Genomic DNA, 57521 nt, shown 5'->3' with positions numbered 1-57521 from the left:
GCCGGTGCCGCTGCCGGGTCCGTCGTTCCAGACGGTCTCGGTGATCTGCACCTGCTTCTTGGCGTTGGCGCGCGCATGCAGGGTGGTGCCGCCCACCGCCAGCACGTAGGGACTGATTGCAGGGTAGTTCACATGCGCCCGTCCGTCCTGCATCTGTGCTTCCGAGCCGTCGTCGCCGGTGGAGACGCAGAACGTGATGCCGAGATGGGCCGCCGCGAGGAAGCTGTGGTTGCAATGGTCGATCGCAGCCGGTGACCAGATCACTCCGCTGTTGTTGAAGGCCTGGTTCTCGTCCCAGCCCCAGCTGATCGACACGACGGAGGGATCGTTGACGGAATCGCTGACGACCTTCGCGAGACAATCGACCAGACCCTTCTCGTCGAAGGTGGAGAAATAGGTGGCGATCTTGGCACCGCCGCCGAGCGCGCCGGCGACGTTGACGTCCAGCATCACCTCACCGGTCGATTCCGGATCGCCGGCCGGATCGGTCGAGACGCCGTCGACCGCGATGACCGCGACCTCCGGTGCCGGAACGCCGATCTTGCTGAAATAGGCCGCGACGTCGGGCGTCTCCACGCCGCCGCCGAACTCGAGCAGGCCGATGCATTGCTTGCTCGCATCGACCTTGGGGAAGTCGTAGATGGCGCCGAGCTCGGTCGGAATGAACCAGTGCCGCACGGAGCTTGCGAAATCCGGCTTTGCGCTGCTCGCCGAATGACGTGAGCGGTGGAGCACACGATGGTTGTTGAGGCCGAATACGCCGGTGATGGCATCGCCGACTTCGGGGGGGACGTGCACCGGGCCGGTGCGGGCGTGGAAGTCGCCGAGCTTCGGATGGGAATAGTCGAACAGCGTGACGCCGAAGGCGTCGCTGACGTCGTCGACTGTTCCGGCGATGCCGAGCCGCGCGGCGGCGGGCTCGTTGCGGGTAACGACGAGCTTGTGCGCCTTGGCAAAATCCTCGATCGACTTGATGGCCTTGGGATCGGAGCCGTAGCTGCTCGCGAGCTGGTCGCGCGTCATATACTTGCGCTCCTTGGGGAGCTTTTTGTCGAGATCGGACAGATCAGGCAGATCGGCGGATCGCTTGACGCCGACCGTCAGCTCGATCCAGCGCTGGCCGTTGGTTCGGCGCATCGCTTTCGAGCCTGTCGGCAGTTGATGGACAGAGTTGGGAAGTTCGACCATGTGGGGTGTTGCACTAGGGGACATAGTATTTCCTCCTTGTACGGGGTGGTGCGCTGGAAAACTGTTGCGGACGCGGGTCCTGTTCGTTCGAAAGTGTTCAGGTGTTCGAAAATGGATCGCGGCGTGCCGGCGAAAAAGCCGGTACGAAATAGATCAAACCTAAAATAGCAAAGCGACGCGATGCATCCTAGCAGCGGGATGCTGATGCGGCAAAGCCGATCGCGCAGTGCGCGTCTCACAAATGCGTCAGTCTATCGGAGGTCACGCCTCAGCGATGAGCCAATCGATCTGACGTAGTTGGCTCATGGCAATCGTTGCGCGTGCACGGAGGCGCGATGCACGCCGGCGGATGTATCGTGCTGATGGAGAGGTGTCCGAGGTATCAGGCGGCCTTCTTCCGCGAAGCGGATGTCTTTTTCTTTGCAGTCTTCTTCGCAGTCTTCTTCTTCGCAGCCTTCTGGGCGACCAGGTACGCCTCGACCTTCCTGGACGAATGGCCGGCGGCGGCGACGGCAGCCTTCAGCCTGGCCGGCGTGATCTTGAACTTCTTCGACCAGTAGCGGACTTCGTAGGCTTCGCCGAGCGCGATCCGCGTCTTGTCGGCGGCGCGGTGCTTCTGGAGCTTGATGTATGCTTCGACCTTGCTGGCGGAGTGGCCGACCTTCTTGACGGCGTATTTGAGCTTGGCCGGGGTGACCTTGAATTTCTTCGACCAGTAGGCGACTTCGTATCTCTCGGTGAGCGCAATCAGCTTGCGGTCCGCTCCACCCCGCTTGGTCTTGTCGTCGGCCATGCTTCTCTCCTGCCCTGAATCGCGTGCGCATCCAGTCTAGCATGCCATCGGATTTTTGCGGTGCAAGATGCCGCGTGCGTGGCGGTTGTGCGAGGCGGCGGTTTTGCCGCGTCAGCTCAAATGGTTGGGAAGCGCGACGCCTGCTCATCCCGGCAGGGTCGTTCTACTTTGCATGGGGTTGTTTTCGACTTTTTTGCCATTCGCGCGTCCGTGATGGAACCTAATCGCGGCTGGCGCGACTTATCAATGACACGGGGAAACACGTGCGAGGCTGTCATGGCAGAGAAGCATACCGCCGATCGGGCAGAGATCATGCGGGCGACCGGTCATCCTGAGCTGGAATATGCCGCCGGCTGGACCATCGCTGGTCTCGTCACCATCGGCACCATCGTCGCCGCCTGGGTGTTCGCGATCTAGGCCACCGGGAATTGCAGCTCGAAGGCCACGCCGTCATCGGTCGGCTTGAGCCTGATCGAGCCGCCATGGCTCGCCATCACCGCGCGTGCGATCGCAAGGCCCATGCCGGTGCCGCCCTGGTCGCGGCGGGTCGTGAAGAAAGCGTCAAAGATCCTGTCGCGGTTTGGCGCCGAGATCGCCTCGCCATCATTGCTGACTGTCAGCCGCAACGTCGTCCGCTCGTCCACCGCCTCCAGCCTGATTGCCCCCGCCTTGTGCCGCACCGCGTTGTCGGCGAGATGCGACAGCACGATCAGTGCCTTTTCGCCGGACATGCCGACCGGCCGGTCGAGACTGCCGCTGGCCTCGATGCAGCTCGCCGGAAACCGGCTTTTCAGGTCGGCGATCACGGGCGCCAGCTCGGTGCGCTCGTTCTGCGGCAGGCTCTCGGCGCGCGCCAGCTCTCGCAGCCGCTGCGCCATCGCCTCCAGCCGTCGGGTATCGGCGAGGATGTTGGCGATGAAGGTCCGCTGCTCTGATGGCGTCAGGCCCTCGGCCTTGCCTTGATAGGAATCCTGCAACAATTCGGCCGCGCCCTTGATCGAGGTCAGCGGCGATTTCAGCTCGTGGGTGAGATGAGCCGAGAACGTTGCGATATAGTCGGAGCGCCTCGCGAGCTGCTCGGCCATCCCGAGAAAACTATGCGAGAGTTGCGCGAATTCGCGCGTGCCGTAGTGCCGGAGCGGCTGGAACGCCTCGCGATCGCCGCTTCGGATCCGTGCCGCGCGGTCGATCAATTCGCGCATCGGCAGCGTGATGGTGCGCGAGAACACGAGGCCGATCGCGATTGTGCCGAGGATCACCGCAAGCCCCGCCAGCACGAATTTTGCGCGCTCCTGGTACAGATGGTCAAAGATGTTGCTTGGCGTCCGCGTGGTGTAGATTACCCCCGCGACGCGGTTGTTGACGATGACGGGCATCGCCGAGAACACATGCACGCCAAGCCCGCGACTGAAGGAATAGATCGGCGGCGGCGGCTTGTCGGGCACGCGGTTGCGTAACGTCGCGCGGTACTGCCCGTGCAGCGCGTCCGCCACTTCCTCTATATGCGCAAGCGACTGTCCGACCTCCTGCCGCCCCGCGATCACCACGCCTTGTGGATCGAGGATGCGAAACCCCGCCAGCGTCACCTTCTGCGTCTCGCGGATGATCGGCGTCAGCTTGGCGCCGATCTCGACGTAAGCCTGCTGCGCCGGCCGGGACGCGGGCAGTGCGTCCGGCCGTCGACGCAACAAATCATTGGCGGTGAGATCGAGCGCGGGGCGGATCGGCGTGAACTCGTCGCCGGGATCGGGCAGCACGTTCGGCGCAACCTCGGCGCCGAGCGTCAGGCCGCTGTCGAGCCGTGCCGCGACCTCCTGGGCATAGATCGTCGCCAGCACGCGGCTCTGGGCGATCAGCTCGGCCTGGGTCTGGCGGATCAGCTGGTTGTCGTAGAGGCGGAAGAAGAACAGGCCCACCAGCGGCAGCACGGCAACGGTCGCCAGCACCGCGAAGATCACGAGCGCGAGCGATGGCCGCCATTTGTCAGGCGGAGCGCTCACGCCTCTTTCTCGCAGCGGCCGAGCTTGAAGCCGACGCCGTGGATGGTCTCGATCACGTTGTCGCAAGCCAGCGCCGCGAGCTTGGCGCGGATATTGCGGATGTGGCTGTCGATGGTGCGGTCGGAGACCTGGATGTTGAGCTGGTAGGCCGCGCGCATCAGCTGCTCGCGGTTGAACACCGACGTCGGCCGGGTCAGGAATGCACGCAAGATGCCGAACTCGATCGCAGTCAGTTTCAGCGCCGTGCCGGCGAAGGTCGCGACGTGCTGCTCGGGATCGATCAGCAGTCCGCCTTGCGACAGCGCGGCGGGACCGGCCTTGGCCTCGCCATTGCGCGGGCTGAGCCTGCGCAGGATGACGTTGACCCGCGCCACCAGCTCGCGCGGGCTGAATGGTTTTGTGACGTAGTCGTCGCCGCCGATCTCGAGGCCGAGGATGCGGTCGATCTCCTCGTCGCGCGCCGACAGGAACAGGATCGGCACGTCGGAGATTTTGCGGATCTCGCGGCAGACATCGAGGCCGTCGAACTCGGGCATGCCGATGTCGAGCACGATCAGATCGGGCTTGTCGGCGGCAAATCGGGCTAGCGCCTCCTTGCCGTCGCGGGCCTCGATCACGTCCATGCCGGCCTTCTTCAGCGCAACGCGGATGACCTCGCGGATGTGGCCCTCGTCGTCGACGATGAGAATGCGATGCGCCAAAGAAATTCTCCGCTCACCCTGCCGGCTGGCTGCCGGACCGGCTGGTCGCCTCGGCGTCCAGCCTGCGCTGCAGCCTCCAGCTTCGAAAGCCCCAGGCCCGCCAAGCCATGTCCTGACGCTGCCTTTCTATAAGCAGATCGCGCCATCCGACAAGATTGACGAACTTTGCGTCGGAGCGAAACGGCAGCACCTTGGCGATTGCCGGCAGAGCCTGTGGCCCAAGCAGCCAAAGATAGTACTCATCGATCGATTGGCCCTTTCCTGAAACTTCCCTGCTGTGGGCGACATTATAATCGGCGATGAAGGCGTCGAAGTTCATCAGAGCACAGCTATACAGCACGATCGTTAACGCGATCAGATTGGTGCCGACAAGCCAGCGGTTCGACCGGTTGAGCACGATACGGGCGACGATCAGGATCAGCCCCAGCGCCACCAGCCCCATCCAGACGAAGGCTGCGATGCGCCAATAGGTCAGCATGTAGATGTCCACGTAGAGATCGAGGCGGAGGATGGAAGAGGCCACCAGCAGCACGTTCTGCGCCACCCAGAGATAGACCAGCGGGCGGATCACGGCGGATTTCTCTGCTGGCCCGCCCGGACGCATCGCGACCAGCACGAAAGCGGCGGCGAGCAGCGCGGTCGCGATCAGCGGATAGGCGCCGCGATGGGCGTAGGCCGCATAAGTCATGTCGGCCGGCAATACGACATGGCCCCAGAGATAGAGCCCGTCAAGGACGGACTGCGCCGCGAACAGTAGATTGAACAGGATCAGCGAGCGCAGGATGGTGGAGGGGCCGAGGAATTCCGCCGAGACGGCGGGCGGCAGTGGAGGTGGCACGGAGGCATCGGCGACTTCCGTCATGACAAGCTTCCTGCGTCGCCAGCGCAGATGGATGAACGGCCAGACCAGCGCCACCATCATGGTCCAGAACAGTACACGGGCGATGCTGACATATTCGAAAATGACATTTGGATTGAGCAGGGAGACCCATTGCTCGATCACCGGATTGGCTGCAGCGAAGAGGGCGACAAAGACAGTGCCGAGCGCCATCGGCAGCAACCAGAGTGCGATGCCACGGGTGAATGCGGACATGTTGAACACCTGAAGCGCTTCGACGAAGACTCTGAAGGGGCCGAACAGAAAGAAGTTGCGTAGTGCACGCGCGCGCTCGGCGAGCCCGGTCGTCTCCGGATTGGTCGCAAACAGCAGCGCAATGGCGAGCGCCGTCACGAGAATCAGGAAGGACAGCGGGTTGAGCTCTTCGATCGCCGGCATCAGGCCGGCGACGAGGATGGCGGCGCCGATCATGGTGCGGCGCCGATCCAGCGCGGCGTAATTGAAAAGCATCGATAAGCAGATCGTCGCGATTGCAAACAGCGTCAGCGACAGGCCGATCCGATGGCCATAGAACAGCCAGTCGGCGAGCGCAGCCAGCGCCAGCGCGCAGCCCAGCTTGGCTGGAATGGAGGAATGCCTGATCGGCCGGAGGTCCGCCGCGATCGTCGAAGCCAGGCTCGTCATGTCCGGAACACCTTTCGTGATGGGTGGCATCACGAAATCTGCACGCCGGATGTGCAGAAGGCGGGATCAACGTCTGCATGGTTTCAGGAGTCTTCTGCAGATTTCGTGCAGACGCGTTTTTGCATCTCGCGCCGCGAAATTCGCTTTGATAGGTGCGAAGCATTCGGCACTGCTCGGATGTGACGCATCATGCAATTCCTCCGTCGTATCGGCCTCGTACTGCTCTGGTCTGCCGCGCCTCTCGTTGCATTCGCGGCCGCGAACAAGAATGATCCTTATCTGGTCCCGCTGCGCGGCGTTGGAAACATCGGGCTTGTCGCCGCAAGCCTCCTGATTGTTGTCGCCCTGCTCCGCAGGGGGCGTTGGCGCAGCCTGTCCGGCAAGCTGCTCGTCACGCTCTGGTGCCTGCCGCCGGTCCTGATGGCAGTGGCGCATTTCAGTTTCGAGCTGCGCAAGCACGACGTGCTCAGCGCTGACGCGGCCGAGGCGCGTCAGCTCGGGCCTCACTTCATGGTCGGCTATTCATCTTTTCCAGAGGTCGCGCGGCTTGCCGAGCAGGGCTTGATCGGCGGCGTCTACGTCACCCGGCACAACATCCGCGGCCGATCGATCGATGGGCTGCGTGCCGAGATCGCGGCGCTTCAGGATAAGCGCCGTGCCGCCGGCCTGCCGCCGCTGATCGTCGCCGCGGACCAGGAGGGCGGAATCGTCGGACACCTTGCGCCACCGCTGACCAAAGTGCCGGCATTGGCGACGCTCGCGGGGCTTGCTCCTGAAGACCAGCAGGCCAAAGCGGAAGAGTTCGGCCGTATCCACGGCCGCGAGCTCGCCAGCCTTGGCGTCAACCTCAATCTTGCGCCGGTGCTCGATCTCAAGCCCCCACAGCGGCGTAACCGCCTCGACTTTCATACGCTGATCGGACAGCGCGCGATTGCGACCGATCCTGCGGTCGTCAGCACCATCGCAAGTGCATATGTGCGCGGGCTCGAAGAGCAAGGCGTGGGCGCCACGCTCAAGCATTTCCCGGGCATTGGCCGCGTGCGCACGGACACACACCATTTCAGCGCCAACCTCAACACGCCGGTCAGGGAGCTGGAAGCGACCGACTGGCTGCCGTTCCGCGAAGTGTTGTCGCAGTCGCACAGCGCGCTGATGGTCGGCCATGTCACACTGACTGCAGTCGATCCCGATCACGCCGCCTCGCATTCGAAACGCGTCGTCGACGGCATTATCCGCGAGACCTGGAAGTACCAGGGCCTGGTCATGACCGACGATCTGGTGATGGGGGCGATCTATCAGCACGATGTCTGCAAGGCCGTGGTCGAGGCCATCAACGCCGGCGTCGACCTGCTGCTGGTCGCCTACGACGGCGCGCAATTCTATCGGATTTTCGGCTGCGCCCTCGACGGATCGCGGCAGGGCAAGCTTGATGCGGCCATGCTGCGCGCAAGCGCGGCGCGGCTCGTCCGTGCCTTTCCGGCGGACTGAGCCAAGTACGATCGACGATAGCAGCTACAGCACTGGCATTGATCTCGTGGCTGATCGCGGCATCTCGCAAGTCTGAAGCAGCCGTTGCGATAGATAGAGCGCTACGGCGTCACCGCTCCGCGTGCGACCGCGCGCGGGGCGGTCAGCTCCTTCCAGGTGGAGTTTGCAACGTGCACCGGCGAGAAGGCGGGCCGTTCGACATAGTGTCCGTCGCCAGCTTCTGCTCGCAGGTCGCCATCCTTCCACACGATGCGACCGCGCGAGAGCGTTGCCGCCGGCCCGCCGGTGCAGGCAAAGCCCTCGAACACGTTGTAATCGATCCGGCTCATCTGCCGCTTCGCGCTGATGGTCTTCGTCGCTTTCGGATCCCACACCACGATGTCGGCATCCGAGCCGACGGCGACCGCGCCCTTGCGCGGATAGATGTTGAGGATGCGGGCGATGTTCGCCGAGGTCACTGCGACGAACTCTTCCTTGGTCAGGCGTCCCGTAGCAACGCCGGCGGTCCATAACAGTGCCAGGCGATCTTCGAGGCCACCGGTGCCGTTCGGGATCTTCCTGAAATCGCCGAGGCCGAACCGCTTCTGCTCCGTCGTGAAGGCGCAATGGTCGGTCGCGACCACTTGCAGCGAGCCGGACTGCAAGCCCGCCCACAGACTGTCCTGGTGCGACTTGTCGCGGAACGGCGGCGACATCACGCGCTGCGCGGAATGATCCCAATTTTTGTTCTGATATTCGCCTTCATCGAGCAGCAGATGCTGGATCAGCGGCTCGCCATAGACGCGCTTGCCGGCGGCCCGCGCGCGCGCGATCGCCTCATGCGCCTCGCGGCAGCTCGTATGCACGATATAGACTGGTGTGCCCGTCATGTCGGCGATCATGATGGCGCGGTTGGCGGCTTCGCCTTCGACTTCCGGCGGCCGTGAATAGGCATGGCCTTCCGGGCCCGTGACGCCGCGCGCGATCAGCGCCTCCTGCATCAGGGCGACGACATCGCCATTCTCCGCGTGGACAACAGGCATTGCGCCGAGATGGGCGCAGCGCGCGAACGAGTTGTAGAGCTCGTCGTCGTTCACCATCAGCGCGCCTTTGTAGGCCATGAAGTGCTTGAAGGTGTTGATGCCGTAGGTTTTGACCACGGTCTCCATCTCGTCATAGATCTGCTTCGACCACGACGTCACCGCCATATGGAAGCCGTAGTCGCTCGCCGCCTTCTCGGATTTGTGACGCCATTCCTGATAGGCCGCCAGCATCGACTGGCCGGGGTCGGGCAGGCAGAAATCCACCACCATGGTGGTGCCGCCGGTCAGCGCCGCTTTCGTGCCGGATTCGAAATCGTCGGCGGTGACGGTGCCCATGAACGGCATTTCGAGATGCGTGTGCGGATCGATGCCGCCCGGGATGATGTAGGCGCCGCCGGCGTCGAGGATCTCCGCGCCCGTCGGCGCCGCGATCGATGCGCCGACCGCGACGATGCTGCCGCCCTCGATCAGCACGTCCGCACGGCGCGAATGATCATGATTGACGACGGTGCCGCCGCGGATGAGGAGGGACATGGGAACTCCGAAAGGAAAGGGAGAGGACGGAACGCGGCAAAACTAAGCACACCGGCCATGATGTGACAGGCGAAATTTTAGTCAACCGTCGCCCTTGGATCTTCGCTTCTGGCCTCGCTGCGCCTCTCGGCCGCTACGCGGCCCGCGCGATCAATCCGTCGATCATCGCACGCACGAGGCCCGCGATTTCCTTACGCAGCGCCGGTAGCGGCACGGCGACCAGCTTCTGCTCAAGTCCGAGGGCCACCATGCCGTGCACCGCCGAGAACAGGCTGCGCGCGGTGATGCCGAGCTCCTCCGGACTGCGTTTGGGAAGCAGCGCGGCGAGCGGCACATAGATGTGCCTGAACAGTTGCATCTGGTCGTCAACGGACCAGTCGGGAACGACCTTGTCGGCCTCCATACGGTGCTCGAACAGCGCGCGCCAAAGCTGGAGATTTTCCGCAGCGAAATCGCAATAGGCGATCGCGATGCGGACCAGCCTCTCCTGCGGCGAGGGCTCGCCGGCAACTTCCGCGGCGCTGAGTGCGTCGTCCAGTCGATGCAGCGTGCGCGAGCCGACCCGCAGGATCAGCTCGTCCATGTCGGCGACGAGATTGTAAACCGCCCCGTTGGCACAGCCGATCTCGCTGGCAAGATCGCGGGTCTTCAGGCCCGCCAATCCCCGGCTAGCGATCATCCGCTCCGCTGCCAGGATCAGGTCGCCCCGCAATTTCTCTCGACGTTCCAACGCTTTAGTCATCTTCCAGCCAATATCGTGAGCGTTGCTCAAAATTATTCTTGAGCAATGCTCAAGTTATGCTACAAAGCATCCGTGAGCAATGCTCATAACAGGGAGCAAGCAATGTTCAAGACCGTTGTCACACTTTTCCGCGGCAGCGTGGCCGCTGCCGGCGAGGAGCTGGAGGACCGCACGGCCCTGCTGATCCTCGATCAACAGATGCGCGATGCGGCCGCGGCCGTCGAGCGCAGCAAGCGGACGCTGGCGCTGGCGATCGCGCAGGATCAGCAGGAAGGCCGCAAGCTCGAAGCCACTGTCGCCCGGATCGCCGACCTCGAGACCCGCGCGGTCGCCGCGCTCGATGGGGGCCGCGAGGATCTCGCCAAGGAGGCGGCTGAAGCCATCGCTGGCCTCGAGGCCGATCGTGACGCGGCGCTGACCGCGCGCGCACTGTTCGCAACCGAGATCACCCGGTTGAAGCGCCATGTGGCAAGCGCGCAGGCGCGCATCACCGAGCTCGATCGCGGCCGCCGGGTCGCCCGTGCCTCGGAGGCAGTGCGCTCGCTCCGACGCAGCGGCATCGAGGCGGCGCGCCCGTACGAATCCACGCTGCCGGAAGCGGAGAGCACCTTGAAGCGCCTGCGAGACCGGCAGATCGAGGCCCAGGCTGCCGACGATGCGCTGTTCGAGCTCGATGCGGCCACCGGTCCGCTCGCCACGGCCGAGAAACTCGCCGAGCAAGGGTTTGGGCCTCGGATCAAGACCACCGCGGACGACGTGCTGGCGCGGCTGAAGTCCAAGCGCCCAGCGACTGCCTGAACTCAAGCCCAATCATCATCAGAACCCATAGGAGACGACCATGAACCAGAACGGCCAACCCCACAGCGGTGCCTGGGTGACCTTCACTTACGCATCCTTCGCAGCCTCCGCCTTCCTCGTCGCGCTCGGCGTCTTCTTCCTGCCGATCGATTTCTGGATGAAGGGCTATCTCACCATGGGCATCGTGATGCTGATCCAGACCTGCGTCACTTTGACCAAGACCGTGCGTGACAACCACGAGAGCAGCCGCCTCGTGAACCGCATCGAGGATGCCAAGGCTGAGCGGCTGCTGATGGAGGTCTCCAAGGCCGCTTGAGCGGAGAACATGGGAAAGGGGCGGCGGATGCTGAAGCATCCGCCGCTTTCGCGCATTTCCAGTCATTTGCAGGAGCGGAGGTCGCGCGCTTCTGCGCCATCGCAGCCATCGCGTGCTGCGGCGCGCGGATGCGCCGTGGGGATATGCGCCCGACGACCCGGCGGTAGAGCGGCTTGCGTCGCCGATGGTCGCGGCCAACGCATCGCGCTAGTGCAGCGCATCTTGATCATGACGGCCCGACGCCATATCGCGCGTGCGAAATGCAACCGAGCCATGACGGATCGCGCAGGTCTGTGGCCTTGCGCCTCGGCATCGGCCGGAGCACTCTGCACAGGCGGTGCAGAGAACGCCGCCAATAAAGATTGCCCGAGGGAGCATCCATGGCGGTGACGCGGATCGACTGCGATATCCACCCGGCGGTTGGTGGCACGCGCACGACGCTGCTGCCCTATCTCAGCGATCACTGGAAAGAGCAGGTGGTGAGCCGCGCCATCGACGGCGTCGATCTCACGAGCTATCCGCCGAGCATGCCGCTCACGGGCCGCGCCGACTGGCGGCCGGCCAATGGCACCAAGCCGGGCTCCGACCTTGCCATGGTGCAGAAGGGCGCCTTCGACCAACTCGGCGCCAGCCACGCCATCCTCAACGTGCTCTATGGCGCGCAGGCCGTGTTCGATTCCTACATGGCGGCCGACTTCTGCAAGGCCATCAATGACTGGATCGCGGCCGAATGGTTGTCGCGCGACCCGCGCCTGCGTGCGTCCATCGTCGTGCCGATGCAGGCGCCCGATCTCGCGATCGAGGAGATCGAGCGCCGCGCCGGCGATAGCAGGTTTGTCTCCATTCTGGTGCTGGCGCAGGGCGAGACGCTGCTGGGCCGCCGGCATTTCTGGCCGGTCTATCAGCTCGCAGAGAAATACGAGCTCCCGCTCGCAATCCACGCCGGCACGCAATATCGCCAGGCGCCAAGCTCGGCCGGTTGGCCGTCGCATCGCTACGAATATTATTTCGTGGAGGCGCAGGCGTTTCAGGCGCAGATCCTGAGCCTGATCTATGAGGGCGTGTTCGGCAAATATCCGAACCTAAAAGTCGTGCTGATGGAATCTGGCGTGAGCTGGCTGCCGGCCTTCATGTGGCGCGCCAACAAGACATGGCGCGGCGTGCGCGTCGAGGTACCCTGGGTCGAGCGTGAGCCGGCCGCGATCATCCGCGACAATTTCCGCGTCACAATGCAACCGTTCGACGCGCCCGGCGACGCCAGAAGCGTCGAGGAGATCATCGACCAGATCGGTTCCGAAAAGATGTTCCTCTTCGCGTCCGACTATCCGCACTGGCAGTTCGACGGCGACGATCCGATCCCGCCGCATCTGCCGAAGAGCATCATCGAAAAAATGTGCGTCGACAATCCGCTGGAGACGTTTCCGCGGTTGTCGTTGAATTAGCGCATGATCCGGAAAAGTGGGCCGGTTTTCCGATAAGATCATGCGCAAACAAAAAGCTTGGAGGATCGCATGAGTGACGTCATCGACCGCCCTTTGCGTGACGACGAGAGACCGGCCGCATCAAGGCTGCGCATCGTCGATTGCGACGTGCATCCGAGCCTGCATTCTCATGATGATCTCAACGAGTTCCTGCCAAAACGCTGGCAGCAGCATCTGAAGGAATATGGCAGCCATTTGCGTACGCCCTATCTCTTCACGACGCCCTATCCCCGCTCCTCGCCGTTGATCGCGCGGCGCGATGCCTGGCCGCCGACGGGTGGGCCGCCCGGCTCCGACTTGGCCTTCATGCAGAAGCAGCACCTCGATCCGCTCGATGTCGAGTTCGGCATCTTGCAGGTGCTCGATCTCTTCATCTTCTCGCAGCAGAATCTCGAATTCGGCGCGGCGATCCAGCGCGCCATCAACGATTGGCAGCTGGCGTTCTGGTCGCATCGCGATCCGCGCCTGAAGGCCTCGATCCTGGTCGGGCAGGACGGCGTGGACCTTGCGATCGCCGAGATCGAGCGCTGCGCCAAAACAGGCGAATACATCCAGATCAATGTCTCGCCGCGCGCCAACGAGCCGCTCGGCCGTCGCCGCTATTGGCCGATCTACGAGCGCGCGCAGGCGCTCGACCTGCCGCTCGGCATCCATGTCGGCGGCTATGGCGGTCACGCGCCGACCGGCGGCGGCTGGCCGTCTTATTATGTCGAGGAACATCAATCCAACGCCCACACCATCGCGGCGCAGCTCGCCAGCCTCGTCATCGAGGGCGTGCCGGAGCGGTTTCCAAAACTGAAGATCGTCTTCATCGAGGGCGGCTTCGGCTGGATCCCGTCGGCGGTCTGGCGCATGGATCAACACTTCGAACGCTTCCGCAGCGAGGTACCCCATCTCAAGCGCAAGCCCTCGGAATATGTCCGCGAACATTTCTGGTTCACGACTCAGCCGATCGACGAGCCAGACGAGGCGCGGCATCTGCGCGCGCTGATCGAATGGGTCGGCATCGATCGTCTCCTGTTCTCGTCGGACTATCCGCACTGGGACTTCGACGATCCGCGCTTCGCCTTCAAGACGCCGCTCACCGAGGCCGAGCGTAAGAAGATCTTCAGCACGAATGCGCGTGCGGTCTACAAGTTCTGAGACGAGCATGGCCCGTCACATCGTCGCGTCGACTTCAGAAATCCCGCCCGGCGGCAACAAGGTTGTCGACGTCGCGGGCCGCGACATCGTCGTGTTCCATGTCAACGGCGAGTTCTTTGCGCTGCTCAACCGCTGCCCGCATGAAGGCGCGCCGCTGGAGAAAGCGGCCTGCGTAGCGCGGCTGACCTCGCCAGAGCCCGGCGTCTATGAGCGCTCTCGCGTTGGCGAGATGCTGCGCTGTCCCTGGCATGGTTGGGAGTTCGACATGCGCAACGGCCAGTCCTGGTTCGACCCCAAACGGTTCAAGATCCGGTCATATCCGGTTGCGGTGGAGCGGGGCGAGGAATTGCAGAAGGGGCCGTATGTCGCTGAGACATTTCCGGTACATGTCGAAGACTCCTATGTGATTGTCGAGGTCTGAAACACCTCCGTCATTCCGGGGCATTCGCGCAGCGAATGAACCCAGAATCTCGAGATTCCGGGTCTGGTCCTGCGGACCATCCCGGAATGACGGATCACGCATTGAGATTCGCACGCAAGTGGGATAAGGCTCTCGCGCTTTCAGTGGCGGAGACGAGCTTTGTCGAAACAATCCCTGCGCGAAGAGGCCGAGCGCCTGATCCGCGAATCGATGGAAAAGAAGACCATCGTCGTGAAGCAGGGCTCGACCCGTATCGAGACGGTCTGCGGCAAATGCGGCGCGCCGAACCGGGTCCAGGCGGAAAAAGGCCAGACCCGCGTCAAGTTCGCCTGCAAGAATTGCGGGCACAAGCAGGAGACGCTGTAGGCTTCTTACCTCTCCCCGCCCTTCTGCGGGGAGAGGTCGGATCGCGACAGCGATCCGGGTGAGGGACCGGGCACGCGGTTACCGCAATCAAACTCCGACCGACTCCAGTGGGACCGGTTAGGGAAGTCCACCTTAGCTACTCACATCGAGCTTGCGGAGGCATCCCCTCACCCCACCCTCTCCCCGTAAGAACGGGGCGAGGGAGTGAGAGAGCTGTGCCCGCCTAACCCCCCTTCACGAACCGTGCGAACGCATCCGCGTAATCCGGATGCCAGCGCGACAGCGGCGGGCGGTTCTCGACGATGTCGCCGGCAGCCCACAGCATGCGTTTCTCGTCGAGTGCGCGCGGCACGTCATTGTCAGGGCAGAGGATGTAGAAATCGCCGGCCTCGAGCCGCGCGATCATGAAATCCACGGTCTGCTCGGGCGTCCAGGCGCTGGCCGGCTTTTCGGTGCGGCCCTTGGCGGTGAGCCCGGTGAACACGAAGCCGGGGATCAGGAGATGCGCGGTGATTTGGCAATCCCTGGTGCTGCGCAGCTCGTGCTGGAGCGCCTCGGTAAACGCCTTCACGCCGGCCTTGGAGACATTGTAGGCGGGATCGCCGGGCGGGGTGGTGATGCCTTGCTTGGAGCCGGTGTTGATGATCAGGCCTGCCTTGCCGCGTGCCATCATGTTCGGCGCGAAGATGCGCGTGCCGTTGATGATGCCCCACATATTGACGCCGATGATCCGGTGCCAATTGTCCGGCTCGCCGAACAGCGTGCTGCCCGGCTGGATGCCGGCATTGTTCATCAGCAGGTCGGTGCCGCCGAAATGCGCGCCCACGGCGCGTTCCAGTTCCGTCACGCTCTCGATCCGGCTGACGTCGGCTACTGATGTCATCACGTTCGCTGCGCCTGCGATCGATGATAGTTTTGTTGCAGCCTCCGCCAGCCCGCTCTCGTCGACATCGGCGATGCACACTTTCATCCCGGCGCGTGCGAATGCCATAGCCGCGGCGAAACCGATGCCGGATGCGCCGCCGGTGATCACGGCAACATTGCCCTTGGCGATGACAGGATGCGGCATGGCAGTTCTCCGGGAGTGACTCTTGGTCGAGCTATAACATGCGTTCGCGGGACCCTGCACAAGTCGGCATGGCAGGCCTTCGTTCCGCGCCGACTTTACGCCTCTCCGGCGCCGCTGTATTCTCTTTGGCCTAACGATCCCGCCCAGATCGAACCCAATCAATCACCTATAAAGGGAGTGCAGCCATGGCTGTGTCGCAGGCGATTCCGATCACGCGCAATCCGTTCGCCAACGGGTCCTACAAGCAGATGCTGATCGACGGGAAGTGGGTTGATGCCGCCTCCGGCAAGCGCTTCGAGACCCACAACCCCGCCACCGGCGAGCTGCTCGCAACCGTTGCCGAAGGCGACAAGGAAGACATCGATCGTGCGGTCGCGGCCGCCCGCCGAGCCTTCGAAGGCCCCTGGAGCAAGGTTAAGCCGTTCGAGCGCCAGAACCTGCTGCTCAGGCTGGCCGATCTCGTCGAGAAGAATTTCGACGAATTGTCGCAGCTCGATACGCTCGACATGGGCGCGCCGCTCAGCCGCACCCGCGCCTATCGCCTGCGCGCCGTCGGCATGCTGCGCTATTACGCCGGCCAGACCACGGCGATCCATGGCGAGACCATCGAGAACTCGCTGCCCGGCGAGATCTTCTCCTACACGCTGAAGGAGCCGATCGGCGTCGTCGGCGCCATCATTCCCTGGAATGGTCCGCTCACCGCGACGATCTGGAAGATCGGCCCTGCGATCGCGACCGGCTGCACCGTGGTGCTGAAGCCGGCCGAAGAGGCGCCGCTGACCTCGCTGCGCATCGCCGAGCTCGCGATGGAAGCTGGCATTCCGCCCGGCGTCGTCAACGTCGTGCCCGGCTATGGCGAGACCGCAGGCGCCGCGCTTGCCTCGCACCATGACGTCGACAAGGTCGCCTTCACCGGCTCGCATGTCACGGGACAGTCGATCATTCGGGCGTCGGCGGGTAACCTCAAGCGCGTCTCGCTCGAGCTCGGCGGCAAGTCGCCTGATATCGTGTTTGCGGATGCCGATCTCGATGCCGCCGTTCCGGGCGCCGCGATGGCGGTGTTCGCCAATTCAGGCCAGATCTGCAGCGCCGGCACCCGCCTGTTCGTCGAGCAGGCCATCTACGAAGAGTTCGTCGGCCGCGTCGCCGAGTTCGGCAAGAAGCTGCAGGTCGGCAACGGCCTCGATCCCAACGTGCAGATCGGCCCGCTGGTCTCCGAGCAGCAGCTCGAGCGCGTCACCGGTTATCTCGACATCGGCCAAAAGGAAGGCGCGCGAGCACTCGCCGGCGGCGGCCGCGTCACCGAAGGCGCGTTGTCAAAAGGCTTCTTCGTCTCTCCGACCGTGTTCGCCGGCGTCCAGGACAACATGCGCATCGCGCAGGAGGAGATCTTCGGTCCCGTCATCTCCGCGATCGCGTTCAAGGACATGGACGAACTGGTCAAGCGCGCCAACAACACCACCTTCGGCCTCGGCTCCGGCCTGTGGACGCGCGACGTCACCAAGGCGCATGCGGTCGCAAAGCGCCTGCGCGCAGGCTCGGTGTGGGTGAATTGCTACCAGGCGATGGACCCGGCCGTGCCGTTCGGCGGCTACAAGATGAGCGGCTATGGCCGCGAGTCCGGCAAGCAGCATGTCGAGGAATATCTCAACGTGAAGGCCGTCTGGATCAAGACGGCGTAAGGCCTGTTTCTCCCGCGTTCCCGCGCGAGGGAATATCTGTTTTTTGGTGGGGCGGCGCCTTTTCCGGTGGCCGCCCCTCGCTATATGATCCGCATCCTTCCATAGCCACCTGGGGCCAGCATGAAATATCCGGCGTTGTTTAGACCATTGCAGGTCGGTCCGTACAAGCTTGCGCATCGCGTCGCGATGGCGCCGCTGACACGCATGCGTGCCGAGCGCGACAGCTTTTCGCCGCGGCCGCTCAACGCCGAATATTACGGTCAGCGCGCGACGAAGGGCGGCCTGATCATCGCCGAAGCCTCGCCGGTGCTCTCGCATGGCCGCGGCAATCCCGCGACGCCGGGCATCTATACGGACGCGCAGATCGCCGGCTGGCGCAAAGTGGTCGATGCCGTGCACGCCAAGGGCGGCATCATCTTCCTCCAGCTCTGGCATGTCGGCCGCGTCTCACACTCCTCCTTCCACGGCGGTGACCTGCCGGTCTCGGCTTCGGCAATCCCGATCAGGGCCGAAGGCATGAAGGCGATGACCGCCGATGGCAAGATCGCCGATTACGAGACGCCGCGCGCGCTGGAGACCGACGAGGTCAAGGGCATCGTCGAGGCCTTCCGGCAGGGCGCGAAGAACGCGCTCGCGGCCGGCTTTGACGGCGTCGAGATCCATGGCGCCAATGGCTATCTGCTCGAGCAGTTCCTGCAATCACGCAGCAACCAGCGCACCGATCAATATGGCGGCTCGATCGAGAACCGCACGCGCCTGCTGCTTGAAGTCACCCAGGCCGCGATCGACGTCTGGGGCGCGAACCGCGTCGGCGTGCGGCTGTCCCCACATGGCATCGCCAATGATTCCGCCGAGCCCGATCCGATGCCGCTCTATACTCACGTGGTGAAGGCGCTCGACAAGCTCGGCCTTGCCTATCTGCACCTCATCGAGCCGCGCTCCAGCGGTGCCGGCCGCGCCGACGTCCATTGGGAGAACGTGCCCTCGGCCATGGTGCTGTTCCGTCCGCACTACAGCGGCGTGCTGATGACCGCCGGTGGCTTCACCGGCGAAACCGCGAATGCCGCGATCGCCGACGGCCATGCCGACATCATCGCCTTCGGCCGCATCTTCATCTCCAACCCCGATCTGCCACGTCGGTTCGAGCATGGCTATCCCATCACGCCGTACAATCGCGCGACGTTCTATGGCGGCGAGGAAAAGGGATATACGGATTACCCTGTCTATGACGAGCTGACGCTGGCGTGATCTCTCCTCCGTCATTCCTGGGCGGTGCGTAGCGCCGAACCCGGAATCCATTCACGCCTTGGCTTGCTGCTCAACGGATTCCGGGCTCGCGACTTCGTCGCGCCCCGGAATGACGAGCTTGATTTGTGGCCCGGCCGTCAACACAATCTCCGTCATTGCGAGCGCAGCGAAGCAATCCAGAGTCTTTCCGCAGAGGCAGTCTGGATTGCTTCGTCGCTGACGCTCCTCGCAATGACGATGAGGAAATATCATGGCCAAAGCTGCAGTCGCCGCAGGAACCGCCACGGGCCAATGCCTCTGCGGCAAGGTCACTTTCGAGATCGACGTCCCCGCGCGATGGGCCTGGCATGATCACTCCGCCGCGAGCCGCCGCGCTCATGGCGCGGCCTACGCGACTTATGTCGGCAGCTGGAAGAAGCGCTTTCGCATTACATCAGGCAAGATCGCGCTCACCCGTTACGAGGACAAGGCGACCAAGACCGTGCGCAGCTTCTGCTCGCATTGCGGCACGCCGATCGCCTATGAGCGCCCGCGCGGCCCGCACATGGTCAATATTCCCCGCGCGCTCTTCAAAGAGCGCACGGGGCGCCAGCCGCTCTATCACATCGCCATCGAGGAGCTGCAGGAATGGGCCTATACCGGCGAGCCGCTGGTGCCGCTGAAGGGCTTTCCGGGCGTGGTCTGGCAGCGCTCAAAAAAGAAGAAGCGTGCTAGCGGCGAGAATCCGTTCGAGCTCGGGCGCGAGGAGGCGCTTTAATCCTCGTCTTGGTTGCTGCCTTGCGCGGCGCAGCCCGCTTTGCCGGCGGCTTGGCCGGCATCGTCGCCACGTAATCGAGCGCGCGCTTCACCCAGGACTTGAGCCCGGCATCGGTTCGCGTGCCTTCATCCGAGACCCGCACGAACCCGGTCATGATGCGCCCGCGCATTTCCATCGGACTTGTGTGCGGTTCCTTCAGCATACTCGCGTGCGCCTCAGGGCCGACGCGAAACAGCATGCCGCCGCGGCCGCTGATGGTGCAGCACATCACGTTGTCCACCATGAAGCAAAGCCCGCCCATCATCTTCTTTTCCGCAACGTGACGCTGGCCCGCCAGCAACTTGCGAACCCGTGATGCGGTGCCCTCGTCGTAGGCCATGACGGTCCTCCCGGCTTGGTCGATCTTTCCAGCTTCTCCTCGTGTGCGCAAGGCAGCCATGACCGCACTTCCTTGCGCGTGCCCCGAAAGTTCGGCCATCATGTCCCAGTCCTTGCGGCAACGTCCGCTCCTGGAGGAAACATGAAGAACAAGATCACCGGCCGCTCGGCCTTTCTCGCGCTGCTCAAGGACGAGGGTATCACGCATCTGTTCGGCAACCCCGGGACCACCGAGCTGCCGATCATGCACGCGCTGAAGGATCACCCTGACCTCACCTATGTGATGGCGATGCAGGAAAGCCTGGTGGTCGCGATCGCCGACGGCTACAGCCGCGCTTCCGGCAAGCTCGTCGCCTGCAACGTCCATGTCGCGCCCGGCCTCGGCAATGCGATGGGCTCGCTCTACAACGCCCAGTTCACGGGCACGCCGATGATCCTCACCGCCGGCCAGCAGGAGCAGGGCCACGGCCTGATGGAGCCGGTGCTCTATGGCCCGCTGGTACGCATGGCCGAGCCGTTGGTGAAATGGGCGGTCGAGGTGACGCGGCTGGAAGATTTGCCCCGCATCGTGCGCCGCGCCGCGAAGGTGGCGATGACGCCGCCGACCGGGCCGGTGTTCATCTCGCTGCCGGGCGACATCCTCAACAGCGAAGCCGGTATCGACCTCGGCCGCTCCACCCGCATCGACGCGCGGGTGAAGCCCTCGGACGACGCGCTCAGAGCATTCGCCGCGCGGCTGCTGAAAGCGGAGCGCCCTGTGATCGTCACCATGGACGAGGTAGTCAAGAGCGACGCACTGAAGGAAGCTGCCGAACTCGCCGAACTGCTTGGTGCCGCCGCCTATCAATCCTCGACACCCTATGGCTCGCACTTCCTTTCGGAGAGCCCAAGCTTCGTCGGCACGCTGGCCCGCGTGCAGAAGGTCGCGCGCGACACGCTTGCGCCTTATGACCTCCTGATCGCGCTTGGCGGCGATCCCCTGCGCATGTCGGTCTATAGCGAGGTCGACGCGCTGCCTGATGGTCTCGGCATCGTGCAGGTCGGTCTCGTCGACTGGGAAATCGCCAAGAACTACGGTGCCGAGATCGCGCTGAAAGCGGACGTGAAGGAAACGCTGCGCGCGCTGATCCCGGTGCTAAAAGAGATGGGCGGTGCGCCGCTCGCGAGCCGCGCAAAGCAGCGTCTCATCGAGCTTGCGCCGAAGAATTGGACCGCGCGGCGCGCCGCTTTGGTCGAGCAGATCGGCAAGAACGCCGCCCGCACGCCGATTGATCCTGATTATCTCGTGCTGCAAATGGTCGAGGCGATGCCTGAGAATGCCATCCTCGTTGACGAAGGCCTCACCTCCAGCCGCCAGGTCGCGGCGCTGCGTCCGCATCGCGATCGCTATGGCTATCACGGCCTTGCCTCCGGCGGCATCGGCTGGGGCCTGCCGGCCTCGGTCGGCGCCAGCATCGCCAATCCGGATCGCCCTGTCGTGTGTTTCTCAGGCGACGGCAGCGCGATGTACTCGATCCAGTCGCTATGGACCGCCGCGCATCACAAGCTGCCGCTCAATGTCGTCATCGCCAACAATGGCGGCTACCGCATCATCAAGCAGCGCCTGCTTTCCTTCCATGGCGACAACAATTATGTCGGCATGGATTTTGTCGATCCGCCCGTGGATTTCGCAGGCGTTGCCAAGGCGCTCGGCTGCGAAGCGATCAAGATCAGCGATCCCAGCGAGCTGAAGGCGACGCTGGCGTCGGCGTTCAATCGGCCGGGTACGAAGCTGATCGAGGTGATGGTGGACGGGGAGGTGTAGCCCCGGTGTCGTCCTGGCGAAAGCCAGGACGACACCGAAGATGAGGTGAGAGCCTACCCCCTCTTCCCCACCCGATACCCCGCCGCAGGATGCGGCGCATCAAGCCGCGCGCGGCCGTCGCCGAACAGTTTTTCCCGCAGCGTACCCTTTGCATATTCCGGCTTGTACCGCCCGCGCCTGGTCAACTCCGGCACCAGCATGTCGCTGATATCCTCGAAATCGCCGGGCGAGATCGCAAACGCGACGTTGAGGCCGTCGACATCAGTCTTCTCGAACCAGTCCTCGATTCTGTCGGCGACGCTTTCGGGCGTGCCGACCACGACCGGCCCGGCGCCGCCGATGCCGACATGCTCGATGACATCACGCACGGTCCAGACCCGATCGGGGTCGCCGCGGGTGACGTTGTCGAGCGCGCTGCGGCCGGCATCGTTCTGGACGTGACGGACCTGCTGGTCGAGCTCGTAGCCTGAGAAGTCGATGCCGGTCCAGCCCGACATCAAAGCGAGCGCGCCTTCCGGATTGATGTGCGAGCGGTAGTCGGCATATTTCGCCGCAGCTTCAGCTTCGGTGTTGCCGAGGATGATCGTCATCATGTTGAACATCAGGATCTCGGCTGGGTTGCGGCCGAGCGCGGCCGCCTCCTGGCGGATCGCGGCGACGCGCGGCGCGATGATCTTGGCAGACGGTCCCGACATGAACACGCATTCGGCGTGTTTTGCGGCGAACTGCCGCCCGCGCGGCGAGGTGCCGGCCTGGTACAGCACCGGCGTGCGCTGGGGCGACGGCTCGCTGAGATGGATCGTGTTGTTGATGCGATAGTTCGCACTCTCATGATTGATGCGATGAACTTTGCTGGGATCGGTGAAGATGCCGCGCTTGCGATCGCGCAGCACCGCGTCTTCCTCCCAACTGCCCTCCCAGAGCTTGTAGACAACCTCCATATATTCGTCGGCGATGTCGTAGCGGTCGTCGTGCCCGGTCTGCTTGTCCTTGCCGGCGCCTCGCGCGGCGCTGTCGAGATAGCCGGTGACGACGTTCCAGCCGATCCGTCCCTCGGTGAGATGGTCGAGCGTCGACATCCGCCGCGCGAACGGATAGGGCGGCTCGAACGAAAGATTGCTGGTGACACCGAAGCCCAAATTCTTCGTCACTGCCGCCATTGCCGAAAGCAGCAGCAGCGGCTCGTTCGACGGCGTCTGTGCTGCATTGCGCAAGGCTGCGTCAGGGCTGTTGCCATAGACGTCGTAGACGCCGAGCACGTCGGCCAGGAACAACCCGTCGAAACGGCCGCGTTCCAGCGTCTTGGCAAGATCGATCCAGTAGGGCAGGCGGTTATATTCGGCGGTGCGGTCGCGCGGATGGGTCCACAGCCCTGGCGACTGATGCGCGACGCAATTCATCGCAAATGCGTTGAGCCTGATTTGCTTGGCCATGCTGGTCCCCCGGCGCCCTGTACTGAGCGCTCTTTGAATGATAGACGTGCGCCCCAATCTGGCGAAGTTCTTGCATATCATTGGCCCATGGCAAGGGCCAAGAATAGGAAGGCTTGCGCTTGGCAAGGCCAAAATCAGCGGCACTTCCGCTCTTGGCAAGCCAAGCTCAAGAGAGCAAGAACGAAATCGCAAGGCCCCGCCACTTTCGAGCGTCCGCGTAGTCCGCTACGCTGCCTCGTTCCAGGACGTTGAAGACGATACTGATGACCAGAGCCGACGCCATCACCCGCGCCCGTGACGACTTCCAATCCGGTGCGTTTCTCTCCGAACTCGACCGCCGCGTCGCCTATAAGACCGAGAGCCAGAACGCCTCGCGCGGCCCTGAGTTGCGGGCCTATCTGGAACAGGAGATGGTGCCGGCCTTTGCCGCGCTCGATTTCACCAGCCGCATCGTCGAATCCCCGAGCGGCAAGTCGCCGTTCCTGTTTGCCGAACATCATGAGAGCGCGTCCGCGCCGACCGTGCTGGTTTACGGCCATGGTGACGTCGTCGACGGCATGGAAGGCGAGTGGCGTGATGGCCGCGATCCCTGGCGCACGACGAAGGCGGGCATTCGCCTCTATGGCCGCGGCACGGCCGACAACAAGGGCCAGCACAGCATCAACATGGCGGCGCTGCGCGCGGTGCGCGAGGCCCGCGGCGGCAAGCTCGGCTTCAATGCAAAGTTCATCGTCGAGATGGGCGAGGAGATCGGCTCGCCCGATCTCGGCAAGGTCTGCGATCTCAACCGCGATGCGCTCAAGGCCGATCTGTTCATGGCCTCGGACGGACCGCGGCTTTCGGCGGATCGGCCGACGCTGTTCCTGGGCTGCCGCGGCGGCATCCGCATCCATCTCGATGTGAATTTGCGCGATGGCGGCAACCATTCCGGCAATTGGGGCGGCGTGCTCGCCAACCCCGCGACCATCCTGGTCAACGCGATCTCGACGCTGGTCGATGGCCATGGCCGTCTCCAGCTTGAAGCCTTGAAGCCGCCGCGCCTGACCAACCAGATCCGCAGCTATCTTGCCGACGTGCAGGTGGTGCCGACCGAGGACGAGCCACAGCTTGCGGAGAACTGGGGTGAGGACGGCCTGTCCGCGGCGGAGCGGCTCTATGCCTGGAACACGCTGGAAGTGCTGGCGATGTCGTCGGGCAATATCGAGAAGCCGGCCAACGCCATTCCCGGCCATGCCAATGCCGTGTTGCAACTGCGTTTCGTGGTGGGCACCAAGGTCGATGGCCTGATCGACGCCGTCAGGGCGCATCTGGTGGAAAAGGGTTTTCCGATGGTCGAGGTGCGGGCGGCCCAGAGCTTTGCCGCCTCGCGCACCGATTTCGACAGCCCCTGGATCAAATGGGCGGCTGACTCAGTCCAGAACACCACCGGCAAGGCGCCGGCGGTGCTGCCGAACTTCGGCGGCTCGTTGCCGAACGACGTGTTTTCGGAAGTCCTGGGCCTGCCGACGATTTGGGTGCCGCACTCCTATCCCGGCTGCTCCCAGCATGCGCCCAATGAGCACATCCTGCTGCCATTGACCGAAGAAGCCTTGACGGTCATGGCCGGCCTGTTCTGGGATCTCGGTGAATTGCCCAAGCCGCTAAGTCCATTAACCTGAGCGGGCATCCAGCCGAAAGTCACATTCTAATCCGGGCCGAGATGTGCTTGCATCTGGCCGCATCATCCTGAAAGGGGAGAAAAAGTGAAACATTTCCGTCACATCGGCCTCGCGCTCGTCGCGACCTTTGCTGTGAGCCAGGCTGGGGCCGAGGAACTCACCGGCACGCTGAAGAACATCAAGGACACCGGCGCCATCACGCTCGGCTTCCGCGACTCCTCGATCCCGTTCTCCTATCTCGACGACAACCAGAAGCCCGTCGGATTCGCGATGGACATCTGCTACAAGATCGTCGACGCCGTGAAGAAGGAGCTCAAGCTCGACAAGCTCGAGGTGAAGCTCAACCCGGTGACCTCCGCGACGCGTATTCCGCTGATGGCGAACGGCACCATCGATCTCGAATGCGGCTCGACCACCAACAATGCCGAGCGCCAGAAGCAGGTCGCCTTCACCAACACCCACTTCCTCACCGCCAGCCGCTACGTCTTCAAGAAGTCGAGCGGCCTGAAGTCGATCGACGACCTCAAGGGCAAGACGGTGGTCTCGACCGCCGGCACCACCAACATCAAGCAGCTGACCGAAGCCAACGTCGAGAAGAAGCTCGGCGCCAACATCATCCCGGCCAAGGACCACGCCGAAGCCTTCCTGATGGTCGAGACCGATCGCGCGGTTGCCTTCGTGATGGACGACATCCTGCTTGCGAGCCTCGTCGCCGGCGCGAAGACGCCGTCCGACTATGTGATCTCCAAGGATGCGTTCTCCAAGCCCGAGCCCTACGGCATCATGCTCCGCAAGGACGACGCGCCGTTCAAGAAGGTGGTCGATGCGGCAACTGCTGCGCTTTATACCTCGGGTGAAGGCCAGAAGATCTACGACAAGTGGTTCATGTCCAAGATTCCGCCGAAGGGTCTGAACCTCAACACCCCGATCTCCGATCAGCTGAAGAACGAGTTCGCAAAGCCGTCGGACTCGCCGATCCCGGACGACTATAAGTAAGATATAACCCCGACCTTCCTGGGTCGGGATCATGTCCGGCCACTCTTGACACCAGAGTGGCCGGACATTTGCATAAGCGCCCAGACCTTCTTTCGAGCCGATCTTGATTGGCGCGTTCGCGCGGGGGACACGTGAACTACCATTGGAACTGGGGAATTTTCTTCGAGCCGAACCCGATGGGGACTGGCACCTATCTCGACATGCTGTTGTCGGGCCTGGTGCTGACCTTGAAGACGGCGGTGCTCGCCTGGATCATCGCACTGGTCTTCGGCTCCTTAGTCGGCGTGATGCGGACGCTGCCGTCGAAGGCTGCCGGCTGGTTCGGCTTCTGCTGGGTCGAGTTCTTCCGCAACATGCCGCTGCTGGTGCAGCTGTTCCTGTGGTTCTTCGTGCTGCCCGAACTGCTGCCGAAGGCCGCCGGCCTGTGGCTGAAGCAATTGCCGAACGCGCCGTTCTGGACCGCGGCGATCGGTATCGGATTTTTCATGTCGGCGCGCGTCGCGATCCAATTGCAGGCCGGCATTTCCTCGCTGCCGCGCGGGCAGAAGATGGCTGCGACCGCGCTCGGGCTGACCACGATGCAGGGCTATCGCTATATCCTGCTGCCGATGGCGTTCCGCATCATCCTGCCGCCGCTGACCTCCGAGTTTCTGAACACCATCAAGAACACGGCGGTCGCCATCACCATCGGCCTGATCGAGCTGACCGGACAGGCGCGCTCGATGCAGGAGTTCTCGTTCCAGGTGTTCGAGGCCTTCACGGCGGCGACCATCCTCTACCTCCTCGTCAACGCCGTGGTCGTGACCGCGATGCGCTTCCTCGAGCGCTGGGTTGCGATCCCCGGCTACATCACGGGGAAATAGCGCCATGTTCAGCAATTTCGATTTCGGCGTCATCATCCGCGCGCTGCCCTATCTGTTCTACGAGGGCATGACGTTCACGCTGCTGCTGACGGGGCTCGCAGCCCTCGGCGGCCTCGTGTTCGGCACGGCGATCGCCTTGATGCGGCTGTCGGGCTACAAGATTCTTGGCCGCATCGCCGGTGTCTATGTCGACTTCATGCGCTCGCTGCCGCTGGTGCTGGTGATCTTCTGGTTCTACTTCCTGGTGCCCTATATTGGACAGTGGGTGACCGGAGCCTCGCGCCCGATCAGCGTCGGCGCGTTCGCGTCCTCGCTCATCACCTTCATCATGTTCGAGGCGGCTTATTTCTCCGAGATCATGCGTGCCGGCATCCAGTCGATCTCGCGGGGGCAGCCGGCTGCGGCCAACGCGCTCGGCCTCACTTACGCGCAGACCATGCGCTACGTCGTGCTGCCGCAGGCGTTCCGCAACATGCTGCCGGTGCTGATCACACAGACCATCGTGCTGTTCCAGGACACTTCGCTGGTCTACGTGCTGTCAATCACCGATTTCCTCGGTGCGGCCAGCAAGGTCGCACAGCGTGATGGCCGTCTGGTCGAGATGTATCTGTTTGCCGCAATCGTCTACTTCACCATTTCCTGTATCGCGTCCTTCGGCGTTCGCCGCCTGCAGGCGCGCATCGCCATCATCCGCTAGAGCAAGTCGGTCATGATCGAAATCAGCCACGTCAACAAATGGTACAGCCCGACCTTCCAGGTGCTGACCGACTGCACCACCAGCGTCACCAAGGGAGAGGTCGTGGTGGTCTGCGGCCCCTCGGGCTCGGGCAAGTCGACCCTGATCAAATGCGTCAACGCGCTGGAGCCGTTCCAGAGCGGCGACATCAGCGTCGATGGCACCAAGGTCAACGATCCCAAGACCAATCTGCCGAAACTGCGCTCGCGCGTCGGCATGGTGTTCCAGCACTTCGAGCTGTTCCCGCACTTGAAGATCATCGACAACCTCTGCCTCGCGCAGCAGAAGGTGCTGGGCCGATCGTCTGACCAGGCGGTGGCGAAGGGCATGCAGCTGCTGGAGCGCGTCGGCCTGAAGGAACAGGCGCAGAAGTTTCCCGCGCAGCTCTCCGGTGGCCAGCAGCAGCGTGTCGCGATCGCGCGCGCACTCGCCATGGACCCCATTGTCATGCTGTTTGACGAGCCGACCTCGGCGCTCGACCCGGAAATGGTGAGCGAGGTGCTCGACGTCATGGTCGACCTCGCCCATGAGGGCATGACCATGATGGTCGTCACCCACGAAATGGGCTTTGCCCGCAAGGTCGCCAATCGCGTGATCTTCATGGATCGCGGCGAGATCGTCGAGGACGCGCCGAAGGAGGACTTTTTCGGCCAGCCGCGCAGCGACCGCGCGCAAAAGTTCTTGTCGAAGATTCTCTCCCACTAACCACCGCCGCCCCGGAATGACGAAACGAGGGTGCTCGACCCCCTCAACTGGCGTATAACGCGCCAAATCCCAATCCTCCCAGGAGACCCGCCTTGGATTCGATCGCCTACGTCAACGGCTCATTCGTCCCGCTCGCGGACGCGAAAATCTCGGTGCTGGATCGCGGCTTCCTGTTTGCCGACGGCATCTACGAGGTCTCGGCTGTGCTTGACGGCAAGCTGGTCGACAACGCCTCGCATCTGGCACGGCTGGAGCGTTCGGTCGGCGAGATCAAGCTGAAATTGCCAGAGACCGTTGAGCGCATCACCGAGATCCAGAAGGAACTGATCGCCCGCAACAAGCTGATGAGCGGTCTCGTCTATCTCCAGGTCACGCGCGGCGCCGACAAGGGCCGCGACTTTCCGTTTCCCAAGGCCGACGTCAAATCGAGCCTGGTGATGTTCACTTCGGAGAAGGACATCGTCAACGCCGCCTCGGCCAAGACCGGGATCAACGTCATCACCGTGCCCGACATCCGCTGGGAACGGCGCGACATCAAGAGCGTGGCGCTGCTGGCGCAGGTGCTGGCGAAGCAGGCTGCGGCCGAAGCCGGCGCCGGCGAAGCCTGGATGCTGCAAGACGGCTACGTCACCGAGGGCGGCTCGTCCACGGCGTTCATTCTCACCAAGGACGACGTCATCGTCACCCGACAGAATTCGAACGCGATCCTGCCCGGTTGCACCCGCAAGGCGGTGATCGCGCTTGCGGAGGAACGTCAGCTCCGCGTCGAGGAGCGCCCCTTCACGGTCGCCGAGGCGCTCGCCGCCAAGGAGGCGTTCGTCACGTCGGCCTCGGCGTTTGTGCAGCCGGTGGTCGCGCTCGACGGCAAGACGATCGGCGACGGCAAACCCGGCCCGATGGCAACGCGCCTGCGCGAGATCTACGTGGAGTTCGCGAAAGCGACGGCGGTCTAAGCCGCGCGCTCCGCTGCCGTAAGGTGGGCAAAGGCGCACTTGCGCCGTGCCCACGTCCTTTCCCTCGTTGGCTGAAGGTGGGCACGCTACGCTTTGCCCACCCTACGAGACCTGCTTCGAGGGACGCGCCGCGCCCTACGCCACCGACGCCTTCACCTTCACCGGATGTACCGCGCGGAACGCGATCGCCAGCCTGTTCCAGGCGTTGATGGCGCCGATCAGGGCGGTCAGGTTCACCGTCTCCGCGTCAGAGAACTGCGCGCGGACCTCTGCATAGACATCATCCGGCGCATGCGTCTCGGAGATCAGAGTCACCGACTCGGTCCAGGCAAGCGCGGCGCGCTCGCGGTCGGTATAGAGCGGGGACTCGCGCCAGGCATTGAGCAGATAAATGCGCTGCTCGGTCTCGCCGCGCTTGCGCGCGTCCTCGGTGTGCATGTTGATGCAGAAGGCGCAGCCGTTGATCTGCGAGGCCCGGATCTTGACGAGCTCGATCAGCGATTTCTCGAGTCCGGTCGACTGGATTTGCTCTTCCAGCGCCATCAGCGCCTTCATCGTGTCGGGGGCGGCCTGGTAGAAATTCATGCGGGGTTTCATGGTCGTTCTCCTTTTGCGGGGTGAGGGGTCAGTGGGCTCCCCCGGCCGAGACATGGCCGGGCTTCTTCAGGAAGAGGGACGCGATGAAGGCCACGATCAGCGCGAGGCCGAGCAGATAGAAGGTGTCGCTGAAGGCGAAGATGTAAGCCTGCTTCTGCACGACGTGGCCGATCGCGACATAGGCGCGATGCGCGGCATCGGCACGGTCGAGCACGCCGTGATTGATGAAATATTGCGTGAGCTGCTCCAGCCGCGTGCGGGTGGCCTGCTCGAACACCGAGACCGACTGCGTCAGCACGTTGGAGTGATACTGCTCGCGCTTGGTCAGCACGGTTTGCAACAGGGCGATGCCGACGGCGCCGCCGAGGTTGCGCATCATGTTGAACAGGCCGGATGCCGAGCCCGCATTCTCCGCCTCGATGCCCGATGTAGCCACCGCCGACAGCGGCGCCATCACAAGCGCCTGGCCGATAGCGCGGACAACGTTCGGCCACAACAGCTGGTCGGCGGCGTAATCGCTGGTCATGAAGATATTCATGAAGTTCGAGGCGGCGAACAGGATGAAGCCGATTCCAATGATCATCCGTGCATCGAAGCGCTGCATCAGGCGCGGTACCAGCGGGATCAGCACCAGCTGCGGCAGACCGGTCCAAGCCAGCACCATGCCGATCTGCTCGGAATTGTAGCCCTGAATCCGCGACAGATATTGCGGCAGGATGAACACCGAACCATACAACGCGACGCCGAGCAGAAAGTTCGCGAGCATCCCGAAGCCGAAATTGCGGCGGACCAGCAGGCGCAGGTTGAGCAGCGGCTTCTTCACGGTCAGCTCGATGATCAGGAAAGCGGTCAATGCCACGGCCGCGATCACGCTGAGCTTGACGATGAAGGGTGAGCCGAACCAGTCGTCCTTGTTGCCTTCTTCCAGCACGGTCTGAAGCGCGGAGAGGCCGATCGCCATGGTGATGATGCCGGCCCAGTCGCCGTCGCGCAGGAGCGACAACTTCATCGGCTTGGGTTCGAGCGCGTACCAGAGCATGCCGACCATGATCGCGCCGGGCGCGAGGTTGACGTAGAAGATGTATTGCCAGCCCAAATTCTCGGTGAGATAGCCGCCGATGGTCGGGCCGATCGCCGGTGCGAACGTCGCCGACAGCGCGAACAGCGCAAGCCCGACCGGCTGTTTTCCACGCGGCAGCAATGTGATGATGAGAGTGAATGCCATCGGGATCAGAACGCCGCCAGTGAAACCTTGGACGGCACGCAGCACGATCATCTGCGGCAGGTCCTGCGCCAGCGCACAGGCCGCGGACAGCGCCAGGAACAGGATCGCATTGGTGAGCAAATAGATCCGGATCGAGAACACCTGCGCGAGCCAGCCGGACAGCGGGATCACCACGATCTCGGCGATCAGGTAGGAGGTCGAGATCCAGCCGCCGTCGTCGATGCCGGCGCCGATCGCGCCCTGGATGTCGGCGAGCGAGGCGTTGACGATCTGGATGTTGAGCACTGCCATGAAAGCGCCGAGCGTGGCGCCAACCACCGCGATCCAGGTCTTGGCGGAAACGGCCGGCGTGGCGGCAGCAGCTTGCGGCGCGGGGATGTCGGCGGCGGAGGCGGCGTTGACGGCTGGTTGGAGCGTGCTCATGGAAGCCTCGTCTCTGTTGCGGAGACAGGATGCGTCAGGTGGACCGTTTCGATAATCGGGGAAGTCCGGGAAGGATCATCAGGCAGGACTTGATAATCCTGCCGCGATCCTCCGCGACATCAGCTTCCGTTCGGACGCGGCGCGTTGTCGGCGACGCGCTTGGTCGTCTCGTGCTCGGCCACCACCGTCGCCTTGGTATCGACCGTCGGCACTGCCGACATGCCGGGGCGCAGCAGGCCCGTGAGACTGTGATCGTCGAGCACGATCTTCACTGGCACGCGCTGCACGATCTTGGTGAAATTGCCAGTCGCATTGTCGGGAGGCAGCAGCGCGAATTCAAGCCCGCTGGCCGGCGAAAGGCTGTCGACATGGCCGTGCAGCGTGCGATTGCGAAAACTGTCGACGATCAGTTCGACCGGCTGGCCGGCGCGGACATGGGTGAGCTGGGTCTCCTTGAAGTTCGCGACGACATAGACCGCATCGAGCGGCACCACCGCCATCAACTGCGTGCCGGCCTGCACGTACTGGCCGACCCGCAAGGATCGGGCGCCAACGGTGCCGTCAACAGGCGCGGTGATCTCGGTATAGGACAGGTTCAGCTCGGCCTGGTCCGCGACCGCGCGGGCGCGGTCGAGCTGCGCAGAAGCCTGCGCGCGCTGCGTCGTGAGCACGTCGACCTTGCGCTGTGCGGCAACCAGGCCCGACTGCGCATGCTGCAATTGCGCGTTGCTGGCGCGGAGCGCTGCGTCGGTCTGCTGCGCGCGCTGGATCGTGCCGGAGCCAGACTTCATGAGGTCGTCGTAGCGGGCGCGCTCCTCCTGCGCGAATTTCAGATTGGCATCGGCTGCGACGACGTCGGCCGTGCTCTGCGCGATAACAGGCTGTTGCAGCTCGAGCTGGGCATCGAGGTTGCGCACTGAGGCTTCGGCGGCCGCAACGTCGGCGCGGGCTTGCCCCAGCGCGGCCTTGAAGTCGCGGTCGTCGATCCTGGCCAGCACCTGGCCGGCCTTGACCTTCTCGTTGTCGCCGACCTGCACCTTCGCGATGTAGCCGGAGACCTTGGGGGCGATGATGGTGGAATCCGCCTTCACATAGGCGTCATCGGTGGTCTCAAGGTAGCGGCCAGTAGTCAGGTAATTGTAGCCAAAGTCGCCGGCGCCGGCGACGCCGAGGATCAGTCCCAGCGCAAGGGCCGCCCGCTTGATTGCCTGCCGAGATGGTTTCAGGCTGATTTTATCAGTTGTTTCAGTGGTATAAGTCGCGTTCGACATGACATCCTCCGGATTTGGCAGGCGTCCCGTTCCGAAGGGGGCGCTGTTGTCTGGGTCGAAGATGCGCTGTCCCGGCTCTTGTGATAATCCGCCAAAAAGCAAAATGATTGTCCACCCACGCTGCATAATCCGAGGCGCTCATGGACCGGCTGACCAGCCTGACCGCTTTTGTCCGGGTCGTTGATACCGGCGGCTTCTCCGCCGCCGCCCGCAAGCTCGAGATGTCCACGACCATGGTGAGCAATCACATCCAGGCGCTGGAGGAGCGGCTGGGCGCGCGGTTGCTCAACCGCACCACCCGCAAGGTCAGCGTCACCGAAATCGGCAAGGCCTATTACGACCGCTGCATCCAGATCCTCGCCGATATCGAGCAGGCCGACGACATCGCCGGCGCCCTGCAGTCGGTGCCGCGAGGGACGTTGCGGATTCATTCCGCTACTCACATGGTGCCCTTTGTCGCGGGCGTCGTGGCAAAACTGCTGTCGACTTATCCGGAGGTGAAGGTCGACCTGCGCATGGGCGAAGCCAATGTCGACCTGATCGAAGAGGGCTACGACGTTGCTCTCCGCATGACCCCGCCGCCGGACTCCAGCCTGATCGTCCGCAGTCTCGCCACCTGGCGCCACGTGCTGTGCTGCTCGCACGACTATCTCGAAAAGCATGGCCGCGTGCAGCAGCTTGCCGAGCTCACCGAGCACAATTGCGGCCGCCACCTCAACTATCCCTTCGGCGACGAATGGCGCTTCTTCGACCGCAAGGGCGCGCCTGCCTCGGTCCGCATTTCGGGCAGCCTCGTTACCAACAGCGGCGAGGCGCTGCGGCGGATGGTGATCGAGGGCGCCGGCATCGGCCTGCTCGCGGGATTTCTGGTGAGCGACGATCTCGACGCGGGGCGGCTGGTGCGCCTCTTGCCGGAATATCGGCCGGTCGAGATGTCGATGAACGCGGTCTATCCGCATCGCCATCATCTGTCGGCCAAGGTGCGCACCTTCATCGACATGCTCGTGCATCATGGCGCCGAGCAGCAGAAGCTGATCAATCCGTATTCGTGAGCCCAGGCGTCGCGTCAACCGGTGGCGCGCATCTTTGCCGGCGAAGATGCCGCGAGATTGGCGAGCAGCTGCTCGACCTCAGGCTTCACCTTTGCGATCGCGATGTCCTTCACCGGCCCGTAACCGCGGATCTCCATCGGCGCTTTGGCGATGGCGACGAGGTCAGGCAGATGGGCCGCGTCGAGATTGTCAAGCATCTGCGCGATGACGCCCTCGTACCAGACAATCAGCTCTCGCTCTGCGCGCCGCTCCGCGGCATAGCCGAACGGATCAAGCGGTGTCCCGCGCAGCACCTTGAGCCGCGCCAGCACTGCGAGCGGCATCTGGATCCACTGGCCAAAGGCGCGCTTACGCGGGCGGCCGCGCGCGTCATGACCGGACGGCAGGAACGGCGGCGCGAGATGATACTGCACGCTGAAGCCGTCCTCGAACTCGCGCTTCAACTCGTCGAGGAAGCCGCTTCTCATGTGCAGACGCGCAACCTCATATTCGTCCTTGTAGGCCATCAGCTTGAACAGGGTGCGCGCGACGGCCTCGGTCAGCGCCTCGCTCTTGAGTCCGGCTTCGGCACGGCGGACCTTGGCGACGAGCGCCCGATAACGCGCGGCGTAGGCGTCGTTCTGGTAAGCCCTCAGGAAGTCGGATCGCCTGGTGATGAGCTGGTCGAGCGTCTCGGTTTTTGTTGCCTCATTCGCTTTCGGCAGAAAGTCGGGATCGGCGGCGGCGATCCGGCCCCACGCGAAAGCCTGCTTGTTGCGCTCGACCGCGACACCATTGAGCTCGATGGCGCGCAGCAGCGCCGATAGCGAGACCGGCACAAGTCCGCGCTGCCAGGCAAAGCCGAACATGATGATGTTGGCATAGACGGCATCGCCGAGCAGGCGCTCGGCCAGCGCATTGGCGTCGATGCTGTCGAGATTGTCGTTGCCGATGACCTGCCGGATCGCACGCAGGCGAGCAGGCGAGGCGAGATCGGCGTCGCGGAAGCGGACGACGTCGCCTGTCGGCATCTCCGCGGTATTGATCGCCGCGCGCGTGCCGTGGCGGTAGGTGCCGGATGCCTTTGGCGAGGAGCTGACCACGAGGTCGCAGCCGATCAGTGCGTCGGCAGCGCCCTGGTCGATACGGACCTGATGCAGTGCGTCGGGCGATGCGGCCAGGCGGATGTAGCTCAGCACCGGCCCGAATTTCTGCGCAAAGCCGGTGAAGTCGAGCACCGAGACACCGCGACGCTCCAGATGCGCCGCCATGCCGATCAGCGCGCCGACCGTGATCACGCCGGTGCCGCCGACGCCGGTCACGAGCAGATCGTAGGGACGATCGAGCGCTGCGGGGACGGGCAGGGGGAGCGTCGCTGCGTGGCCGATCGCATCAATCTGGCTGGCGCTCTTCTTCCGTCGCGTCGCGCCTTCGACGGTGACGAAGCTCGGACAAAAACCGTTGAGGCAGGAAAAGTCCTTGTTGCAGGCGGACAGATTGATCTGCCGCTTGCGGCCGAACGGCGTCTCCTTCGGCTCGACGCTGAGACAGTTGGACTCGACCGAGCAGTCGCCGCAGCCTTCGCAGACGAGGTCGTTGATGTAGGCAAAGCGCTTGGGATCGGCCATCTGTCCGCGCTTGCGGCGACGCCGTTTCTCCGTGGCGCAGGTCTGCTGGTAGATCAGAACCGAGACGCCGGAGAGGTCACGCAGCTCGCGCTGCACGGCGTCCATCTCCTCGCGCGGATGGATGGTGACGCCACCAGGCAAATCCGCCGGCGAGAATTGTGCGGGATCGTCCGATACCAGAGCGATGCGGGCCACGCCCTCGGCGCGAACGCTGTGCGCAATGGCCTGCACGCTGACGGGCCCGTCGACCGGTTGGCCGCCGGTCATGGCGACGGCGTCGTTGAACAGGATCTTGTAGGTGATGTTGGCTTTGGCCGCGATCGCCTGACGGATCGCCATCGATCCGGAGTGGTAGTAGGTGCCCTCGCCAAGGTTCTGGAAGATGTGCTTGTGGCCGGTAAATCGCGACGAAGCCGCCCAGTTCACGCCCTCGCCGCCCATCTGGATCAGCGATGAGGTCTCGCGATCCATCCAGCTCGCCATGAAGTGGCAGCCGATTCCCGCCAGCGCCTTCGATCCCTCCGGCACTTTCGTCGAGGTGTTGTGCGGGCAGCCAGAGCAGAAGTAAGGGGTGCGCGTTGCGCCGGATACGTTGATCGTGCGCGCAGCTTCCGGAAGCAAGGCGGCCGCACGGGCCGCGAGATTGAGGCCCGGAAACATCGGATCGAGCCGTCGCGCCAGCACCGACGCCAGCGCGCGCGGTGACATCTCGCCGATCCAGGAGATCAGCCGAGCGCCGGTTTCGTCATGCTTGCCGACCATGCGCTCCGGCTTGGCGCCGGGATAGTCGTAAAAATATTCCTTGAACTGGCTCTCGATGATGCCGCGCTTCTCCTCGACCACGAGGATCTCGCGCTTGCCTTTCACGAAGTCCATCGCGTCGTGCAGCGCCAGCGGCCAGACCATGCCGACCTTGTAGATGTCGATGCCGATGCTGCGGCAGGCGGCTTCATCAAGCCCCATCAACCGCAGCGCTTCCATCAGGTCCAGATGCGCCTTGCCTGTCGTGACGACGCCGTAGGTGGCATCAGGGATGTCGTAGATGTGGCGATCGATCGGATTGGCCTTGGCGAAGGCGTAAACCGCGTGCTTCTTCGCCTCCAGCCGCTCCTCGATCTGCGGGCCCGGCAGGTCCGGCCAGCGATAGTGCAGTCCATCAGGCGGCGGCGTGAAATCGGGCGCGCGGAAGATGCGCGGTGGGCGCAGTGCGACGGATGCGCCCGACTCCACGATCTCCGAGATCGCCTTGAAGCCGACCCACATGCCGGAGAAGCGGCTGAGCGCATAGCCGTATTCGCCGAATTCAAGATATTCGTCGACGCTTGCGGGATGCAGCGTCGGCATGAACCAGCTCATGAAGGCGACGTCGGACTGGTGTGGCATCGAGGAGGACACGCAGCCATGATCGTCGCCGGCGACGACCAGCACGCCGCCGTGCGGCGAGGAGCCGTAGGCGTTGCCGTGCTTGAGCGCATCGCCAGAGCGATCGACGCCGGGACCCTTGCCGTACCAGAGCCCGAACACGCCATCGACTTCACGGTCGGCTTGTGTCTCGACCTGCTGGGAGCCGAGCACTGCGGTGGCCGCAAGGTCCTCGTTGACAGCGGGAAGGAATTCGATGCGGTCTTTCTTGAGCCGTTGTTGGATGCGCCAGAGCTCGAGATCGATGCCGCCGAGCGGCGAGCCGCGATAGCCGGAGATGAAGCCCGCCGTGTTGAGGCCGGCCGCCCGATCGCGTCGCACCTGGTCGAGTACGATGCGGACAATGGCCTGTGTGCCCGTGAGGAAGACGCGGCCCTCCTCGCGCTCATAGCGGTCGGAGAGTTCGTAGGCGTCGAGTGACGGAATGGCGTCCATGGTGGACCTCGCGCGGCATCCTGCCGATAGCAAAGGTTAGGCCCGGGGCGCTGGTAGGTCTTACCTATTTATCCCGATATGGTCGCAGAATCGGTAGATTTTTGCCTATTCCGGACAAATTTGGTAAAACTTATCGATTGGAGGGCTCTCGATGATCGAAGACCATGACCTGCGGATTCTCGCCCACCTCCAGAAGGACGGTCGCGCCACCAACCAGCAGCTGGCCGATGAGGTCGGCATGTCGACCTCCGCCTGCTGGCGCCGGGTGCGCGCGCTCGAGGACAGCGGCGTCATCCGCGGCTATGCGGCCCTCATCGCGCGCGAGCAGGCAGGCTTTGCGATGTCGGCCATCCTCCATGTCTCATTGGAGCGGCACGACGCCAAATTCGTCGACGAGTTCGTCTCGCGCGTCACCACGCGCCGCGAGGTGCTGGAGTGCTTTGCGACCACCGGCGATGCTGACTATCATTTGCGCGTCGTTGTGCAGGACATGGCGGCCTACAACCGCTTCCTCGATGAGTTCATGTTCCGCATTCCCGGCATTCGCTACGTCCGCAGCAATGTGGTGCTGAAGGAGATCAAGACCAGCGTCGCGCTGCCGTTCTGACATACGGGAGGTGCCGTAGGGTGGGCAAAGGCGCTCTTGCGCCGTGCCCACGATCTTTCCATGATCGAAAAAGGTGGTGGGCACGCTTCGCGTTGCCCACTCTACAGCACCGGCGCTTACTGCCCCTCCCGTACAAACCTGTTCCGCAAGCTGCCGACACCAATAATCTCGATCTCCACGATATCGCCGTGCTTGATGTCGGGCGAGGCGCCATCCGTGCCCATCCAGATCACGTCGCCCGGCCACAGCGTAAAATACTTCGTCAGCTCGACCAGGAACGGCACCACGCCAAAGATCATGTCGTTCGTGTGGAAGCGGTTCGTTTCCTTGCCGTTGACGCGGACGATGGTCTCCATCGTCGCAAGATCGGCCTCGGTTTCGATCCATGGGCCCATCGGCTTGAACGTGTCGGCATTCTTCGAGCGCCACAGGCTGCGATCGGCCTTCTGCCAGGTGCGCTCGCTGACGTCGTTGCCGATGGTGTAGCCGAATACGCAATCCATCGCGTTCGCTTCGGTGAGATGTTTTACCTTCTTGCCGATGACGACGACGAGCTCGCCCTCGTAGTGGATCTTCTCCGTGGCAAAGGACGGGATCACGACATCCTCGTCATGCGCGATCAGCGCGTTCTGGGCGCGGTAGCCGATCTCGGGCCTCTCAGGCACAGCCGGCACCGTGCCGGCCTTGTCGGCGGCTTCCTTCAGATGCCTCAGATAATTCAGGCCGACGCAGTAGAAGGTGCGTGGAATCAGCGGCAACTCGATCTTCACCTGCGACAGCGGATGCGTGCGCGACGTACGCTGCCACTCACCGAAGGGATCGCCGTCGACCGCGATCACCTGATCGCCGTCCATGATTCCCCAGGAGGTCTTGCCGGAGGCGGTGAATTTTAGCCAGCGCATAGTCTGTCCTCGCTGTTATTCTGCAGCATTGCGCGGCTGCACTTTCCACGCGCCGGCGGCGGGCCGCTTCAAGCCGAGATTCTCCCGCAGCGTCTTGCCACGGTAGTCCTTCTGGAACAGGCCGCGCCGCTGCAACTCCGGCACCACATGCTGGACGAAATCGGCATAGGAGCCGGGCACGTAAGTGGCCGCGATGACAAAGCCGTCGCAGCCGCGCTCGACGAACATCTCTTCAAGCTTGTCCGCGATCTCCTTGGGGCCGCCGACCATGGCGTCGTGCACCTGGCCGCGGCCGGAGAAGGTGACGAAGTCGCGCGCGCTCGGATTGCTCTTGCCCGAGGTCTTCAGCACGCCGTCGCGGATGCCCAGGATGCCCTGCATGCTCTTGAGGTCGTCCGTCGTCAGCGGTTCGTCGAGATCCTTGGTGGCGAAGTCGTAATTGAGCGCTTCTGATAGCAGCGACAGCGCGTCGATCTCCAGCGGCAGCTTGTTGATCAGCGCCATCTTGTCCTCGGCTTCCGCCTTGGTCGCGGCACAAACGGGCGTCGTCAGATTGCAGAGGAACATCTGCTCCGGATCGCGGCCGGCTTTCGCGGCCTCGTTGCGCACGGACGCATAACCTTCCTTCGCGGCGCCGAGATTGCGCGCGGCGGTGAAGATCACCTCGCCCCATCGTCCGGCAAAGCGCTGGCCGCGGCCGGACGCGCCGGCCTGGATGATGACGGGGTGGCCCTGCTGCGAGCGCGGCACGGTGAACGGCCCGCGGGACTTGAAGGCCGCGCCCCTGTGATCGAGCCGCTTCACCTTGGTCGGATCGGCAAAACGTCCGCTTGTCTTGTCCATGATCAACGCGCCGTCTTCCCATGTGTCCCAATGGCCGAGCACGACCTCCATGAACTCGTCGGCCTTGTCGTAACGGGAATCATGTTCGGGATGGGAGTCCCGGCCCATGTTGAGCGCCTCGCCGTCGTTGAGCGAAGTCACGACGTTCCAGCCCGCGCGCCCGCCCGACATCAGATCGAGCGTGGCAAAGCGGCGGGCGACGTCGAACGGCTCGTAATAGGTGGTCGAGCATGTTGCCCCTAAGCCGAGCTTGTCGGTCACCATGCCCATCGTGGTCAGCACGATCAGCGGATCCATCTTCACGCAGCGGATGCCGTATTCGACGGTGTGGGCGTGGTCGTTGCCATAGCGGTCCGGCATCGCGAGACGATCGTCGAAGAACGCCATCTGGAACTTGCCGGCCTCGAGAATCTTCGCGATCTCCTGATAGTAGTCCGCCGACATGGAGTCGCTGCGCGAGTCCGGATGCCGCCACGAGCTCGGCAAGTTCGTGCAGTTCTGCGCCTGCAGGAAGCCGACCAGAACCATCTGCCTGTTCATGTTGCTGTTCTCCGGATTGGCTCAGGACAGATCGAGGACGGTGTCGAGACGGTAGTCACGCGCGAGCGCACGCAGCTTTTCCCACGTCGCATCCTCGACCGCGATGCCATCCCGCAGACGCTGCTGCTCGCGCACGCCCTCGAGCTCGCCGGGATAATAGACGCCCTTGCTGCCCTCGGACGGCGGCGTCGACTTCAAATAGCGCGCGAACTCCGCAACCTCGCGCTTGAACTCCTGCAGCGGGCGGAAGGCGGCGACGTTGAACACCGCCATGAAGCACCCGTCATTGTGCCGTCCTGTCGGCTCGACGCCGAAGCCGAGCCCCGTGAGCAGGCCGCAGAGCACCTCGACCATCGCGGCAAGCCCACTGCCCTTGTAGCCCTCGGTACCGCCGAGCGGCAGCAGCGCGCCGCCCTTGCGATATTGCGTGGGATCGGTGGTGTGCCGGCCCTCGGCATCGATGATCCATCCCGTAGGAATCTCTTCGCCGCGGGCGACCGCGAGCTGGACCTTGCCGGCGGCGACAGCCGACGTCGCCATGTCCAGGTAGAATGGCGCCTCGAGGTCGGACGGCACCGCGATCGAGATCGGGTTGGTGCCGAGCCGCGCCTCCTTGCCGCCGAACGGCGCGACATGCTTTGGCGAGCGTCCGGAATCGGCGGTGGCAATCCCGATCATGCCCTCGTGCATCGCCATCAGCGGATAGGCCGCGAGGCGGCCGACATGGCTTTGCCGGAACACGGTGCAGGCGGCGACGTTCGCCGTCTTCGCCTTCTCGATGGTAAGTGCCATCGCCTTGGCGTTGACGTGAAACCCAAAACCCCAGTGCCCGTCGATTACGGTCGTGGTCGGCGATTCCTGGACGATGGTCCAATTCGCACCGGGGACGATGTGCCCGGCTTTGATGCGGTCGATGTAGGTGGGAACCGCGATCACGCCGTGGGAGTCATGGCCGGCGAGATTGGCGTTGACGCAGCCGACGGCAACGGCGTCGGCTTCTTCCTCGGTGGCGCCGGCGGCCCGGAGCAGCGCAGCGCTGACGCGCGTGAGGCGGTCGGCCTTGACGATCGGCATGGCGTTCCCTCGGCTTTCGTGCCCTTCACGGGCTGCTCGTTGGGTGCCATCGTCTCAAAGCCGGAGTGCGATATCAATCTTCCGTAAACCAATACAGGGCTGCAAATTCGTAAACAGTGCGCGCCTTTCGTCGAAGATTCCTCCCGCGCGGCGGTATTCCCGGGAGTTCTTCAGCTGTCATTCGCTGCTCGTTCACTCTGATTGGCGGTTTCCCTGCCGCAATAACGACCACTTAGGCGATCCCCATTCATAAAGCACCCGGGAAAAATCGGCAGAAATGCCCGGGAGTTGAGATCGTGTCGACGTCACTCGCGCGCACCTTTGCGGCGCTGAGCGCCATAAATGAAGCGATCCTCTACGCGAAATCGCCGGACGCGCTGTACCAGATGGTCTGCGATGCCGGGTTTTCGAGCGGAGACTTCATGGCCGTCGCCGTGTTCCTGGTGGAGCCGGAGGGCCAGCACTTGCATTTCGCCGCCGGGCGCGGCGACGATGTGGCGCGCCTGCGCTCGCTCAAGATCACCACCGAAGCTGGCGCGCCCGAGGGCTCGGGCGTCGGGGGCGAAGCGTTTCGCAGCCAGAAGCTCTGCATCAGCAACGACTATCTGAACGATCCGCGCTCACTGGCATGGCGTGAAGGCGCGACCAAGGCGAATATCGGCGCCGCGGCGGCGCTACCGCTTCTGTGCAACGGCAAAAGTGTCGGCGTGCTGTTCGTCACCCGCAGCGAGGCCGGCTCGTTGACCGAGCAGATGGTGTCGCTGTTCGAGCGCATGTCGGCCAACATCTCCTATGCGCTGGAGAACTTTGCGCGCGAGACCGCGCGGCAGGCCAGCGAGCGGACGACGCGGCGGCTCAACCGCATGTTCGGCGCGCTCAGCGCGACCAATGAAGCCATCCTGCGGGCAAAAAACGAGCAGGAGCTGTATCAGCTCGTGTGCGACGCTTCCGTGCACGGCGGCAAGTCATTGGCGACCTTCATCCTGCTGAAGGAGCCGGATTCGCATTGGCTGAAGCCCGTCGCCGGCACCGGCGAGAATCTGGAGCTCGTGGCGCGGACCCATTACTCCACCGATCCCGAGAATCCCTACGGCCGCGGCATTTCCGGCGAAGTGTTTCGAACGCAGAAGCCCATCATTGAGCGCGATCTCGCACGTCGCACCAAGGGAACGCCATGGGAGCAGCCGAACGTCAACACCGGCGTTGCAGCCCTCATCGCGGCGCCCCTGGTCAAGCATGGCCAAAGCATCGGCGTCATCCTGGCCTTCCTCAGCCAGTCCTGGGCCAAGGACGACGAAGTCGTCAGCTTGATGCTGCGCATCGCCGAGAATGTCTGCTTCGCGATCGACAATTTCGACCGTGAGGCCGAGAAAGCGCAGATCGCCGAGGAGGAGGAACGCCTGGCGCGCATGTATGCGGCGCTGAGCGCGACCAACGAGGCGATCCTGCGCGCGCACTCCCGTGCCGAGCTGTTCGATCTCGTCTGCGAGGCAACCGCCAAGGGCGCAAAATTCACCTCGGCGGCCATCGCGCTGGTCGATCACGACGCCGAGCTGCTCCGCGTCGCCGCCTGCTACGGTCCGAACGCGGATTCAGTTCGCAACTTCAAGCTTTCGACCTCCGACCAGGTGCCCGAAGGCCGCGGTTTGACCGGAACGGCTTTCCGTACGCGCCAGCCCTGCATCAGCAACGACGTGCTGTCCGACGACCGGATCAAGCCCTGGGCGGCCAATGCCCGTCGCAACGGCATCGGGTCCGCCGCGGCGTTGCCGCTGTTCAACGGCGACCGTATCGAGGGCGTATTCGTTTTCAACTCGCCGGAGCGCGGCACGTTCACGCCGGAGTTTGTCGAGCTGTTGCAGCGGCTGCAGGCCAATGTCGCCTTTGCGCTCAACAATTTCGATCGGGCCGACGAACGCGCGCGGGCCGAGGCGCAGAAGGAGCGCCTGACGCGCATGTTCGCGGCGCTGAGCGCCACCAATGAAGCGATCGTGCGCGCCAAGTCCCGCACCGAGCTGTTCGAGCTCGTGTGCCGGGCCGCGTCCACCGGCGGCAAGTTTACTTCGACGACCATTGCGCTCGCCAGTGCCGACAGCGATCGGCTCGCGATCGTCGCATCCGCGGGACCTTCCGCCGAGACCACCCGCAACGTCCGTCTCTCCGTCGACGCCGACCGGCCCGAGGGGCAGGGCATGAGCGGAACGGCGTTCCGCACGCGCCAGCCTTGCATCTGCAACGACTATGTCAACGACAGCCGTGTGAGCGCCTTCCATGCCGTCGTCCGAGCCGACGGCGCGCGCTCCGGCGCGGCATTTCCGCTGATCGCGCACGACAAGGCCGTCGGCGTCATGATCTACATGTCGACGGAACAGGACACCTTCACATCCGAGTTCGTCGAGCTGCTGCATCGCCTCGCCGACAACGTCTCCTTCGCGATGGAGAATTTCGATCGCGCCGACGAGAAGAACGAGGCCGACGAGCGGATCGAATACCTCGCCTCGCATGACAGCCTGACCGATTTGCCGAACCGCGAGACCTTCAACGGGCTGCTGCGCGGAGCGATCGACGACGCTCAGCGCCACGATCACCGCTTCGCATTGCTGTTCATCGATCTCGACCGCTTCAAGGTCATCAACGATTCGCTCGGGCACGAGGCCGGCGATTTGCTCCTGCTCGAAGTGGCAAATCGTTTGCGCGGCGCGCTGCGGGCCAGCGACGTCGTGGCACGTCTCGGCGGTGACGAGTTCGTGGTGATCCTCGATCAGTGCGGCGAGATCGACGATGTCCAGCGCATCGCCACCGGGCTGCTCGCCGCGCTCGCCGAGCCGATGGAGCTCGCCGGCCACGAGTGCCACACCACGGCGTCGATCGGCATCGCGATGTATCCGGCCAACGGCGCCGATGCACAGACGTTGACCAAGAACGCCGACATGGCGATGTATCTCGCCAAGGAAGACGGCAAGAACGGCTACCGCTTCTTCTCCAACGAAGTGAAGACGCAATCGATCGAACGTTTGTCGCTCGAAAGCGCACTGCGCCGGGCGCTCGAACGAGAGCAGTTCTCGCTGAACTACCAGCCCAAGGTCGACATGGAGACGGGGCAGATCACCGGCGTGGAAGCGCTGCTCCGCTGGAATCATCCCGATCTCGGCAGCGTCTCGCCGGCGCAGTTCATCCCGCTTGCGGAAGAGACCGGCCTGATCGTGCCGATTGGCCGCTGGGTGCTGAACGAAGCCTGCGCGCAGGCGATGACTTGGCAGCGCTGCGGCCTGCTGCCGCTGTCGATGGCGGTGAACTTGTCGCCGCGCCAGTTCGCCGACGAGCATCTGTTGCAGGACGTCGACGAGGCTCTGGCGGCCTCCGGCATGTCGCCGGTGCTGCTCCAGCTCGAGGTCACCGAGAGCATGATGATGCGCAATGTCGGTCGGGCGCTGAAGGTGCTCGATGCCATTCAGAGCCGCGGCATCCGCCTGGCGATCGACGATTTCGGCACCGGCTATTCGTCGATGTCGCTGATGAAGCATTTCCCGATCGACACGATCAAGATCGACCGCTCCTTCGTGCGCGACCTGCCGCAGGATTCGGAGGACCAGGCGATCGCACAGGCCATCATCAGCATGGGCAAGGCGCTCGGCATGACCGTGGTCGCCGAGGGCGTCGAGAATGCCGAGCAGGAGGCCTTCCTGCGCACCCATGGCTGCGACGAGATGCAGGGCTTCCTGATCGCCAAGCCGTTGCCGGCGAAGCAGATGGCCGAGCTGCTGCGGCCGATGGAGTTGGCGATCGCGCCGCCGCTCCAGCCGGAGACGGATCTGCCCGTGGACGACGCGGGACCGGTGTTGAAACGCGCCGTCGTGTGACGGCTGCTCAACGCGATCTGGGTGGATGCGCTACGCGTCCTAGCGATTGAATGGCCGTCTGCGGCTGAACAGAAGATAGATCGCGCGGGGGTTGGTGGTCATATAGCGCCAGAACAGACGGCGCGGCTCGAGCCAGGTCCGCCAGGCCCATTCAAGCCCGACCCTCTGCATCCATCGCGGCGCGCGGGAGCGGCTGCCCGACAGGAAGTTGAACAGGCCGCCCGACGTCTTGATGACGCCGACATTGGTGAGCAGCGGCGTGTATTCCTCGACGAAGGCCTGCTCGTTGGGTACGCCGAGCGCGACCCACAGGAAGTCGGGCGCGAGCGCGTTGATCTCGTCGACCTTGGCCCGCAGCGCTTCGCCATCGAGATAGCCATGACTGTGTCCGACGATCTTGAGCCTCGGATACATGTTCTGGACACGCCGGACGGCCGCGGCGTTCTCCTCCTCGTTGGCGCCGAACATGTAGAAGGTGCGACCGGTCACCTCCGCCTTGCGCGCGACGACATGGAACAGGTCGGTCGTGGCCACGCGCTCGGGCAATGGAAACCAGGACTGCAGCTTCGAGGCCGCCACCAGCGGCTGCCCGTCGGCATTGATCAGATCGGCGGCGCGGAACAGACGCTCGGTCTGCGGCTCGGTCGAACAGCGCGCCAGCACCTCGCCATTGGCAGAGGTCAGATACAGCGGGCGGCTGATGCGATGACGTTCATCGGTCGCCTCGATCATGAAGTCGGCGGTTGCTTCCAGGTCGAGTGCGGCCATGCGCAGGCCGCCGATCGTGATCCGGGGCACGTCGGCGGTCGCGGCCCGACCTTCAAGATTGACGCGGCGCTCAAGCATATTGTTTGCCTCGCTGGCGCGTTTGGATCGCCGGGGGGAGCTCGTCGAGCACGACGCCGACGAGCTTGCGCTGGGCGGTGCCGAGCGCGGTCAGGATTTCTTCCATGCTGTCGTTGATGTCGAGGCTGGTCGGCAGCACCGCTACCAGCGCGTCAGTGCCATCGAGCAGCTTGCGGCCGGCAGCCGAGAGCGGCATCGCGGGGCCGTCGAGAACGACGAGGTCATAGCCGCCGGCCGCACGCGCCTGCGCGATTGCCTTGCGGATGGCGTCGGCTGCCTTGCCGGCATCGCTCTCGGTCGCCGGCAGCACCGAGATGCCGTTCACGGTCTTGATCTCGCGCGCGGCCTTGCTGCCGATCGAGAGCCAGCCCGCCTTGCCGGCTTCGGTCTTGCCTGGGCGCTTGACCTTGCTCGAGAGCGCGTGCGCTTGATGATCCGCATCGATCATCAGCACGCGGCTGCCGTCGCGCGCGGCGGCAAGCGCAAAATTCAGCGCGGACACACTGCGCCCCGTGGTCTGGCCGGCCCCCACGAGCGCGATCACTTGCATCGTCTTGCTGCCGGTAAGGCGCGCTATCGCCGCACGCATGTCGCGCAGGGCGTTGAGGAGGGTCGTCAACGGAAATCCGGGGCGAAGCGTCGGCCAGCCGATTCGGGTCAGATCGACGCCGCTGCCGGTTGCAAGAATGGCGCCGAGCGTGCGGATCACGTCGGCCTCCTGGAGCCGGGCGATCGTTGGCTTCTCGACCAGCGCAAGCGCGGGCGGAGGCGCGGCGGCCTCGATCTGGGGCTTGGCATCGTCAGGCGCTGGGTTACGCTCGCGGCGGTTCGGCTCGGGGGCGGTCGCGCCATTGAACAGATGCTCGGCCGCGACGAACCAGAAGGCGGCGGCAAGCCCACCGAACATGAAGCCGATCATCGCGAACAGGCTCATGCCAGGCGGGAACGAGCGGCGCTGCGGTATGGTGGCCTCGCCAATGACGCGTGCCGCCGAGGTATTCAGGGTTTCCTGTTCCTCGGTCTCGCGCGAGCGCTTGAGGAAGGACTGATAGACGTCGCGGCTGGCGTCGGCCTCGCGCTCGAGCTCGCGCAGGCGCACGGCCGCCTGGCTGAGCTGCACGCTCTGCCGCTTCTGCACATCCAGCGCCCGGTTGAGTGAGGCTTCGTAGTCGCGGGCGCGGGTCAGATCGTTCTTGGCGGACAGTGCGAAGCGATCGATCTCTTCGTTGATGGTGCGCTTGAGATCCTCGACCTGCTTCTCGGTCTGCCGCAGCGCCGGGTGGCGCGGGCCGAGCTCGGCGGTCTGCTCCGCATATTTCTTGCGGGCATCGGCATATTGCGCGCGCAAATTGGCGATAGTCGGCGATTGCAGCGCTTCGGGAATCGCGCCTGCATCCGCGGCGGTCCGCTTGTTTGCCTCGATCTGGTCCAGCCGCGCTTGTGCGTCCATCGTCGCCGCTCGGGCCGCTGACAGCCGCTGGTTGCTGGAGGAGAGTTGCTGATCGGAGATCAACGAATCCTGGGTGCCGACGAAATTGTTCTGCGCCTTGTAGGTGGCAAGCGCGGTCTCGGCATTGCGCAGCCGCTCGCGCAGCTCCTTCAGCCGGCCGGACAATTCGCTGGTGGCGCGCCGCGCCGCCAGGGCCTGGGAGTTGCGGGACTCCGTGAGGTAGGTGTTGGTCAGGGTGTTGGCGAGCATCGCCGCCTTCGCCGGATCGGTCGACCAGACCTCGATGTCGACGATGAAGCTCTTTTCGGTCTTGCGGATGGTGATGTGCTTGTTCAGCGCGTCGAGTGCGGCGAGCTGCACCTCCTTGGTTTCCGCAGCGGAGGGCGCGCGGAGCTGGAAGCCGATCAGGCCGAGCAGGGACGAAGCCAGCGTCTTGCCGTCGCTGCCGCCGAATTCTGGATCCTTGTCGAGACCTGCCTGCTGGATCACCTGCAGCAACACGCTGTTGGAGGTGATGAGGCGCGCCTGGCTCTCCACCAGCATGGACATGCCGGAGACGTCCTGCGCGCGCGGCGTCAGCTCGCGATCGACCAGCTGAAGCTCGCGCGGGTCGACATAGAGCTGGGAGGTCGCGGTGTAGCGGGGTGTCAGGCTCTTGCCGGCAGCAACGGCGAGGCACGCGCCGATCAGTGCCGCGGAGGCAATCGCGATCTTGCGCCGCCACAGCAGGTTGGCGAGCTCCAGCACGTTGAAGCTGGACTCGGATCTCCGCTGCGGGACTTCCGACCCGGTCGGATTTTTGGCCCGATCAATCGGCTGGTTGTAGTCAAGCATAGTCCCCAGCTTTCATTCCAACGGTCGCGGGCTGAGGGGTTACTCTTCGCTTTACGCCTCGCACCGGGGATATAGGCGCGCAATCAACGCAACAGGGAAAATTAACCATACTCATTGAGGGACTATTCACCGAAATGGCAAACAAAGCGTTTAAGCGCGGGCCGCCATTAGCCGCGACGTTGTGCCGCCTCAGTGCCGGCAGCCCCCCAGTGATTAACGGTTCGTTACCATGCGTGCCCAGCGGCGCGCACGCGCCCGGCATCTTGACTTGGCGGCCGGTCAACGCGCTCATGGCTCAGCGCCTCCGCAGATTGACGTAATGGTCGCCGCGCCGGAGATCGGTACCACGCGGCAGCACGGCGGCGCCATCGAACGCTTCGAGCTTCGGTTGCGTCGCTGTCGCGAGATCGATCGTGGCGGACTCGTTCATTGTTTTCCAACCGCGCTTGTTCGACTCAAATTTACAGGAAAAGTGTCGCGATCTCGAAGAGCAAATCTGATGCCGCGGGACGTCACCGATCACGGTGCTTACAGGCGGGTTAATCGGCCCCCACGTTAACTACGGCATTGTCCATGTTGATCCGTTGACGCCTGATGGACTGTGAATTGCAGTATCACACACAAGGGAATTTGCAGGGCAAAACACGCGAAAGCGGTTAAACCTATGACGAAGCGTCTCATCGTCGACAGATCTGTGTCCGCGGTGCAGTTTGAGTGCCCTTGCGGTCCGCTCGTTCTGGGACGCTTCTGTCCCGCGCGGCCGTGCCGTCGCGGGACAGTGGACGCAGGGCTTTTTCAACATATCTCAGGCATTGGAATGCAATGACGCTGATCCCGACAGATTTGTCCGCCCGCCGGATCTCGGAAACGTTGCGCGATCCCTTCAGGGAGATCGTGGCGAGTTCGCGCGTCATCGACCTCTCGGTCGGCATCGTCGTCTGCATTCCCTGTTTCCGGCGCCCCGAGCATCTGCGGCTGACGCTGGACTCGCTGGTCGATCAGCGCACGCCGCGCTCCTTCGCGGTGGTGATGGTCGAGAACGATGCGGCAGGGCGCGCGAGCGCGCCGGTGGCTGCGGAATACCTCGCCGACGGCAAACTCCAGGGCATCTGTCTGGTCGAGAAGCGGCAGGGCAATTGCCAGGCGATCAACGCCGCGTTCGAGACGGCGCAGGCGGTGTTTCCCGCCGCGACCCGCTTCCTGATGATCGACGACGACGAGATCGCTTCGCCCGATTGGCTCGAGCTGATGGTTCGCACGGCGGAGGCGACCGGCGCCGACATTGTCGGCGGACCGGTGCTGCCGGTGTTTGACGATGACAGCCGGCCCTGGCTCGCGCGTCATCCCGCTTTCTGTCCTGCCTACGATTACACCGGGGCCGTGCCGATGATCTATGGCTGCGGCAATTGCCTGATCACGCGCGGCGCGTTCGACCGGCTCGGCAGCCCCGCCTTCGACCTGCAATTCAATTTTCTCGGCGGCGGCGATTGCGACTTCTTCTATCGCGGCCGCAATGCCGGCATGATCTTCCACTGGACCGCGGAAGCCATCATCACCGAGACCGTGCCGCAAAGCCGCACCAGCTTCGGCTGGATCGCCAGGCGGGGCCTGCGCATCGGGGTGATCAACTACCGTGCGCGATCCAAGGCCGCACACGGTGCGGCGGCACGGGCGCGCCTGTTTGCGCAGACGCTCGGACGGCTGCCGCTGTCTCTGGGGCGCTCGGTCCGACTGCTGACGTCATCGAGGGCCGTCGTGGCGATGCATCCCTTGCTGGTGGCCGTCGGGTCCGCGCTTGCGGCATTCGGCTTCGATCCGAAGCCTTATGAGGCCTCGAAGATCGTCTCCTGACGCGTTCGCGCCGAGACGCTAGATCCCAAAATAGGAAAGCGCGATCTTGATCGCGGACCGCGGCATTGCCTTGAGCGATCGCTGCCCGACCATGCCGAGATAGGCAAGCGCCTCGCGATATCGTCCGAAGCGGACTGCCTGCGTCGCAGCATAGGTGACGAGATGGATCTCGGCCGCCTGCCGTAGCCGCGCTGCGGCCCCTGATGGCAGCTTGCCAAGGATGAGTTCGTCATCGAATACGCGCGCCACCGCCGGAAAGAAATCCTGCGGCGTCCGTACTGCCGCATTCATCGTATTGGCCGTGTGCAGCCGATAGTCGAGCAGTAGCTCTGGCACATAGGCGAACTCGCCTGCTGCGGCGAGCCGGCACCAGCAGTGCCAGTCCTCGCAATAGCGCAGCGAAACGTCGAAGCCGCCGGTAGCGCTGAAGGCATCAAGGCGGACGAGCATGATGCCGCCGTTGACGATGAAATTGCCGCTGGCGAGCCGCTCCAGCACGTGGCCCGAAGGCTTTTGGCGTCCTTTCAGCAGGTCGCGGTGGCCGATCGTCCGCCCGGCGCTGTCGATGGTGTTGTAGTCGCCATAGACCAGCACCGCCTGCGGCGCGGTCCTGGCCGTTGCCAGCAATGTCGTCACCGCGTCAGGTCGCAGGCGATCATCCGCATCGAGGAAGAGCAGCCAGTCCCCGCGTGCGTTGCGGGCGCCGAGGTTGCGCGCTGCCGACACGCCGCTGGCGTCGTTCCGCATCAGGCGCAGCCGCGGATCGCGGATGGCGCCGACGATTGCGTCCGTGCCGTCGGTCGAGCCATCGTCGACGACGATGATCTCGCTGACGCCGCCCTGCATGAGCGCGCTCTCGATGGCTTCGCCGATATAGGCCGCGGCATTCTTCGCGGGGATGACAACCGACACCACCGGCGACGTCGCGCGCGCATCCGCCGCCACTGGTGCTGCGGTCGGTGCATCGAGCATGGCGTCGGCGAGAGGCAAGCGGGGGCTCGTCGTGTTTAAGGATCTGTTAACCAGGCGACCTGCGGCCGCAGTCCTGGCGCGCGCAGATGATACCCGGATAAGAGCGAAATCGTTGTTGCGAAGGCGGCCCAAGTCATCGGTTTCGTAGATTAGCGTTAAGCCTGTGGCGTTAAGTCTGTCGCTGGTTTCGAGAGGTGCGATGGCCGGTCTCGTGCGAAACTGCAGGCCCAGATGCCGCGGATGGATGAAAGTGCCCGCAAAGACGTTCGACTACGATCCCGACGACATGATCCTCAACCTGTTCTATGAGGACAAGGACGATCGCTGGTTTCCGGGCGACCGCCATCTGCGTCGCATGGCGCGCAAGATGCTGTTCGGTGAGCCGCGCATGAGCGGGCAGCTGCGCGTCTTCCTTAATCTCTGTGCCGGACTTGACCGGCTCGGCATCCGCTATCGTGTCAACGACTACGGCTACATCGCGCAGCACCCGGAAGAAGTCGCCTGCATCATCGGCCGCGCCTTCCTGCTCGACAAGTTTGCGTGGAAGAACCCGATCCTGCTTGGCGTTTGCGCCTATAACCATCCGTTCGACGATCCTGACCTGTTCAAGCGGCTTCCAGTCCGGAAATTCCTGGTGCCCGGTCCGTGGTATGCCGAGATGTACAGGCCCCATTGGCCTGAGACGGAAGCCTGGCCCGTCGGCATCGACACGGATCAGTGGGCGCCGTCGCGCCCGCACGACAAGACCGTCGACGTTCTGCTCTACGACAAGATCAGCTTGGATCGCGAGCGCTACGTTCCGGAGCTGGTCGAGGCAGTGCGCGCCCGGTTGACGAAGGAAGGCCGCTCCTTCACCGAGCTGCGTTACGGCAGCTACCAGGAGGAGGATTACAGGTCCGCGCTGGCACGCTCGCGCGCGATGATCTTCCTGTGCCAGAACGAGAGCCAGGGCATCGCCTATCAGCAGGCGCTGTCCTGCGGCGTGCCGGTGTTCGCCTGGGATCCCGGCGGCCCGTGGCGTGACCCCGACTATTATCCACATCGGGTCGAGTTCGGGCCCGTCTCGTCGGTGCCCTATTGGGATGATCGCTGCGGGCTCAAGTTCACTGACCGCGCCGGCTTCGAGGAGCGCTGGACCGATTTCTGGGCCGGCTGCACCGCCGGCAAATTCGATCCGCGCGGCTACATCCTGGACAATCTGACGCTGGAGCAGCGCGCGCTGCAATATTACGAGATCGCGCGAAGCGTCGCGCGGCAAAGCCGGGTTCCTGCCGCTGCCGATGTGCTGGTTGACGGATGGTTAACGGGGATGGGCTAGACCCGGGTTGACCTTTTGGGGTCCCCCATCGTCCCGTCAGGCCTTTGAGGCATGGATCGCAGCGCCGCAGACATGACTGACGTCGAGGCCCGCTCGCTGGGCCAGGCGCTGCGCGATGCGCTGGCGAAGTTCAACGTCGTGAACGCGGCACGTTGCCTTGTCGCTGTCGCGGCCCTGCTGCTGGTCCTGATCACGCTCGATCCGTTTCCCGATCTGCGCAATCCCGACGTTGCCACCGTGGTCAGCGGAAGATTGGCAACAACCTACATCTCGTTCGGATTGCTGGCCGCGATCGCGGTGCTGCTGACCTTCACGGCCGACGCGCCCTCGCTCGGAAGCCTGGTCACGCCGCTGCATCTTTGCCTGATCGGCTGGATGATGATCAATCTCGCATTCTCCGAGAGTCGCGAGATTTCGATTCAGCGCTTCGTGCTCGCGGCCAGCGCAACCACGCTTGCCGTCCTGCTGCCGCTGCTGCCGCCGACGCAGCGAAGCTTCAATCTGTGCCTCGGCGGCGCCGCGCTGGCGCTGCTGGTGGTGTGCTATCTCGGTGTCGTCCTGGCCCCGCAATATTCGATGCACACCGCGCTCGACATCACCGAGCCGCAGCTTGCCGGCGATTGGCGTGGCAGCTTTGGCCACAAGAACATCGCTTCGCCCGTGATGTCCATCCTGGTCTATGTCGGCATTTACCTGTCGGCCATGGGCTCTTTCGTGATGGGGCCGGCGATCGCGCTGCTTTCCGGCATCTTCCTGATCTTCACCGGCGGCAAGACGTCGTCGGTGCTGTGCCTTGTGATCTATGCCCTGGCATCGCTGGTCTACGCTATCAGGAGCCTGTGGCTGAAGCGGATCATCTGCTTCGCGCCGCTGATCGTGATGAACCTGCTGACGGTCGGCAGCGTCGTGAGCCCGGTGCTCGGCAGCATCACGCGGGCGCTTCCGATCGACCCCACCTTCACGGGCCGGTCCGAGATCTGGGAGTTTGCGCTCGGAGCCGTTGCGGAAAGGCCGATCACCGGTCATGGCTATGCGGCGTTCTGGGACGGCGCGGCGGAGGGGAAGACCATCCAGGGCTCGGAATGGGCGGTGACTGCGGCGCACAGCCACAACAGCTATCTCGACCTTGCCGTCACGATCGGCCTGCCGGGCCTTCTACTCGTCATCCTCATCTTCGTGCTCGCACCACTGCGCAATTTCCAGGAGGTCCAGGCCCACAACCGCAGCAATGCGCTGGGTAAGCTGTTCCTGACCATCTGGCTGTTCGGGCTCTACTTCGGAACGACCGAAACCTTCCTGGTCGAGCGCCAGAATCCGGTCTGGTTCATGTTCGCGCTTGCGGTCGCAGGGCTGCACTTCCTGGCCAGGTTCCAATGCGTCGCGCAAAGGGAACCCGATCGCTGACAATTTGTCGCAGCCGCAAGAAACACGTGCGCGCAGGCTGACGGTAACCGCTTAACGATAAGCAGCGACGTAACTTGTAGTCCGCGGCAAAACATAATCTATCTGGACGTGTTCAGTAACCGTATGCCCCGCAAATGGCGTTTCTCAGCGTCGAGCAACTAAACGGTCAGGTATCCAGCACGTCGGGAATCTCAGTCGATTTCCTGCGCGACTGGCGGCAGGCTGCATTGCGCCTGAACGCGGGACATCGCACCGCATTTCAACATGGTTACTGGCTGGGCGCGTGGTACGCCGCGTTTCACGGCGTCGCGCCGCTGATCGCTGTCATCACCGACGCGGCGACAGCTAAGGACATCGCCATCGTGCCGATGTTCAACCACACCAGGCGCGGCATCCGTATCGTTGAGTTTGCCGATCTCGGCGTCTCCGACAACAACGCTCCGATCGTTGCTGGCGATGCGAGTTTCGATGCGGCCGGCGCAGAGGCGATCAGCGCGGCGCTGGTTGACGGCCTGCGCGCCTTGCCCGATCGTTTCGACCTGCTTCGCTTCAAGAAGATGCCGGCCTATGTCGGCGGCAAGCCGAACCCGCTGGTGTCGCTCGGCCGCTCCGGCTCCTGCTCTCTCAACGGCAATCTCGTGCTGACCGGTGACGACTATGCGGACTATCAGGCCTCGATCAAGCGCATGCAGATGCCGCGCTGCTGGCGCGTGTTCAGCCGCCATGCCGGCGCCCGGTTCGAGATCGCCACCGACATTGCCCGCGCACACGAGCTTCTGGACGTGATCGACATCCAGCAGCAGGAGCGCATGCAGCAGCTCGGCTTGCGGTTCGTCCTCAATGACGCGGTCCATGGCCGCTTCTATCGCGATGTCGCCCGGCAGGGCGTTGCGGAGGGCTATGCGGTGATTTCGGCTCTGGTCTGCGACGAGGGCATCGTCGCGACCACGTTCGGTGTCAGATACGGCGCGACCTATTACTTGCTGCGGATCGGCCATGCCGGCAAGCCGTGGGCGAATTGCTCGCCGGGGCTGCTCGTGACCGAGCGCACCATGGCGGCGCTGCATGCGCAAGGCGTGCGGCGCTTCGATCTCAGCATCGGCAATCACGACTACAAGCGCCGCTTCGGCGCCGAGCCGGTGCCGCTGACCGATGTCAGCGTCGCGCTGTCATGGCGCGGGCTGCCCTTTGTCTTGCGCGACCATGCCGCGCAGGGACTGCGCCGTCATCCAAGGCTTGCCGCACTGGCCGCGCGGGCCATGGGCAAGGCGCGCTGAACCGTCGCCGGTTGCAGCGGTCACTCGAATATCGCGTTAATTGTGCTATCGTGATCGCCTCAGCCAGGAGGCGACATGCACGATCGTTCGGACAAGTATCGCGCGTTCTTTGCGCAGCTGATCTGCGCCGCGGCCAGAGTCACGGACCCTCGTCTCGAACAGGCCTTTCGCAATGTGAAGCGCGAACCCTTCGCCGGACCCGGGCCATGGTCGATCACATTGGGCGGGCATCCCTATGTCGTGACGCCGGATGACGATCCCGCCTTCCTCTATCAGAATACGCTGCTGGCGCTGGATCCGGCGCGGGGCATCAACATCGGCATGCCCGGTGCGCACGCCCATTGGCTCAGCGGCTGCGGTGTCAAAGAGGGCGAGACCGTGCTCCAGATCGGCGCGGGCACGGGCTACTACACCGCGGTCCTCGCCGAGCTTGCCGGGCCCAGCGGCCGCGTCTACGCCTACGAGATCGACGCGCACCTTGCGGGGCTTGCGCGCGAGAATTTGAAGGACATCGCCAATGTCGAGCTGCGTGACCGCTCGGGCGTTGCCTCCGATCTGCCTGATGTCGACGTGATCTATGTTTGCGCAGGCGCGGCGCAGCCGGCGACCGAATGGCTGGAGGCGTTGCGGCCCGGCGGCCGGCTGGTGTTTCCGCTGGCCCCGACGGGCGTGCTCGGCGGCATGTTGATGATCACGCGCCCGCAGCAGGGCGCGGCCTGGCCGGCGAAATTCCTGAGCCGGGCCCAGTTCATCGGCTGCGCGGGACTACAGGATGCGGAGGCAGGCCGGCGGCTCGCCGAGGCGTTTGCAAAGGGCTGGGAGAGTGTGCGGTCGCTGCGGCGAGGGGATGCGCCGGACGAGACTTGCTGGTTCGCCGGCGACGGCTGGTGGCTTTCAACGGCGCCCGCATCTGCGCCTGATATCAGCATCCCACCGCACGCGGACATCACGCGGGCGTGAGGGATTACGATCCCGTGCACTCCGCGCAGTGAAAACGTCCACGCGAGGCTCGGAACAGGCTGCGGCAATACCAGCGTCGCGCGAGAGCCTGGGCCGGCCTGCGGATCATCTGCGCAATCAAGAGAAGTTCGAAAGCCATTCGTCTAATAAGTCCTGCGTGTCGTGAGCCGTGTCGTTGCTGCTCACATAGATGGGGCGGCATTCCCGTCAGAGAATGCCGCCTGTGTCGCATCTGCCATGCGGCAGATCGTGAGGCTTAAGCTTAACCGTGCAGCTTCTTCGCGGTCTCCGCGATCTGGCGGCCCTGATAGCGCGCGCCAGCCAGCTCATTGGCGCTGGGCTGGCGGCTGCCGTCGCCGCCGGTGATCGTGGTGGCGCCATAGGGCGCACCGCCGGTGACCTCGTCGAGCTTCATCTGGCCGGCAAAGCCATAGTTCATGCCGACGATCACCATGCCGAAATGCAGGAGGTTGGTGATGATAGAGAACAGCGTCGTCTCCTGGCCGCCATGCTGGGTCGCGGTCGACGTGAAGGCACCGCCGACCTTGCCGTGCAGCGCGCCCTTGGCCCAGAGCCCGCCGGCCTGGTCCAAAAAGTTCGCCATCTGCGAGGCCATGCGGCCGAAGCGGGTGCCGGTGCCGACGATGATCGCGTCGTAATTGGCGAGGTCTTCGATCTTGGCGACAGGGGCGGCCTGGTCGACCTTGTAATACGAGGCCTTCGCGACTTCGGCCGGCACCAGCTCAGGCACGCGCTTGATGTCGACGGTGGCGCCGGTTTCGCGCGCACCTTCCGCGACGGCATTCGCCATCGCTTCGATATGGCCATAGGCGGAATAATAGAGGACGAGAACTTTGGTCATGGTGGTCTCCGTTGGGATTGGATGCGATGGCTCGTTGTTGGGTGTTACGCGGCGTCGACGAGCACGAGCTCGGAGTCTTCCAGCGCCGTGATTGTCAGCTTGCTCTCGTCGCGGATCGCGGCACCGTCGCGGGCATTGACGCGCACGCCGTTGATCTCGACCGCGCCTGCCGCCGGCACCAGATACAGGTGCCGCGCCTTCTGCGGTTCGTACTCCGCACTCTCGCCGGCTTTCAGCGTGGTGGCAAGCACCCGCGCATCGGCGCGGATCGGCAGCGCGTCGGTGTCTTCAGCGATGCCGCTCGCGATGGTGACGAGCTTGCCTGAGCGATCAGCCTTGGGGAACGGCTTTGAGCCCCAGGTCGGCTGTCCGCCGCGCGCCACAGGCTCGATCCAGATCTGGAAGATCCGCGTCCTGGTCGGCTCGAGATTGTACTCGGAATGGCGGATGCCGCTGCCGGCACTCATCACCTGCACGTCGCCCGCCTCGGTGCGGCCCTCGTTGCCGAGGCTGTCCTGATGGGTGATCGCGCCCTCACGTACATAGGTGATGATCTCCATGTTGGCGTGGGGATGGGCGGGAAAGCCGGTGTTCGGCGCGATCTCGTCGTCGTTCCACACCCGCAAGGCGCCGTGGCCCATGTTGTTCGGGTCATAGTGACTTGCGAAGGAGAAATGATGTTTTGCTTTCAGCCAGCCGTGATCGGCGCCGCCGAGTTTTGCGAAAGGTCTGAGTTCGATCATTTGCATAGTCCTTGTGTGAGTAGGTTGGCGCCTTGATCAGGCGCCGAACCCGCCGTCGACATTGAGCACGGTGCCGGTGACGAAGGAGGCTTCCGGGCTTGCGAGGAAGACGACGCCGGCGGCGACTTCCTCGGGGCGGCCGAAGCGCTGCAACGCGTGCTGCTTGCGTTGCGCTTCGGCGAAATCGCGGTCGTCATCCGGATTCATGTCGGTGTTGATCGAGCCGGGCTGCACCACGTTGACGGTGATGCCGCGCGGGCCGAGGTCGCGTGCCGCGCCCTTGGTGTAGCCGACGACGGCCGCCTTGGTGGCAACGTAGTCGGCAAGGCCCGGGAACGTGGCACGGTCG

Annotated in this window: 51 protein-coding genes (2 of these 51 only partly in view); 27 read left to right on the top strand and 24 right to left on the bottom strand. The window is 63.9% G+C overall.

The features are described from left to right. Positions 1-1137: the 5' portion of a S53 family peptidase gene (locus L6639_RS26785; protein ID WP_237864622.1), read on the bottom strand. It extends 438 nt beyond the left edge of the window; 1137 of the gene's 1575 nt are visible here — the first part of the coding sequence; the start codon lies at positions 1135-1137; its stop codon lies beyond the left edge, outside the window. Between the two features lie 433 nt (positions 1138-1570). Beyond that, the gene (locus tag L6639_RS26780) at positions 1571-1981 is read right to left on the bottom strand and encodes a DUF3606 domain-containing protein (RefSeq protein ID WP_237864621.1); all 411 of its coding nucleotides are present in this window, start codon (positions 1979-1981) and stop codon (positions 1571-1573) included. A 276-nt stretch (positions 1982-2257) separates the two neighbouring features. On the opposite strand from L6639_RS26780, the gene L6639_RS26775 reads away from it, so the two are divergent. Further along, positions 2258-2398, top strand: a complete 141-nt coding sequence (locus L6639_RS26775; protein WP_237864620.1) for a hypothetical protein — start codon at positions 2258-2260, stop codon at positions 2396-2398. Here the strand turns inward: L6639_RS26775 and L6639_RS26770 are convergent. From L6639_RS26770 to L6639_RS26760, 3 genes are read right to left on the bottom strand one after another with little or no spacing between them, the layout of a single operon-like run. Further along, positions 2395-3981, bottom strand: a complete 1587-nt coding sequence (locus tag L6639_RS26770; protein ID WP_237864619.1) for an ATP-binding protein — start codon at positions 3979-3981, stop codon at positions 2395-2397. The genes L6639_RS26775 and L6639_RS26770 overlap by 4 nt on opposite strands. Continuing rightward, positions 3978-4682, bottom strand: a complete 705-nt coding sequence (locus tag L6639_RS26765) for a response regulator transcription factor (protein ID WP_237864618.1) — start codon at positions 4680-4682, stop codon at positions 3978-3980. Before L6639_RS26765 ends, L6639_RS26770 begins: the two co-directional genes overlap by 4 nt. Positions 4683-4695: 13 nt before the next feature. After that, positions 4696-6204 carry a DUF4153 domain-containing protein gene (locus tag L6639_RS26760; RefSeq protein ID WP_237864617.1) on the bottom strand — a complete coding sequence of 503 codons (1509 nt, stop codon included), beginning with the start codon at positions 6202-6204 and terminating at the stop codon, positions 4696-4698. A 189-nt stretch (positions 6205-6393) separates the two neighbouring features. On the opposite strand from L6639_RS26760, the gene L6639_RS26755 reads away from it, so the two are divergent. Continuing rightward, positions 6394-7692: a glycoside hydrolase family 3 N-terminal domain-containing protein gene (locus L6639_RS26755; RefSeq protein ID WP_237864616.1), complete on the top strand. Its 1299-nt coding sequence runs from the start codon at positions 6394-6396 to the stop codon at positions 7690-7692. A gap of 101 nt (positions 7693-7793) precedes the next feature. On the opposite strand, the gene hydA is transcribed toward L6639_RS26755, so the two are convergent. Both hydA and L6639_RS26745 read right to left on the bottom strand, forming a co-directional pair. Then, the gene (gene hydA / locus L6639_RS26750) at positions 7794-9248 is read right to left on the bottom strand and encodes a dihydropyrimidinase (RefSeq protein ID WP_237864615.1); all 1455 of its coding nucleotides are present in this window, start codon (positions 9246-9248) and stop codon (positions 7794-7796) included. A 133-nt stretch (positions 9249-9381) separates the two neighbouring features. Beyond that, a complete protein-coding gene (locus tag L6639_RS26745) occupies positions 9382-9990 on the bottom strand; it encodes a TetR/AcrR family transcriptional regulator (RefSeq protein WP_237864614.1) in 609 nt (202 codons plus the stop codon). Between the two features lie 102 nt (positions 9991-10092). Between L6639_RS26745 and L6639_RS26740 the strand changes: the two genes are divergently transcribed. From L6639_RS26740 to L6639_RS26715, 7 genes are all read left to right on the top strand, one after another. Beyond that, entirely contained in the window at positions 10093-10788 is a 696-nt protein-coding gene (locus tag L6639_RS26740) for a PspA/IM30 family protein (RefSeq protein ID WP_237864613.1), read from the top strand. Positions 10789-10828: 40 nt separating this feature from the next. Then, positions 10829-11104 carry a YiaA/YiaB family inner membrane protein gene (locus L6639_RS26735; RefSeq protein ID WP_237864612.1) on the top strand — a complete coding sequence of 92 codons (276 nt, stop codon included), beginning with the start codon at positions 10829-10831 and terminating at the stop codon, positions 11102-11104. Between the two features lie 260 nt (positions 11105-11364). After that, positions 11365-11463, top strand: coding sequence for a helix-turn-helix domain-containing protein (locus tag L6639_RS43730; protein WP_465251685.1), 99 nt, complete (start codon positions 11365-11367; stop codon positions 11461-11463). A 21-nt stretch (positions 11464-11484) separates the two neighbouring features. After that, on the top strand, positions 11485-12546 hold the full coding sequence (locus L6639_RS26730; protein ID WP_237864611.1) for an amidohydrolase family protein: 1062 nt from the start codon (positions 11485-11487) through the stop codon (positions 12544-12546). Between the two features lie 69 nt (positions 12547-12615). Beyond that, a complete protein-coding gene (locus L6639_RS26725) occupies positions 12616-13728 on the top strand; it encodes an amidohydrolase family protein (RefSeq protein ID WP_237864610.1) in 1113 nt (370 codons plus the stop codon). Between the two features lie 7 nt (positions 13729-13735). After that, the gene (locus tag L6639_RS26720) at positions 13736-14149 is read left to right on the top strand and encodes a Rieske (2Fe-2S) protein (RefSeq protein WP_220002405.1); all 414 of its coding nucleotides are present in this window, start codon (positions 13736-13738) and stop codon (positions 14147-14149) included. Between the two features lie 159 nt (positions 14150-14308). Further along, positions 14309-14515, top strand: coding sequence for a hypothetical protein (locus L6639_RS26715; RefSeq protein ID WP_237864609.1), 207 nt, complete (start codon positions 14309-14311; stop codon positions 14513-14515). Between the two features lie 223 nt (positions 14516-14738). Here the strand turns inward: L6639_RS26715 and L6639_RS26710 are convergent, their stop codons facing one another. Further along, positions 14739-15584 (bottom strand): SDR family NAD(P)-dependent oxidoreductase, encoded by an 846-nt coding sequence (locus tag L6639_RS26710; RefSeq protein WP_237864608.1) that lies wholly within the window; start codon positions 15582-15584, stop codon positions 14739-14741. 185 nt (positions 15585-15769) lie between these two features. On the opposite strand from L6639_RS26710, the gene L6639_RS26705 reads away from it, so the two are divergent. The 3 genes from L6639_RS26705 to L6639_RS26695 all read left to right on the top strand — a co-directional run bounded on the left by L6639_RS26705 (position 15770) and on the right by L6639_RS26695 (position 19271). Beyond that, positions 15770-17266 carry an aldehyde dehydrogenase family protein gene (locus tag L6639_RS26705; protein ID WP_237864607.1) on the top strand — a complete coding sequence of 499 codons (1497 nt, stop codon included), beginning with the start codon at positions 15770-15772 and terminating at the stop codon, positions 17264-17266. Positions 17267-17386: 120 nt separating this feature from the next. Further along, positions 17387-18514 (top strand): alkene reductase, encoded by a 1128-nt coding sequence (locus tag L6639_RS26700; protein WP_237864606.1) that lies wholly within the window; start codon positions 17387-17389, stop codon positions 18512-18514. A gap of 250 nt (positions 18515-18764) precedes the next feature. After that, positions 18765-19271, top strand: coding sequence for a GFA family protein (locus tag L6639_RS26695; RefSeq protein WP_237864605.1), 507 nt, complete (start codon positions 18765-18767; stop codon positions 19269-19271). On the opposite strand, the gene L6639_RS26690 is transcribed toward L6639_RS26695, so the two are convergent. Beyond that, entirely contained in the window at positions 19225-19650 is a 426-nt protein-coding gene (locus L6639_RS26690; protein ID WP_237864604.1) for a TfoX/Sxy family protein, read from the bottom strand. The genes L6639_RS26695 and L6639_RS26690 overlap by 47 nt on opposite strands. Before the next feature lie 141 nt (positions 19651-19791). On the opposite strand from L6639_RS26690, the gene L6639_RS26685 reads away from it, so the two are divergent. Beyond that, positions 19792-21453, top strand: coding sequence for a thiamine pyrophosphate-binding protein (locus tag L6639_RS26685; protein WP_237864603.1), 1662 nt, complete (start codon positions 19792-19794; stop codon positions 21451-21453). 53 nt (positions 21454-21506) lie between these two features. Here the strand turns inward: L6639_RS26685 and L6639_RS26680 are convergent, their stop codons facing one another. Then, the gene (locus tag L6639_RS26680; protein ID WP_237864602.1) at positions 21507-22886 is read right to left on the bottom strand and encodes an LLM class flavin-dependent oxidoreductase; all 1380 of its coding nucleotides are present in this window, start codon (positions 22884-22886) and stop codon (positions 21507-21509) included. A gap of 263 nt (positions 22887-23149) precedes the next feature. Between L6639_RS26680 and L6639_RS26675 the strand changes: the two genes are divergently transcribed. From L6639_RS26675 to L6639_RS26650, 6 genes are all read left to right on the top strand, one after another. Continuing rightward, the gene (locus tag L6639_RS26675; protein WP_237864601.1) at positions 23150-24544 is read left to right on the top strand and encodes a M20 family metallopeptidase; all 1395 of its coding nucleotides are present in this window, start codon (positions 23150-23152) and stop codon (positions 24542-24544) included. Between the two features lie 84 nt (positions 24545-24628). Next, positions 24629-25540, top strand: a complete 912-nt coding sequence (locus L6639_RS26670; protein WP_237864600.1) for an amino acid ABC transporter substrate-binding protein — start codon at positions 24629-24631, stop codon at positions 25538-25540. 131 nt (positions 25541-25671) lie between these two features. Continuing rightward, entirely contained in the window at positions 25672-26403 is a 732-nt protein-coding gene (locus tag L6639_RS26665; protein WP_237864599.1) for an amino acid ABC transporter permease, read from the top strand. A 4-nt stretch (positions 26404-26407) separates the two neighbouring features. Next, on the top strand, positions 26408-27100 hold the full coding sequence (locus tag L6639_RS26660) for an amino acid ABC transporter permease (RefSeq protein WP_237864598.1): 693 nt from the start codon (positions 26408-26410) through the stop codon (positions 27098-27100). Between the two features lie 12 nt (positions 27101-27112). Further along, positions 27113-27844 (top strand): amino acid ABC transporter ATP-binding protein, encoded by a 732-nt coding sequence (locus tag L6639_RS26655; protein ID WP_237864597.1) that lies wholly within the window; start codon positions 27113-27115, stop codon positions 27842-27844. A 92-nt stretch (positions 27845-27936) separates the two neighbouring features. Beyond that, on the top strand, positions 27937-28797 hold the full coding sequence (locus tag L6639_RS26650; protein WP_237864596.1) for a D-amino-acid transaminase: 861 nt from the start codon (positions 27937-27939) through the stop codon (positions 28795-28797). Between the two features lie 135 nt (positions 28798-28932). On the opposite strand, the gene L6639_RS26645 is transcribed toward L6639_RS26650, so the two are convergent. From L6639_RS26645 to L6639_RS26635, 3 genes are all read right to left on the bottom strand, one after another. Continuing rightward, positions 28933-29394, bottom strand: a complete 462-nt coding sequence (locus tag L6639_RS26645) for a carboxymuconolactone decarboxylase family protein (RefSeq protein WP_237864595.1) — start codon at positions 29392-29394, stop codon at positions 28933-28935. 28 nt (positions 29395-29422) lie between these two features. Next, entirely contained in the window at positions 29423-31042 is a 1620-nt protein-coding gene (locus L6639_RS26640; RefSeq protein ID WP_237864594.1) for an MDR family MFS transporter, read from the bottom strand. Between the two features lie 119 nt (positions 31043-31161). Beyond that, entirely contained in the window at positions 31162-32313 is a 1152-nt protein-coding gene (locus L6639_RS26635) for an HlyD family secretion protein (protein ID WP_237864593.1), read from the bottom strand. 140 nt (positions 32314-32453) lie between these two features. Here L6639_RS26635 and L6639_RS26630 point away from each other — a divergent pair, with 140 nt between their 5' ends. Then, complete coding sequence (locus L6639_RS26630; protein ID WP_237864592.1) at positions 32454-33365, top strand: LysR family transcriptional regulator; 912 nt, start codon at positions 32454-32456, stop codon at positions 33363-33365. Positions 33366-33379: 14 nt separating this feature from the next. Here L6639_RS26630 and L6639_RS26625 read toward each other — a convergent pair whose 3' ends face one another. Then, entirely contained in the window at positions 33380-36829 is a 3450-nt protein-coding gene (locus L6639_RS26625) for an indolepyruvate ferredoxin oxidoreductase family protein (RefSeq protein WP_237864591.1), read from the bottom strand. Positions 36830-36980: 151 nt separating this feature from the next. Between L6639_RS26625 and L6639_RS26620 the strand changes: the two genes are divergently transcribed. Further along, positions 36981-37436, top strand: a complete 456-nt coding sequence (locus L6639_RS26620; protein WP_237864590.1) for an Lrp/AsnC family transcriptional regulator — start codon at positions 36981-36983, stop codon at positions 37434-37436. Positions 37437-37552: 116 nt separating this feature from the next. On the opposite strand, the gene L6639_RS26615 is transcribed toward L6639_RS26620, so the two are convergent. Genes L6639_RS26615 through L6639_RS26605 form a run of 3 tightly spaced genes read right to left on the bottom strand, consistent with a single transcriptional unit; the run spans position 37553 to position 40795 of the window. Beyond that, positions 37553-38338, bottom strand: coding sequence for a fumarylacetoacetate hydrolase family protein (locus L6639_RS26615; protein ID WP_237864589.1), 786 nt, complete (start codon positions 38336-38338; stop codon positions 37553-37555). A 15-nt stretch (positions 38339-38353) separates the two neighbouring features. Then, entirely contained in the window at positions 38354-39721 is a 1368-nt protein-coding gene (locus L6639_RS26610) for an LLM class flavin-dependent oxidoreductase (protein WP_237864588.1), read from the bottom strand. Positions 39722-39742: 21 nt separating this feature from the next. Beyond that, on the bottom strand, positions 39743-40795 hold the full coding sequence (locus L6639_RS26605; RefSeq protein ID WP_237864587.1) for an Ldh family oxidoreductase: 1053 nt from the start codon (positions 40793-40795) through the stop codon (positions 39743-39745). Positions 40796-41091: 296 nt separating this feature from the next. On the opposite strand from L6639_RS26605, the gene L6639_RS26600 reads away from it, so the two are divergent. Continuing rightward, entirely contained in the window at positions 41092-44655 is a 3564-nt protein-coding gene (locus L6639_RS26600; RefSeq protein WP_237864586.1) for a bifunctional diguanylate cyclase/phosphodiesterase, read from the top strand. A 39-nt stretch (positions 44656-44694) separates the two neighbouring features. On the opposite strand, the gene L6639_RS26595 is transcribed toward L6639_RS26600, so the two are convergent. The 3 genes from L6639_RS26595 to L6639_RS43100 form a co-directional block, all read right to left on the bottom strand. Next, the gene (locus tag L6639_RS26595; protein WP_237864585.1) at positions 44695-45501 is read right to left on the bottom strand and encodes a WecB/TagA/CpsF family glycosyltransferase; all 807 of its coding nucleotides are present in this window, start codon (positions 45499-45501) and stop codon (positions 44695-44697) included. Then, on the bottom strand, positions 45494-47785 hold the full coding sequence (locus tag L6639_RS26590; RefSeq protein WP_237864584.1) for a GumC family protein: 2292 nt from the start codon (positions 47783-47785) through the stop codon (positions 45494-45496). The genes L6639_RS26595 and L6639_RS26590 overlap by 8 nt, the downstream gene beginning before the upstream one ends. Positions 47786-48080: 295 nt before the next feature. Beyond that, positions 48081-48215 (bottom strand): hypothetical protein, encoded by a 135-nt coding sequence (locus L6639_RS43100; RefSeq protein WP_276575759.1) that lies wholly within the window; start codon positions 48213-48215, stop codon positions 48081-48083. 392 nt (positions 48216-48607) lie between these two features. Here L6639_RS43100 and L6639_RS26585 point away from each other — a divergent pair, with 392 nt between their 5' ends. Further along, positions 48608-49636 carry a glycosyltransferase family 2 protein gene (locus L6639_RS26585; RefSeq protein ID WP_237864583.1) on the top strand — a complete coding sequence of 343 codons (1029 nt, stop codon included), beginning with the start codon at positions 48608-48610 and terminating at the stop codon, positions 49634-49636. An 18-nt stretch (positions 49637-49654) separates the two neighbouring features. On the opposite strand, the gene L6639_RS26580 is transcribed toward L6639_RS26585, so the two are convergent. Beyond that, positions 49655-50626, bottom strand: a complete 972-nt coding sequence (locus L6639_RS26580) for a glycosyltransferase (RefSeq protein WP_377803072.1) — start codon at positions 50624-50626, stop codon at positions 49655-49657. A gap of 232 nt (positions 50627-50858) precedes the next feature. Here L6639_RS26580 and L6639_RS26575 point away from each other — a divergent pair, with 232 nt between their 5' ends. The 4 genes from L6639_RS26575 to L6639_RS26560 all read left to right on the top strand — a co-directional run bounded on the left by L6639_RS26575 (position 50859) and on the right by L6639_RS26560 (position 55567). After that, positions 50859-51926 carry a glycosyltransferase family 1 protein gene (locus L6639_RS26575; RefSeq protein ID WP_237864582.1) on the top strand — a complete coding sequence of 356 codons (1068 nt, stop codon included), beginning with the start codon at positions 50859-50861 and terminating at the stop codon, positions 51924-51926. A 51-nt stretch (positions 51927-51977) separates the two neighbouring features. Then, the gene (locus L6639_RS26570) at positions 51978-53330 is read left to right on the top strand and encodes an O-antigen ligase family protein (RefSeq protein ID WP_237864581.1); all 1353 of its coding nucleotides are present in this window, start codon (positions 51978-51980) and stop codon (positions 53328-53330) included. A 134-nt stretch (positions 53331-53464) separates the two neighbouring features. Further along, on the top strand, positions 53465-54607 hold the full coding sequence (locus L6639_RS26565) for a GNAT family N-acetyltransferase (protein WP_237864580.1): 1143 nt from the start codon (positions 53465-53467) through the stop codon (positions 54605-54607). A gap of 75 nt (positions 54608-54682) precedes the next feature. Then, complete coding sequence (locus tag L6639_RS26560) at positions 54683-55567, top strand: protein-L-isoaspartate O-methyltransferase family protein (protein WP_237864579.1); 885 nt, start codon at positions 54683-54685, stop codon at positions 55565-55567. Positions 55568-55829: 262 nt separating this feature from the next. Here L6639_RS26560 and wrbA read toward each other — a convergent pair whose 3' ends face one another. The 3 genes in view from wrbA to L6639_RS26545 are tightly spaced (at most 44 nt apart) and all read right to left on the bottom strand, a layout consistent with a single transcriptional unit that may run on beyond the window. Next, entirely contained in the window at positions 55830-56429 is a 600-nt protein-coding gene (wrbA, locus tag L6639_RS26555; RefSeq protein ID WP_237864578.1) for an NAD(P)H:quinone oxidoreductase, read from the bottom strand. Between the two features lie 44 nt (positions 56430-56473). Further along, entirely contained in the window at positions 56474-57172 is a 699-nt protein-coding gene (locus tag L6639_RS26550; RefSeq protein ID WP_237864577.1) for a pirin family protein, read from the bottom strand. Positions 57173-57208: 36 nt separating this feature from the next. Beyond that, positions 57209-57521: the end of an SDR family NAD(P)-dependent oxidoreductase gene (locus L6639_RS26545; RefSeq protein WP_237864576.1), read on the bottom strand. Its footprint extends 440 nt past the window's final position; 313 of the gene's 753 nt are visible here — the last part of the coding sequence; its start codon lies off the right edge, out of view — the gene reads right to left on this strand; it ends in the stop codon at positions 57209-57211.

The organism is Bradyrhizobium zhengyangense (genome assembly GCF_022012555.1).
Taxonomy (GTDB): domain Bacteria; phylum Pseudomonadota; class Alphaproteobacteria; order Rhizobiales; family Xanthobacteraceae; genus Bradyrhizobium; species Bradyrhizobium zhengyangense.
The sequence above is the reverse complement of the archived record's forward strand: the minus strand, read 5'-3'. Positions and strand labels throughout refer to the sequence as shown.

Excerpts from the sequence above, each read along its gene's own strand:
- L6639_RS26780 (WP_237864621.1), bottom strand. The coding sequence starts at position 1,981 with ATGGCCGACGACAAGACCAAGCGGGGTGGAGCGGACCGCAAGCTGATT.
- L6639_RS26775 (WP_237864620.1), top strand. The coding sequence starts at position 2,258 with ATGGCAGAGAAGCATACCGCCGATCGGGCAGAGATCATGCGGGCGACC.
- L6639_RS26760 (WP_237864617.1), bottom strand. The coding sequence starts at position 6,204 with ATGACGAGCCTGGCTTCGACGATCGCGGCGGACCTCCGGCCGATCAGG.
- L6639_RS26755 (WP_237864616.1), top strand. The coding sequence starts at position 6,394 with ATGCAATTCCTCCGTCGTATCGGCCTCGTACTGCTCTGGTCTGCCGCG.
- hydA (WP_237864615.1), bottom strand. The coding sequence starts at position 9,248 with ATGTCCCTCCTCATCCGCGGCGGCACCGTCGTCAATCATGATCATTCG.
- L6639_RS26745 (WP_237864614.1), bottom strand. The coding sequence starts at position 9,990 with ATGACTAAAGCGTTGGAACGTCGAGAGAAATTGCGGGGCGACCTGATC.
- L6639_RS26740 (WP_237864613.1), top strand. The coding sequence starts at position 10,093 with ATGTTCAAGACCGTTGTCACACTTTTCCGCGGCAGCGTGGCCGCTGCC.
- L6639_RS26735 (WP_237864612.1), top strand. The coding sequence starts at position 10,829 with ATGAACCAGAACGGCCAACCCCACAGCGGTGCCTGGGTGACCTTCACT.
- L6639_RS43730 (WP_465251685.1), top strand. The coding sequence starts at position 11,365 with ATGCAACCGAGCCATGACGGATCGCGCAGGTCTGTGGCCTTGCGCCTC.
- L6639_RS26730 (WP_237864611.1), top strand. The coding sequence starts at position 11,485 with ATGGCGGTGACGCGGATCGACTGCGATATCCACCCGGCGGTTGGTGGC.
- L6639_RS26725 (WP_237864610.1), top strand. The coding sequence starts at position 12,616 with ATGAGTGACGTCATCGACCGCCCTTTGCGTGACGACGAGAGACCGGCC.
- L6639_RS26720 (WP_220002405.1), top strand. The coding sequence starts at position 13,736 with ATGGCCCGTCACATCGTCGCGTCGACTTCAGAAATCCCGCCCGGCGGC.
- L6639_RS26710 (WP_237864608.1), bottom strand. The coding sequence starts at position 15,584 with ATGCCGCATCCTGTCATCGCCAAGGGCAATGTTGCCGTGATCACCGGC.
- L6639_RS26705 (WP_237864607.1), top strand. The coding sequence starts at position 15,770 with ATGGCTGTGTCGCAGGCGATTCCGATCACGCGCAATCCGTTCGCCAAC.
- L6639_RS26700 (WP_237864606.1), top strand. The coding sequence starts at position 17,387 with ATGAAATATCCGGCGTTGTTTAGACCATTGCAGGTCGGTCCGTACAAG.
- L6639_RS26695 (WP_237864605.1), top strand. The coding sequence starts at position 18,765 with ATGGCCAAAGCTGCAGTCGCCGCAGGAACCGCCACGGGCCAATGCCTC.
- L6639_RS26690 (WP_237864604.1), bottom strand. The coding sequence starts at position 19,650 with ATGGCCTACGACGAGGGCACCGCATCACGGGTTCGCAAGTTGCTGGCG.
- L6639_RS26685 (WP_237864603.1), top strand. The coding sequence starts at position 19,792 with ATGAAGAACAAGATCACCGGCCGCTCGGCCTTTCTCGCGCTGCTCAAG.
- L6639_RS26680 (WP_237864602.1), bottom strand. The coding sequence starts at position 22,886 with ATGGCCAAGCAAATCAGGCTCAACGCATTTGCGATGAATTGCGTCGCG.
- L6639_RS26675 (WP_237864601.1), top strand. The coding sequence starts at position 23,150 with ATGACCAGAGCCGACGCCATCACCCGCGCCCGTGACGACTTCCAATCC.
- L6639_RS26660 (WP_237864598.1), top strand. The coding sequence starts at position 26,408 with ATGTTCAGCAATTTCGATTTCGGCGTCATCATCCGCGCGCTGCCCTAT.
- L6639_RS26655 (WP_237864597.1), top strand. The coding sequence starts at position 27,113 with ATGATCGAAATCAGCCACGTCAACAAATGGTACAGCCCGACCTTCCAG.
- L6639_RS26645 (WP_237864595.1), bottom strand. The coding sequence starts at position 29,394 with ATGAAACCCCGCATGAATTTCTACCAGGCCGCCCCCGACACGATGAAG.
- L6639_RS26640 (WP_237864594.1), bottom strand. The coding sequence starts at position 31,042 with ATGAGCACGCTCCAACCAGCCGTCAACGCCGCCTCCGCCGCCGACATC.
- L6639_RS26635 (WP_237864593.1), bottom strand. The coding sequence starts at position 32,313 with ATGTCGAACGCGACTTATACCACTGAAACAACTGATAAAATCAGCCTG.
- L6639_RS26630 (WP_237864592.1), top strand. The coding sequence starts at position 32,454 with ATGGACCGGCTGACCAGCCTGACCGCTTTTGTCCGGGTCGTTGATACC.
- L6639_RS26625 (WP_237864591.1), bottom strand. The coding sequence starts at position 36,829 with ATGGACGCCATTCCGTCACTCGACGCCTACGAACTCTCCGACCGCTAT.
- L6639_RS26620 (WP_237864590.1), top strand. The coding sequence starts at position 36,981 with ATGATCGAAGACCATGACCTGCGGATTCTCGCCCACCTCCAGAAGGAC.
- L6639_RS26615 (WP_237864589.1), bottom strand. The coding sequence starts at position 38,338 with ATGCGCTGGCTAAAATTCACCGCCTCCGGCAAGACCTCCTGGGGAATC.
- L6639_RS26610 (WP_237864588.1), bottom strand. The coding sequence starts at position 39,721 with ATGAACAGGCAGATGGTTCTGGTCGGCTTCCTGCAGGCGCAGAACTGC.
- L6639_RS26605 (WP_237864587.1), bottom strand. The coding sequence starts at position 40,795 with ATGCCGATCGTCAAGGCCGACCGCCTCACGCGCGTCAGCGCTGCGCTG.
- L6639_RS26595 (WP_237864585.1), bottom strand. The coding sequence starts at position 45,501 with ATGCTTGAGCGCCGCGTCAATCTTGAAGGTCGGGCCGCGACCGCCGAC.
- L6639_RS26590 (WP_237864584.1), bottom strand. The coding sequence starts at position 47,785 with ATGCTTGACTACAACCAGCCGATTGATCGGGCCAAAAATCCGACCGGG.
- L6639_RS43100 (WP_276575759.1), bottom strand. The coding sequence starts at position 48,215 with ATGAACGAGTCCGCCACGATCGATCTCGCGACAGCGACGCAACCGAAG.
- L6639_RS26585 (WP_237864583.1), top strand. The coding sequence starts at position 48,608 with ATGACGCTGATCCCGACAGATTTGTCCGCCCGCCGGATCTCGGAAACG.
- L6639_RS26570 (WP_237864581.1), top strand. The coding sequence starts at position 51,978 with ATGGATCGCAGCGCCGCAGACATGACTGACGTCGAGGCCCGCTCGCTG.
- L6639_RS26565 (WP_237864580.1), top strand. The coding sequence starts at position 53,465 with ATGGCGTTTCTCAGCGTCGAGCAACTAAACGGTCAGGTATCCAGCACG.
- L6639_RS26560 (WP_237864579.1), top strand. The coding sequence starts at position 54,683 with ATGCACGATCGTTCGGACAAGTATCGCGCGTTCTTTGCGCAGCTGATC.
- wrbA (WP_237864578.1), bottom strand. The coding sequence starts at position 56,429 with ATGACCAAAGTTCTCGTCCTCTATTATTCCGCCTATGGCCATATCGAA.
- L6639_RS26550 (WP_237864577.1), bottom strand. The coding sequence starts at position 57,172 with ATGATCGAACTCAGACCTTTCGCAAAACTCGGCGGCGCCGATCACGGC.